At 42.7% G+C, this 57,671-nt stretch carries 56 protein-coding genes and 1 pseudogene (1 of these 57 running past the window's edge); 15 read left to right on the forward strand and 42 right to left on the reverse strand.

Annotated features, from left to right (window positions below):
- Positions 1 to 179 precede the first annotated feature (179 nt).
- From tnpA to AB6735_RS21155, 6 genes are all read right to left on the reverse strand, one after another.
- A complete protein-coding gene (gene tnpA / locus AB6735_RS21130; protein ID WP_370998048.1) occupies positions 180 to 644 on the reverse strand; it encodes an IS200/IS605 family transposase in 465 nt (154 codons plus the stop codon).
- 78 nt (positions 645 to 722) lie between these two features.
- Positions 723 to 2,033, reverse strand: coding sequence for a carbohydrate porin (locus AB6735_RS21135; RefSeq protein WP_370998049.1), 1,311 nt, complete (start codon positions 2,031 to 2,033; stop codon positions 723 to 725).
- Positions 2,034 to 2,074: 41 nt separating this feature from the next.
- A complete protein-coding gene (locus tag AB6735_RS21140) occupies positions 2,075 to 2,722 on the reverse strand; it encodes an HD domain-containing protein (protein WP_370998050.1) in 648 nt (215 codons plus the stop codon).
- A 180-nt stretch (positions 2,723 to 2,902) separates the two neighbouring features.
- Complete coding sequence (locus AB6735_RS21145) at positions 2,903 to 3,142, reverse strand: helix-turn-helix domain-containing protein (RefSeq protein WP_370998051.1); 240 nt, start codon at positions 3,140 to 3,142, stop codon at positions 2,903 to 2,905.
- Positions 3,143 to 3,343: 201 nt separating this feature from the next.
- Positions 3,344 to 3,841: a hypothetical protein gene (locus AB6735_RS21150; protein ID WP_370998052.1), complete on the reverse strand. Its 498-nt coding sequence runs from the start codon at positions 3,839 to 3,841 to the stop codon at positions 3,344 to 3,346.
- The gene (locus AB6735_RS21155; protein ID WP_370998053.1) at positions 3,842 to 5,014 is read right to left on the reverse strand and encodes a class I SAM-dependent RNA methyltransferase; all 1,173 of its coding nucleotides are present in this window, start codon (positions 5,012 to 5,014) and stop codon (positions 3,842 to 3,844) included. It lies immediately after the preceding gene.
- Positions 5,015 to 5,104: 90 nt separating this feature from the next.
- Between AB6735_RS21155 and AB6735_RS21160 the strand changes: the two genes are divergently transcribed.
- The 3 genes from AB6735_RS21160 (at position 5,105) to AB6735_RS21170 (ending at position 8,445) form a co-directional block, all read left to right on the forward strand.
- Positions 5,105 to 5,473, forward strand: coding sequence for a DUF3127 domain-containing protein (locus AB6735_RS21160; protein WP_166092703.1), 369 nt, complete (start codon positions 5,105 to 5,107; stop codon positions 5,471 to 5,473).
- Between the two features lie 316 nt (positions 5,474 to 5,789).
- On the forward strand, positions 5,790 to 7,604 hold the full coding sequence (locus AB6735_RS21165; protein WP_370998054.1) for a sensor histidine kinase: 1,815 nt from the start codon (positions 5,790 to 5,792) through the stop codon (positions 7,602 to 7,604).
- 148 nt (positions 7,605 to 7,752) lie between these two features.
- Complete coding sequence (locus tag AB6735_RS21170) at positions 7,753 to 8,445, forward strand: response regulator transcription factor (RefSeq protein ID WP_370998055.1); 693 nt, start codon at positions 7,753 to 7,755, stop codon at positions 8,443 to 8,445.
- Positions 8,446 to 8,636: 191 nt separating this feature from the next.
- On the opposite strand, the gene AB6735_RS21175 is transcribed toward AB6735_RS21170, so the two are convergent.
- The 15 genes from AB6735_RS21175 to pdxA form a co-directional block, all read right to left on the reverse strand.
- Positions 8,637 to 9,620, reverse strand: coding sequence for a pyruvate dehydrogenase complex E1 component subunit beta (locus AB6735_RS21175; RefSeq protein WP_370998056.1), 984 nt, complete (start codon positions 9,618 to 9,620; stop codon positions 8,637 to 8,639).
- A 219-nt stretch (positions 9,621 to 9,839) separates the two neighbouring features.
- Positions 9,840 to 10,385, reverse strand: coding sequence for a dihydrofolate reductase family protein (locus AB6735_RS21180; protein ID WP_370998057.1), 546 nt, complete (start codon positions 10,383 to 10,385; stop codon positions 9,840 to 9,842).
- A 24-nt stretch (positions 10,386 to 10,409) separates the two neighbouring features.
- Complete coding sequence (locus tag AB6735_RS21185) at positions 10,410 to 11,801, reverse strand: LutB/LldF family L-lactate oxidation iron-sulfur protein (RefSeq protein WP_370998058.1); 1,392 nt, start codon at positions 11,799 to 11,801, stop codon at positions 10,410 to 10,412.
- Between the two features lie 130 nt (positions 11,802 to 11,931).
- Positions 11,932 to 13,503, reverse strand: coding sequence for a M28 family peptidase (locus tag AB6735_RS21190; RefSeq protein ID WP_370998059.1), 1,572 nt, complete (start codon positions 13,501 to 13,503; stop codon positions 11,932 to 11,934).
- 71 nt (positions 13,504 to 13,574) lie between these two features.
- A complete protein-coding gene (rpiB, locus tag AB6735_RS21195) occupies positions 13,575 to 14,009 on the reverse strand; it encodes a ribose 5-phosphate isomerase B (protein WP_370998060.1) in 435 nt (144 codons plus the stop codon).
- 295 nt (positions 14,010 to 14,304) lie between these two features.
- Positions 14,305 to 15,168 (reverse strand): twin-arginine translocase subunit TatC, encoded by an 864-nt coding sequence (tatC, locus tag AB6735_RS21200; RefSeq protein ID WP_370998061.1) that lies wholly within the window; start codon positions 15,166 to 15,168, stop codon positions 14,305 to 14,307.
- Between the two features lie 74 nt (positions 15,169 to 15,242).
- Complete coding sequence (gene accC / locus AB6735_RS21205; protein WP_370998062.1) at positions 15,243 to 16,577, reverse strand: acetyl-CoA carboxylase biotin carboxylase subunit; 1,335 nt, start codon at positions 16,575 to 16,577, stop codon at positions 15,243 to 15,245.
- 139 nt (positions 16,578 to 16,716) lie between these two features.
- Positions 16,717 to 17,190, reverse strand: coding sequence for an acetyl-CoA carboxylase biotin carboxyl carrier protein (gene accB / locus AB6735_RS21210; protein ID WP_370998064.1), 474 nt, complete (start codon positions 17,188 to 17,190; stop codon positions 16,717 to 16,719).
- Positions 17,191 to 17,363: 173 nt separating this feature from the next.
- Positions 17,364 to 18,353 (reverse strand): beta-ketoacyl-ACP synthase III, encoded by a 990-nt coding sequence (locus AB6735_RS21215; protein ID WP_370998065.1) that lies wholly within the window; start codon positions 18,351 to 18,353, stop codon positions 17,364 to 17,366.
- 11 nt (positions 18,354 to 18,364) lie between these two features.
- Complete coding sequence (gene plsX / locus AB6735_RS21220) at positions 18,365 to 19,303, reverse strand: phosphate acyltransferase PlsX (protein ID WP_370998066.1); 939 nt, start codon at positions 19,301 to 19,303, stop codon at positions 18,365 to 18,367.
- Between the two features lie 16 nt (positions 19,304 to 19,319).
- The gene (gene rpmF, locus AB6735_RS21225; protein ID WP_090472767.1) at positions 19,320 to 19,511 is read right to left on the reverse strand and encodes a 50S ribosomal protein L32; all 192 of its coding nucleotides are present in this window, start codon (positions 19,509 to 19,511) and stop codon (positions 19,320 to 19,322) included.
- Positions 19,512 to 19,525: 14 nt separating this feature from the next.
- Positions 19,526 to 20,050: a DUF177 domain-containing protein gene (locus AB6735_RS21230; protein ID WP_370998067.1), complete on the reverse strand. Its 525-nt coding sequence runs from the start codon at positions 20,048 to 20,050 to the stop codon at positions 19,526 to 19,528.
- Between the two features lie 283 nt (positions 20,051 to 20,333).
- On the reverse strand, positions 20,334 to 21,137 hold the full coding sequence (locus tag AB6735_RS21235; protein ID WP_370998068.1) for a hypothetical protein: 804 nt from the start codon (positions 21,135 to 21,137) through the stop codon (positions 20,334 to 20,336).
- 90 nt (positions 21,138 to 21,227) lie between these two features.
- Positions 21,228 to 22,412 (reverse strand): DUF5009 domain-containing protein, encoded by a 1,185-nt coding sequence (locus AB6735_RS21240; RefSeq protein WP_370998069.1) that lies wholly within the window; start codon positions 22,410 to 22,412, stop codon positions 21,228 to 21,230.
- Positions 22,413 to 22,493: 81 nt separating this feature from the next.
- Entirely contained in the window at positions 22,494 to 23,549 is a 1,056-nt protein-coding gene (pdxA, locus tag AB6735_RS21245) for a 4-hydroxythreonine-4-phosphate dehydrogenase PdxA (protein WP_370998070.1), read from the reverse strand.
- A 230-nt stretch (positions 23,550 to 23,779) separates the two neighbouring features.
- Between pdxA and rsmA the strand changes: the two genes are divergently transcribed.
- Positions 23,780 to 24,574, forward strand: coding sequence for a 16S rRNA (adenine(1518)-N(6)/adenine(1519)-N(6))-dimethyltransferase RsmA (gene rsmA / locus AB6735_RS21250; protein ID WP_370998071.1), 795 nt, complete (start codon positions 23,780 to 23,782; stop codon positions 24,572 to 24,574).
- A gap of 16 nt (positions 24,575 to 24,590) precedes the next feature.
- Here rsmA and AB6735_RS21255 read toward each other — a convergent pair whose 3' ends face one another.
- Together AB6735_RS21255 and AB6735_RS21260 are read right to left on the reverse strand one after the other, a co-directional pair.
- The gene (locus AB6735_RS21255; RefSeq protein WP_370998072.1) at positions 24,591 to 25,151 is read right to left on the reverse strand and encodes a hypothetical protein; all 561 of its coding nucleotides are present in this window, start codon (positions 25,149 to 25,151) and stop codon (positions 24,591 to 24,593) included.
- A 157-nt stretch (positions 25,152 to 25,308) separates the two neighbouring features.
- The gene (locus tag AB6735_RS21260; protein WP_370998073.1) at positions 25,309 to 26,025 is read right to left on the reverse strand and encodes a hypothetical protein; all 717 of its coding nucleotides are present in this window, start codon (positions 26,023 to 26,025) and stop codon (positions 25,309 to 25,311) included.
- A 343-nt stretch (positions 26,026 to 26,368) separates the two neighbouring features.
- On the opposite strand from AB6735_RS21260, the gene AB6735_RS21265 reads away from it, so the two are divergent.
- The 3 genes from AB6735_RS21265 (at position 26,369) to AB6735_RS21275 (ending at position 28,606) form a co-directional block, all read left to right on the forward strand.
- Positions 26,369 to 27,298, forward strand: coding sequence for an NAD(P)-dependent oxidoreductase (locus AB6735_RS21265; RefSeq protein ID WP_370998074.1), 930 nt, complete (start codon positions 26,369 to 26,371; stop codon positions 27,296 to 27,298).
- Between the two features lie 292 nt (positions 27,299 to 27,590).
- Positions 27,591 to 28,064 (forward strand): transcription elongation factor GreA, encoded by a 474-nt coding sequence (gene greA, locus AB6735_RS21270; RefSeq protein ID WP_370998075.1) that lies wholly within the window; start codon positions 27,591 to 27,593, stop codon positions 28,062 to 28,064.
- Between the two features lie 143 nt (positions 28,065 to 28,207).
- On the forward strand, positions 28,208 to 28,606 hold the full coding sequence (locus AB6735_RS21275) for an HIT family protein (RefSeq protein ID WP_166095551.1): 399 nt from the start codon (positions 28,208 to 28,210) through the stop codon (positions 28,604 to 28,606).
- Positions 28,607 to 28,793: 187 nt separating this feature from the next.
- On the opposite strand, the gene ruvC is transcribed toward AB6735_RS21275, so the two are convergent.
- The 4 genes and pseudogenes from ruvC to AB6735_RS21295 all read right to left on the reverse strand — a co-directional run bounded on the left by ruvC (position 28,794) and on the right by AB6735_RS21295 (position 34,270).
- Positions 28,794 to 29,372, reverse strand: a complete 579-nt coding sequence (gene ruvC / locus AB6735_RS21280) for a crossover junction endodeoxyribonuclease RuvC (RefSeq protein WP_370998076.1) — start codon at positions 29,370 to 29,372, stop codon at positions 28,794 to 28,796.
- A gap of 373 nt (positions 29,373 to 29,745) precedes the next feature.
- Positions 29,746 to 30,374 (reverse strand): annotated as a pseudogene (gene aat / locus AB6735_RS21285) (leucyl/phenylalanyl-tRNA--protein transferase).
- An 11-nt stretch (positions 30,375 to 30,385) separates the two neighbouring features.
- Entirely contained in the window at positions 30,386 to 32,332 is a 1,947-nt protein-coding gene (locus AB6735_RS21290) for a DUF3857 domain-containing protein (RefSeq protein WP_370998077.1), read from the reverse strand.
- A gap of 3 nt (positions 32,333 to 32,335) precedes the next feature.
- Positions 32,336 to 34,270, reverse strand: a complete 1,935-nt coding sequence (locus tag AB6735_RS21295) for a DUF3857 domain-containing protein (RefSeq protein WP_370998078.1) — start codon at positions 34,268 to 34,270, stop codon at positions 32,336 to 32,338.
- Between the two features lie 280 nt (positions 34,271 to 34,550).
- Here AB6735_RS21295 and hflX point away from each other — a divergent pair, with 280 nt between their 5' ends.
- Positions 34,551 to 35,735 carry a GTPase HflX gene (gene hflX / locus AB6735_RS21300; protein WP_370998079.1) on the forward strand — a complete coding sequence of 395 codons (1,185 nt, stop codon included), beginning with the start codon at positions 34,551 to 34,553 and terminating at the stop codon, positions 35,733 to 35,735.
- Positions 35,736 to 35,766: 31 nt separating this feature from the next.
- On the forward strand, positions 35,767 to 36,312 hold the full coding sequence (locus AB6735_RS21305) for a hypothetical protein (RefSeq protein ID WP_370998080.1): 546 nt from the start codon (positions 35,767 to 35,769) through the stop codon (positions 36,310 to 36,312).
- Between the two features lie 297 nt (positions 36,313 to 36,609).
- Here AB6735_RS21305 and AB6735_RS21310 read toward each other — a convergent pair whose 3' ends face one another.
- The 4 genes from AB6735_RS21310 to AB6735_RS21325 all read right to left on the reverse strand — a co-directional run bounded on the left by AB6735_RS21310 (position 36,610) and on the right by AB6735_RS21325 (position 39,865).
- A complete protein-coding gene (locus AB6735_RS21310) occupies positions 36,610 to 37,797 on the reverse strand; it encodes a hypothetical protein (RefSeq protein ID WP_370998081.1) in 1,188 nt (395 codons plus the stop codon).
- A gap of 80 nt (positions 37,798 to 37,877) precedes the next feature.
- Positions 37,878 to 38,768, reverse strand: coding sequence for an alpha/beta fold hydrolase (locus AB6735_RS21315; protein ID WP_370998083.1), 891 nt, complete (start codon positions 38,766 to 38,768; stop codon positions 37,878 to 37,880).
- Positions 38,769 to 38,998: 230 nt separating this feature from the next.
- On the reverse strand, positions 38,999 to 39,493 hold the full coding sequence (locus AB6735_RS21320; protein ID WP_370998084.1) for an SRPBCC family protein: 495 nt from the start codon (positions 39,491 to 39,493) through the stop codon (positions 38,999 to 39,001).
- Positions 39,494 to 39,520: 27 nt separating this feature from the next.
- Positions 39,521 to 39,865: an ArsR/SmtB family transcription factor gene (locus AB6735_RS21325; protein WP_370998085.1), complete on the reverse strand. Its 345-nt coding sequence runs from the start codon at positions 39,863 to 39,865 to the stop codon at positions 39,521 to 39,523.
- Positions 39,866 to 40,096: 231 nt separating this feature from the next.
- Between AB6735_RS21325 and hemH the strand changes: the two genes are divergently transcribed.
- Positions 40,097 to 41,116 (forward strand): ferrochelatase, encoded by a 1,020-nt coding sequence (hemH, locus tag AB6735_RS21330; RefSeq protein ID WP_370998087.1) that lies wholly within the window; start codon positions 40,097 to 40,099, stop codon positions 41,114 to 41,116.
- Positions 41,117 to 41,270: 154 nt separating this feature from the next.
- Here hemH and AB6735_RS21335 read toward each other — a convergent pair whose 3' ends face one another.
- The 10 genes from AB6735_RS21335 to AB6735_RS21380 all read right to left on the reverse strand — a co-directional run bounded on the left by AB6735_RS21335 (position 41,271) and on the right by AB6735_RS21380 (position 52,227).
- Positions 41,271 to 42,671: an aminopeptidase P family protein gene (locus tag AB6735_RS21335; protein WP_370998088.1), complete on the reverse strand. Its 1,401-nt coding sequence runs from the start codon at positions 42,669 to 42,671 to the stop codon at positions 41,271 to 41,273.
- A gap of 182 nt (positions 42,672 to 42,853) precedes the next feature.
- Positions 42,854 to 44,326, reverse strand: a complete 1,473-nt coding sequence (gene crtD, locus AB6735_RS21340) for a 1-hydroxycarotenoid 3,4-desaturase CrtD (RefSeq protein WP_370998089.1) — start codon at positions 44,324 to 44,326, stop codon at positions 42,854 to 42,856.
- Between the two features lie 193 nt (positions 44,327 to 44,519).
- On the reverse strand, positions 44,520 to 44,705 hold the full coding sequence (locus tag AB6735_RS21345) for a hypothetical protein (RefSeq protein ID WP_370998091.1): 186 nt from the start codon (positions 44,703 to 44,705) through the stop codon (positions 44,520 to 44,522).
- Positions 44,706 to 44,810: 105 nt separating this feature from the next.
- Positions 44,811 to 45,365 (reverse strand): type 1 glutamine amidotransferase domain-containing protein, encoded by a 555-nt coding sequence (locus AB6735_RS21350; protein WP_370998093.1) that lies wholly within the window; start codon positions 45,363 to 45,365, stop codon positions 44,811 to 44,813.
- Between the two features lie 309 nt (positions 45,366 to 45,674).
- Complete coding sequence (locus AB6735_RS21355) at positions 45,675 to 46,568, reverse strand: LysR substrate-binding domain-containing protein (RefSeq protein ID WP_370998095.1); 894 nt, start codon at positions 46,566 to 46,568, stop codon at positions 45,675 to 45,677.
- A 13-nt stretch (positions 46,569 to 46,581) separates the two neighbouring features.
- Positions 46,582 to 47,364, reverse strand: coding sequence for a hypothetical protein (locus AB6735_RS21360; RefSeq protein ID WP_370998096.1), 783 nt, complete (start codon positions 47,362 to 47,364; stop codon positions 46,582 to 46,584).
- 102 nt (positions 47,365 to 47,466) lie between these two features.
- Positions 47,467 to 47,730: a type II toxin-antitoxin system HicA family toxin gene (locus AB6735_RS21365; protein ID WP_370998097.1), complete on the reverse strand. Its 264-nt coding sequence runs from the start codon at positions 47,728 to 47,730 to the stop codon at positions 47,467 to 47,469.
- Positions 47,731 to 47,732: 2 nt separating this feature from the next.
- A complete protein-coding gene (locus AB6735_RS21370; protein ID WP_370998098.1) occupies positions 47,733 to 47,939 on the reverse strand; it encodes a 2-oxoisovalerate dehydrogenase in 207 nt (68 codons plus the stop codon).
- 92 nt (positions 47,940 to 48,031) lie between these two features.
- Entirely contained in the window at positions 48,032 to 49,039 is a 1,008-nt protein-coding gene (locus tag AB6735_RS21375; protein ID WP_370998099.1) for an aspartate-semialdehyde dehydrogenase, read from the reverse strand.
- A gap of 422 nt (positions 49,040 to 49,461) precedes the next feature.
- Positions 49,462 to 52,227, reverse strand: coding sequence for an OstA-like protein (locus AB6735_RS21380; RefSeq protein ID WP_370998100.1), 2,766 nt, complete (start codon positions 52,225 to 52,227; stop codon positions 49,462 to 49,464).
- Between the two features lie 222 nt (positions 52,228 to 52,449).
- On the opposite strand from AB6735_RS21380, the gene tilS reads away from it, so the two are divergent.
- The 4 genes from tilS to AB6735_RS21400 all read left to right on the forward strand — a co-directional run bounded on the left by tilS (position 52,450) and on the right by AB6735_RS21400 (position 55,867).
- Positions 52,450 to 53,787: a tRNA lysidine(34) synthetase TilS gene (gene tilS, locus AB6735_RS21385; protein WP_370998102.1), complete on the forward strand. Its 1,338-nt coding sequence runs from the start codon at positions 52,450 to 52,452 to the stop codon at positions 53,785 to 53,787.
- Positions 53,784 to 54,266, forward strand: a complete 483-nt coding sequence (locus AB6735_RS21390; protein WP_370998103.1) for a hypothetical protein — start codon at positions 53,784 to 53,786, stop codon at positions 54,264 to 54,266. Before tilS ends, AB6735_RS21390 begins: the two co-directional genes overlap by 4 nt.
- A gap of 29 nt (positions 54,267 to 54,295) precedes the next feature.
- On the forward strand, positions 54,296 to 54,817 hold the full coding sequence (locus tag AB6735_RS21395) for a GtrA family protein (RefSeq protein ID WP_370998104.1): 522 nt from the start codon (positions 54,296 to 54,298) through the stop codon (positions 54,815 to 54,817).
- Positions 54,818 to 54,919: 102 nt separating this feature from the next.
- Positions 54,920 to 55,867: a hypothetical protein gene (locus AB6735_RS21400; protein WP_370998105.1), complete on the forward strand. Its 948-nt coding sequence runs from the start codon at positions 54,920 to 54,922 to the stop codon at positions 55,865 to 55,867.
- A 119-nt stretch (positions 55,868 to 55,986) separates the two neighbouring features.
- On the opposite strand, the gene AB6735_RS21405 is transcribed toward AB6735_RS21400, so the two are convergent.
- Complete coding sequence (locus AB6735_RS21405) at positions 55,987 to 56,868, reverse strand: LysR substrate-binding domain-containing protein (RefSeq protein WP_370998106.1); 882 nt, start codon at positions 56,866 to 56,868, stop codon at positions 55,987 to 55,989.
- Between the two features lie 142 nt (positions 56,869 to 57,010).
- Between AB6735_RS21405 and AB6735_RS21410 the strand changes: the two genes are divergently transcribed.
- Positions 57,011 to 57,671, forward strand: the 5' portion of a protein-coding gene (locus AB6735_RS21410; RefSeq protein WP_370998107.1) for an MFS transporter. The gene runs 623 nt beyond the window's last position; the window shows 661 of its 1,284 coding nt (coding positions 1-661); the start codon lies at positions 57,011 to 57,013; the stop codon falls past the right edge of the window.

A 57,671-nucleotide genomic window follows, 5' to 3' on the forward strand; every position in this document is an offset into this window, starting at 1 on the left:
ATATGCCTCGTAGAGGCTACCTGTTTGTAGAAAAGCTATGAGGCATTGCTCCCGTTTTTGTATAAACAATAAATTAATAAGATGCTACGACGATGGTATGCCTCGTAGAGGCTACCTGTTTGTAGAAAACCACCTAGTGTATTTTGCTCCGTAGGAGCTACCTATAAGCAATCAGAGAATTAATCAACTAAATCCTGGAAAATATATTTGTCATCGTATTTAACCGAATAATCTTTTAGAATATCAAGATATTCTTCTTTAAACGATTTTTTAAGATGATGTTGTTTTTGGTTAATGATATATTTAATAACTGCATCAATTTGTGAATTACTGTTACTGAATGCACCATAGCCTTCTTGCCATTGAAATTTACGTTTTGTATAACCTGATTTATTGATGAACTCGGAACTATCCCCCTTTACCAGTCTCATTAGTTCAGATATGGATTGGTTTGGATTAAGGCCGATAAATAGATGTAAATGATCTGTAGCAGAATTTATAGAGAGTAATTTATGCCCGTTATTTTGAACGATGCCAGTAATATATCGGTGCAAATAACCTTCCCATTCAGATTGGATAACGGCACTTCTATATTTTACTGCGAAGACACAATGAATATAGAGTTGTGTATAAGTGTTAGGCATAATCAAATATAATATTTTGCCCGGGTATAAATTATAAGCAGGAAACTATGCGAATTGAAAAGCAAAATATTCTTCACCTTAAAACTCCACATGCGCCCTCAACGATAATACGTTTACCGGGCCGCGGTCTTTATTGTAAGCCGGATTCACAATAAACTGGTAATCGGGTGTAAGCCAAACCTTCTTTTGATAAGCGTTTACTTTATAATATAATTCCGCTATCAGCTCGTGGCCATAGTTGAGCTTTCCATCGCCAATAATAATGCCATAACCACCGGCTGCCAGATAATTGCGATGTGGCGCTGATAACCCGTTAGCTACAAAGGCCAAAGCCAGTTCGTCATCACCGCGTTTCCAGGAAGTGCCTTTAAGCACCCCACCAAAACTTAATGAACGGTCGATCTCGGTAAAATACCAGGTTTCGGTTTTACCATCGTTGTAACTTACTTTGGCAAACATGCCAAAATCTTTGCTCAGATACTGATCGGCACTTATTCCAAAACCATATTTATGTTTGCCATAAGTAAGGTTGGTATCCACTACCGGGTTCACAGGGTTTTGAGCCAGTGCCTGGTTGTAAACGCCCATTTTGCCATTATTCCTGAAGCCCAATACCCGCACGGTACCTTTGTTGCCATTGATGGTATAACGGCGTTCATACTCCAGTGTTTGGGTATTGGCATGCCCTATTTTGGCATCCCAGATAGCGCCATTAGCCGTAGTGGTCGACATGGTGAAGGCAAAACGCAAGGTCCAGTTAGGTTGCCCAAGCTCAAAATGACTACCCAGAACATAGCCGCGCGTATTGGCAGGGTAATCCCAGGCGCCATTATCCATCAGAGCCCAGTTCATGAATTGTGAACGAGGGTCATGACTAAATTCATTGCCATCATAAAAATCGGCCATGCCGAATTTACCAACGGTAAAGGAAAAGTAGCGTTTGCTTTTTAAACCTGCCAATTGGTTATTGTCATCAGTGAGAGTGTCTTTTTCTTTACCCCACTCAAAATTTTGGGTAAAATACAGGCGGGCGATATAAATTTTAGGTTCCGCAGCACCTACCCTAAAAGTTTCACCGTTAGGAAAGCCCGCGGCGCCCAGGGTTTTACTCAGACCAGATCCTCCGGATAGTTCCGGGTTAAAAACGGCCTGTGCACCCTTCCATAAGCGGGCCGCACCAAAAAGTGTGGTGGTGATGGAGCTTTGTGTTTCTGATTTGGTAAGCAAACTGTTGGCACCGGTATAATCGGCACCAAATGATGGCTTATATTGGGTAATTACAGTTTGCTGGAAATGGAGATTAAAACGCTGTTGTTTCAGGGTATCCTGTGCAAATACACATAAGGTAATACTCAGCAGGAGAACGGTTAGGGGTATCGTTTTTTTCATCAGCCTCAAATTTTGCGCAAAGAAACTAAACTTTATTTAGTTTACAATCCCACTTCCGTATAAAATTGTTTTAAATAAGCTTCCATAAAATCATGCCGTTGCTGGGCCAGCTTTTTGCCTGTAGTGGTATTCATTTTATCTTTCAGCAATAACAGTTTTTCATAAAAATGGTTGATAGTTGGAGCTGATGTGTTTTTATATTCCTCCTTACTCATGTTCAGATTGGGCGCAATTTCGGGATTGTACAATTCCCGGCCCTTAAATCCGCCATACGTAAATGCCCGGGCAATCCCAATAGCACCGATGGCATCAAGGCGGTCGGCATCCTGCACAATGGCCAGTTCTGGAGAGTGAAAAGTAGTTTTATCAAAGCTTGATTTGAACGACATATGCCGGATGATCTGTTGTACATGCTCAACCACGGCTGCATCTACCTGCATGCTTTGGAGGTAATTGCCGGCAGTGCGTGGGCCAATCTCTTCATCGCCATTATGGAATTTACTATCGGCAATGTCATGTAATAAGGCTGCCAGTTCAACCGTAAGCAGATCGGCTTTTTCGGTTTGAGCTATCAGTTTGGCATTTGTCCAAACGCGTTGTATATGCCACCAATCGTGGCCACCTTCGGCATTTTTAAGTGTTTCGCGTACAAACTGTACGGTTGCGTCAATTAATTCGCTATGTTCCATCGGCCAAAAATAGTAAAAACCTTAAAGCCGAAGGCAGAAAGCTTAAAGCGGGATGGATTTTTGAAGAACGCAAGTAAAGCTTTAGGCTTTCAGCTTAATTAAGCAAAAAGTTTAAAGCAGGATGGATTTTTAAAGAACCAAGTAAAACTTTAGGCTTTCTGCCTTTAGCTTTCAGCTTAATTAAGCGGCTGCTACTTTTTCGGTCTCGATGAGTTCATGAACATCTGAGCCTAATATGGCGGCTATTTGAAAAAGGCGTTCAACCGTTATTTTAGTATAGCCTAATTCAATTTTACTATAAGCATTTTGCGATATACTCAATTTTGCCGCAAGATATTCCTGCGTGTAATTCAGGCCCTCCCGGGTATTCCTGATATTGGCTGCAATCGCCTTTATTTTAAAATTCAGCATCTCTTTCATTCACGTAATAAATTGGTTATCTATACCTAACGAAATTAATGGGTGCTTAGATTTTTATTTTTTACTTTTTTTTAGCCAGCAGGTGTATATTATCATGAGACTTAAACAAAAGACGAACGTATAGCTGATATCATGAAAAGAAAAAAGCCCATGCTCATTGAATTGACCATGGGCTTTTTTCTGTTAAAAATGGTAAAGCTATTACTCCGGTATATCGTAGCTTACAATAACTGTTGGTAACAGGGTGGCATACTCCAATGGCACCTGGTTGTAAGATATAATGGGTTTGCGCTGGCTGTAAAATTTGTAAGCTTCCTTGATGGTTGCATTACTGGCCATAGCCGGCGGATTAAAGCTGATGGAGAACGGGATAATAAAATCATGCAGTTTCTCATGATCCGGAATTATCCATTTGTGATTTGATTTTTTAAGCACTGCAATAATAGGCAGGGTTAGCACGTAATCATCAGCATAATAAACAATTATTTTTTTGATGGTGCCCTTTTCGTCGGCTGTAAACTTAAATACTGCTGTACCCGAAGCTTTCTTGCTAATGATTTCGGGTGTTACTTTCAGGCTATCCCTGAAAAAACGGGTCATTACAGCGCCGCCACCCTGAAACGGAAATGCCAGTTCGGTTTGTGCTTTGCAATAAGCGGATAATAAAATAGCAGCGGATAATAAGATGATCTTCTTCATTTATACTTCTTTTGGTTCTCTTTTGCTGCCTTCATACAACTCATATTCCAGCAAACGACAGTCCAGCTTACCATTGTAAAATTCAATTCTTCTTGATGGGCGCAGACCGATCTTTTTAGCCAGATCGGGGTTTCCCGTGAAAATATACCCCCGGTATCCCAGGCATTTCTTTTTCATAAAATCGCCCATGCGTGCGTAGGTGGCTTCCAGTTTGGAGTGTACACCCAGGCGTTCGCCGTATTCCGGGTTAAACATCACGATGCCTGCATCCTCAGGAACTTCGGTGTCTGCAAAGTCACAAACGCTGAAATCTATCAAATGGTCTACGCCGGCAGTTTTCGCGTTTTTTTGCGCGATGTCAACCGCGTCGGCAGATAGGTCCGTTGCAATGATCTTAAAGCCGGTTTCCTTTTTCGCTTTATCCTTTAATTTGCGGCGCTCAGTAAAAAATACTGTTTCATCATAACCTAAAATGTGCATAAAGCCATAATTCATCCTGAACAAACCCGGGCATTTATCGGTTGCCAGCAAAGCGGCTTCGATGGCTAATGTACCCGATCCGCACATAGGGTTAATGAATGTGCTTTGCCTGTCCCAGTTGGTAGCCATAACGGTTGATGCTGCCAAAGCCTCCAGCATTGGCGCTTTGCCCGGTATTTTGCGGTAACTGTGCTTGGCGAGTGTTTCGCCTGATGTATCGATAAAAATATCCGCGTCGCTATCCTGCCAGTACAGGTGTATCAATGTTTTGTTGGCTTCGGCACCCGAGTTGGGGCGTATGCCTTTTATGGATTTTATCCTGTCGGCAATAGCATCTTTTACCTTAACGTTAGCAAACAGCGGGGTAAGGATGTGCTCATTATTTACGTTTGACGATACCGAGAAATAGCCGGCAAAATCGATCAGTTTTTCCCATTCAATGGTCACCAGCTCATTATAAAGCTGTGTAGGATCGTCAGCCTTAAAGCTTTTGAGTAAATAGAGTACCTGGCTGGCGCAGCGCAGGTTAAGGTTAAGCGCAATGGTATCAGTTACGGTACCCTGAAGCTCAATCCCGGTCTGGAAAACACGGGTTGGTTTAAAACCCAGTGCCTCAACTTCCTGCTGCAGGTAAGGCGAAAGCCTTTTATTGCATGTAATTACGATTTTACTCTCGGTGTGGAAAACTTGCATATTTATTTTGCGAATTTATAAATTAAAAACACCCTATTTTAATTTCTTATCTATTAACTTTACATTTTAAATTTTTTTGAGAAGATTATTATGGAAGTTAAAGGTAAGGTATATGAAGTGTCGCCAACAGTGCAGGTTACTGAGTCACTTAAAAAACGCGAACTAATACTTGAATATATTGAGAACCCTCAATATCCTGAATATTTAAAGTTTGAAGCTATACAGGATCGTTGCGCGCTGCTTGACGCAGTTAAAGTAGGCGATGATGTAGAAGTGTTTTTTAACCTGAAAGGCCGTCCCTGGACTGACAAAACAGGTAAAAAAAGCTATTTTAATTCATTGCAGTTATGGCGTGTTAACGCGCTGGCAGCAGGCGCCGGTAGCGCTACAACACCAGAATACGCGGCACCATCACCGGATATCGCTTCATCGGCTGACGATGATGACCTGCCGTTCTAATTTCGCTGTGCGATAAGAAAGATATTGTCAATTTAAAAAGATCCCTTTTAGTTTTAGAAGGGATCTTTTTGTATGCAGCAGCTTTTGAAGCTATGGTGCATTGCCTGTACCTGAGTTTAGGGAGGTGCAATTTGAATTGACCCCGCTTAGTGTCCCCTTCCCATGTCATTTTTGTATATTGTATAATTCAGGCCATTTATGGCCCCCAAAAAGGCAAAATGTTATATTTCAAAAGGTTATTGCCGCCGGTAATTGTTAAAATTTGTTAAAAGGGCGTATTGTACGGTTATTTTAAAATAATTTTGCTTGTTAACAAATGAAGAAAAGAAGCATCGGTTTAATAATTGGATTAATGGGGTTTGCACTGCTTGGTGTAATGGCCATGCAATTATACTTTTTACGGCAATCGTACCAGATGCAATCTGAATTGTTTGACCGCTCTGTAAACGAGGCTCTTAACAATGTGGTGTCAAAAGTAAGCAAGCAGGATGCGGTAAACTTTTTAAATAACAAGGCACAAAGGCAGCGGAAAGTAACCAACGCTGATGACGCCAATGCCGGAATAAAGATTGTAAAAAGCGACGCCAATAAACTGTATCTGCCCAAAAGAAAAAGGCAAACCCTACGCGAAAAGAAAATAGCCCTTTTGCGTGATAGTTTGGAACGGATGATCATGCATAAAAAAATGGATGATGAGCTGGCCAATTTGCTGCAACAGGAAGGTACGGTGGATTTCCAGGTAAAGGTAGAAGAGTACACCGATGAGTTGGGCGTTGTACACGGCCGGTTTACGCCACAAATAGTACATACCCGTATCAGCGGTACTCTACGCACAAAAAAACTGCATAAATATGATACCCTGAGGTATATGTATATCGACCCTCAGTTCGGTAAGCAGCTCATTTCTGTGCCGCAAATAAATCCTTTATGGCAGCGTGAACAAATTCGCAAACAAAAAGAACGGCAGGTAGCGCAGATCAAGAAAATGCTGGAGACAGATTCATTGCAAAATTTAAGCACGGGTAAAACTACCGTAATTGAAAACCTTGCCGAAGAATACCGCAAAACGGGCGAGCCATTAAATAAACGCATAAACCCGTTTTGGATCGATTCTTTATTACGTTTTGAACTACATAATAAAGGCATTTCTTTGCCTTTTAGCTATGAAGTAACAACCGCCAGCAGCGATTCACTCATATTTTCAAGTGCTACTGATAACGATGGTAATAAACCCGTATTTATAGCCGCCAATACCTATCAAACCCCCATATTTGGTAAAGATGTGATCAATGATCCGGGTAAGATCAGGTTATCATTCCCACAAAAAAACTCACTCATATTACGTAATATGACCGCCACCATGGGTACCACCGGTGGATTATTGATCGTATTGATATTTTGTTTTGGTTATACCATCTTCTCAATCCTCAGGCAAAAAAAGGTATCGGAGATGAAAATCGACTTCATCAATAATATGACCCACGAGTTTAAAACTCCGGTATCAACTATCATGATAGCCAGCGAAGCTTTAAAGGATGCTGAGATATCGGAAGATAAAAGCCGGGTATCACGTTTAGCCAATATTATTTTTGAAGAAAATGCCCGTTTAGGCAGCCATATTGAACGGGTACTCAATATTGCCCGTATTGAAAAAAATGATTTTAAGCTGGATAAAAAGCCGCTGGATGTGAATGATATGGTAACGGTGGTAATAGATAGCATGGCGCTCAAACTACATAAATGCAACGCCAAAACCACGCTCGATCTTACTGATGAAAATACTACGATTATAGCCGACGAGCTGCACTTTTCAAACGTGCTGTACAACCTGGTTGATAATGCTATAAAATACAGTGCCGATACACCAGATATCACCATAACAACATTAGTGAAAAGCGGGCAGGTGCTTATCCGCGTAGCCGATAAGGGAATAGGTATGAGCCGTGATCAGCAAACCAAAATATTTGAACAGTTTTATCGTATCCCTACCGGGAACCTTCATGATGTGAAGGGCTTTGGCCTGGGCTTAAGTTATGTGAATACGATTGTAAAAAGATTGAACGGGACAATAAGTGTAAGATCTGAAAAAGACAAAGGCTCGGAATTTGAGCTTAAGTTTGCGCAGGTATAAAAGATGTACCAAAGTTCGGAAATGCGATGAGCCGGCAAAGTAAAAAATAAAATATAGCGTTTGGATTCCCTGTGATTATCAGGCTTTCAAATAAAGGATAATCTTCCGGACATTCTGACTTATCAGACTTCCGGACTAAAAAAAGCAAATGAAAAAAATATTACTGGTTGAAGATGATGCCAATCTGGGCGCGCTACTACAGGATTATCTGCAGTTGAAAGGTAAATTTGATGTTGTTTTATGTAAAGACGGCGAAGAAGGTTTGCGCGCCTTTACCAAACAGGTATATGACTTGTTGATATTGGATGTCATGATGCCCAAAAAGGATGGCTTTACGCTGGGTAAGGAAATCAGGAAGATAAATCCGCATGTACCTATCATTTTTGCTACAGCAAAAAGCATGATCGAAGATAAGATGCAGGCTTTTAACCTGGGGGGCGACGATTACATTACCAAACCTTTCCGCATAGAGGAACTCTTGCTGCGCATTAATGCCATGCTTAAGAGAACCGAGAATACCGAGAAAAAGGAGGAAGAAAAGCAAACCTCGTTTAAAATTGGCAAGTACATATTTGATTTTACCCTGCAGACAATCTCCATTGGTGATAACCAGCAAAAACTATCAACCAAAGAAGCCGAATTGCTTCGCTTGTTGTGTATGCGTAAAAATGAGGTACTTACCCGCGAAGAAGCATTACTGAATATCTGGCATGATGATAATTACTTTAACGGTCGTAGCATGGATGTGTTTTTAAGCAAGATACGCAAATACTTAAAAGACGATCCTAATGTCGAGATCATTAATGTGCATGGCCGGGGTTATAAGCTGCTGATCAATTAATTAGCAAAGCCTGTTTAAATCTGCTTTAAACTATTTATGTATCTGTTAAAAAACATTGCCATTGATTTTAGTCACCGGCAAGAATAACCTTCATTTTTAACATCCCTAAGATATATTCTGTTGAAATTATAGGTTGCAAATAAAAAAGCCTGCTACAATGAGCAGGCTTTATATAATATGGAATAACGTTATTATTTAGTAACGTACATTACTTCTTTAACCGCTTTAATCACACGCTCCGGATTTGGCAGGTATTCCTGGATCAGGGTTGGTGCATAAGGCAGCGGAACATCGCCGCCCATGATGCGTAGTATAGGGGCATCAAGATAATCAAACGCGTCTTTTTGAACTTTAAAGGCAACCTCGGTTGCGATTGAGCCTAAAGGCCAGCTTTCTTCAATGATCACTAAACGGTTTGTTTTTTTAACCGATTCAATCACAGTAGCATAATCGATAGGGCGTACGGTACGCAGGTCGATCACTTCGGCATGAATGCCTTCTTTTTCCAGTTCGGCAGCAGCGGCTATAACCACTTTCATGATCTTACCAAAGCCCACTAAAGTAACATCAGAGCCTTCTTTAACCACTTTGGCTTTACCTAATGGTATATAATAAGTTTCTTCAGGAACTTCCCCTTTATCGCCATACATTAATTCAGACTCCATGAAAATAACCGGATCCGGATCAAGAATAGCTGATTTCAATAAACCCTTAGCATCGTATGGGTTTGATGGTACTACCACTTTTAAACCAGGGCAGTTGGCATACCAGTTTTCGAAACACTGACTGTGTTGTGAGCTTAGCATACCCGCATTACCGGTTGGGCCGCGGAAAACGATCGGAACCGAGAACTGGCCACCGCTCATTGACATGATTTTGGCTGCACCGTTGATGATCTGATCAATAGCCACTAACGAAAAGTTAAAAGTCATGAACTCGATGATCGGGCGCAATCCATTCATAGCAGAGCCAATGCCTATACCGGCAAAGCCTAATTCAGAGATGGGCGTATCAATAACGCGTTTGGCACCAAATTCATCCAGCATACCCTGGCTTACTTTATAGGCGCCATTATATTCGGCAACCTCTTCACCCATCAGGTATATTTTATCGTCGTTGCGCATTTCTTCGACCATGGCCTCTCTTAGCGCTTCTCTGAACTGTATTTCTCTCATTATATTTATATAAAATGATGTTTTTTGCGACCGCAAATATAAACACTAATGTGTAAAATGCAATCCCCAAGCAGGTGCAGATGAGGTTTTACCGCATATATTTTACAAAAATGAGTACATTGCTGGTATAAACCTTATGTCAATGAGATTTCCATCATTAAAAAGCCTTGCCGAAGGTAATATTGATACTATTATGCGTGCTTCTTTGGAATTTGGTCTTTACAAATTATCCAGCACACTCAAATCAAATTTGGGTTTGAGAGTATATTTCAATTGTACCAAACCGCTGCTGAATTGCTCGCTGTCGATCAATGTAAGTTCTGTGCGTTCCTTTATATTGATAAAAAGCGGTTTGCCGGCACCTAAAATCACGGGGTGCACGGATATCAACATTTCATTGATCATGTTATGGTTTATAAAAGCCGATACCAATTCGGCTCCGCCGAACAACCAAATATTTGCTCCAGGTTGATGCCTGATCTCTTCTATACGCGCTTTAAAATCGACTTCAGTGATAATTTCAGCATTGCCCTCAACGTGTGTTAAGGAATTGGAAAAAACATACATTTTAATGGCCGCAAATACCTCCGGACTGTCGCGCATGAGCATCTCATAGCTTTTTCGTCCCAAAAATATGGCATCGGTACTACCTAAAAACTCGGTCATGCCATAATCCTGATCGGCAAAGCACCAGTCGTACTCACCATTGGGGCCTTCAATATATCCGTCGAGGCTTAAAGCTAGGTTCAAAATTATTTTTCGCATAGTGGTTTTGGATATAGTACAGATTTATTCCTCTTCCTGGACGCGGTTTTTTTCCTGCCACTGTTTACTGAAGGATTTCTCGGCAACATTGGGCATATCCCGCAGGTGGCCCCAAGTCTTTTTAAAGAAGGCTTTGAGGAGGTAGTTCTTCATTTTACCGCCAAAAAAATCCATAAGCTTGCGCTTGAGCATACCTTTTGTCCAGATGCTCCAGCCCCAGCGCTCTTTAGAAGTAACGAGGTGTTCTTTTACCGCATCGCGACGGTTAAGGAGCAGCATTTTGTGAATGTCTATCTTAACAGGGCAAACCTCGGTACATCTACCGCATAAACTGGAGGCATAGCTTAAGTGTTTAAACTCTCCCATGCCCCTGGTATGTGGTGTAATAATGGAGCCAATAGGACCACTATAGGTAGTGTTATAGGTGTGGCCGCCAATATTTTTATAAATAGGACAAACGTTTAAACAGGCACCGCAGCGAATGCAGTATAGCCCTTGGCGCTGCTCTTTCTGAGCCAGCAGATTGGTGCGACCGTTATCCAGCAATATCACATACATTTCGTCGGGGCCATCGGTTTCATTGGGTTGGCGCGGGCCACTTAAAATGGTGTTATAAACCGTAAGGTTTTGGCCGGTACCATGGGTGGACAGCATAGGCCAAAATAGGTCGAGATCAGTAATGGATGGTATCAACTTTTCGATACCCACAATGGCTATGTGTATTTTAGGGAATGTAGTACATAGACGGGCATTGCCCTCGTTTTCGCTAATAGCGATACTGCCAGTATCAGCCAGTAGAAAATTGGCGCCGGTAATGCCGATATCCGCTTGCAGATATTTGTCGCGCAGTAATTCGCGTGCTTTAAGGGTAAGTTGCTCCGGGGTGGCATCAATAGGGGTGCCAAAACGCTCATGAAATAGTTTGGCAATATCCTCTTTACTGAGGTGCATAGCCGGGGTAACTATATGGTATGGCTTTTGCCCCAGAAGCTGCACAATATATTCGCCAAGGTCGGTTTCCAATGACTCAATCTGATTACTTTCCAGGAACTCATTTAAATGAATCTCCTCTGTAACCATTGATTTTGATTTTACAACGGTTTTAGCGTTGGCTTTCCGAATAATACTCAATATCTCGCGATTGGCTTCTTCGGCATCATTGGCCCAGATCACTTTGCCACCGCGTTTTTGGAAATTGGCTTCAAACTCTGGTAAAAATTTATCCAGGTTTTCCATCACCTTCCACTTGATCACATGTCCTTTGCGTTTGGCGTTGTCAAGGTTAGTAATGCGGGAAAGGCCGCGTTCAACGGCGGTGCTGTATTTATCAATATTATTATTGATAATACGGCGGTGATCAACGTCAAACGCCTTCTCTTCAGAGGCTACCAAAAACTCTTCCGCAGTGCTTCCCATATATGCGAAAATAAGATTTTTTTTATAGAGACGCATATTTACGCCTCCTGAATATTTACCGGAAACAAAAAAGAGACGCAAATACGCGTCTCTATATTTTAAATTTTTATAACCGATTGTCCAAAATGTTTTACCTGGTCTCTTCAGATATCTTACCATCTACAAAAGGTCGTTTATCGCGGTTGGCCAGTTCCCAGCCTGTGTAAAATACCAGTTGTGCACGTTTGGCCAGCAGCGGGAAGTTGATCCTGCTTACTTCATCACCAGGCTGATGATAATCTGCATGCACGCCGTTAAAGTAAAATATAATAGGCACGCCATGCTTGGCAAAGTTATAATGATCGCTGCGGTAGTAAAACCGATTTGGATCATTCGGGTCATCATACTTATAATCTAAATGCAGCTTGGTGTAAGTATTATTGGCATTTTCTCCAACTTCATGCAGTTCTTTACTCAGCATAGATGAGCCTATGGCATAAACATAATTAGCTGAATCGGGCTTGCCGATATACTCTTCACCCACACGGCCAATCATATCAATGTTAAGGTCGGTTATGGTGTTAGCCAGCGGAAAAACCGGGTGCTCGGAGTAGTATTCAGAACCCAATAAACCTTTTTCTTCGCCTACGTTACCTAAAAACAAAATGCTGCGGCGTGGGCCGTGCCCATCTTTTTTAGCTTGGGAAAACGCACGGGCAATTTCCAATATCCCGGTAGTACCAGAGCCATCATCATCGGCTCCATTATTTACTTTATCCTTGGCATTGGGATCGGGGTTTAAGCCAATGTGATCATAGTGCGCCGAGAACACCAGTACCTCATCTTTAAGATCTGTACCCGGCAGGTAGCCCAATACATCAACCGCTTTTACATCTTTCTTTTCAGTATGATAATTTAGTACGATATCGGTATTCGCAGTCACCGCTGGAGTAGTCTTAGCGGCCGACTGTGCCTTTAATTGTTCATAGGTTATACCTGTTGTTTTTAGCAGCTCATCTGCAAGGCTGGTAGTAATATTGAATACCGGCGCATTTGGGTTTGACGGTACTGCGTCATCCTTCTTGATGGTTAAACGCGGGCTCGCTATGCTGTTACCAAAGCGGCTTAGTGCTTTGGCAATGCCAGGGTTAGCTGCAAGTATGGCTAAAGGTTTTTTGCTTTGCAGTTTTTTAACAATTTTGGTACGGGCGGCCGTCATGCGGTAGCTTGTATTGGGGATGGATCCGGCTTCGGGTTTGTCCTCGTTTATCCAAAGCAATATTTTCCCGGTCAAGTCGGCAGCGCTTATTTCTTCTTCAGTTCCATAGCCTACAAATACGATTGTATTGGCAGTTAGGTTATTATCAGGGTAGGTTCCGGTAAGATAGAAATCTTTACCATAGTTAAATGTTTTGCCGTTAACGGTAAAATCGGTTACCTGCAACAGGTTTTGTGTAAGCGGAACATCCAAAAAGAACGATCCATTCACAGGAGCCTGCAAGCCCAACCTTTTAAATTCAGCTGCGATATAATTTGCTGCTTTCTCGGCGCCGGGCTTGCCGGTTTCGCGGCCTTCAAACGCGTCTGATGCTATGATGCTCAGGTGCTTTTTGGCGTCGTCGGCAGTTATCAACTTAGCGTACTTTATAATGGTTGGATTTTGCTGGGCACAGGCATTTAAAGCAAATGCAGACGAGATGGCCAACAGATATATTTTTTTCATTTATTGTTTGTTAATGGTTGATAGTAAAAGGCATTCTTTTGCTTTCGGCCTTTAGCTTTTGACTTTAAGCTTTAACAGGCAATTTTACCTACGCGGGTAGCATGGCGTCCACCTTCAAATTCGGTACTTAGAAAAGCAGCTACAATTTTTTCGGCATCATCAATACTGATAAAGCGGGCAGGAATACATACGATATTGGCATTATTATGTTTACGGGCGAGTTCGGCCAGTTCAACTGTCCAGCAAATGGCTGCGCGGATACCCTGATGTTTATTGGCGGTGATGGCTACACCGTTGGCGCTGCCGCAAACCAGTATGCCCAGGTCAAATTCACCGCTTTCAACGGCCGAGGCAACGGGGTGGGCAAAGTCGGGGTAATCTGCCGAGGCATTGGAGTAAGTGCCGAAATCTTTCAGCTCGGTTGCTGATACAACATTCAGCAAAGCTTGTTTATAATCAAAGCCGGCGTGGTCGGCGCCAATGGCAATCTTTAGCCCTTCTTTCATCAGTTAAATAAGTATTAAGTTAAGATACAAATGTGCAAAAATTTTAAATGTAAGGATGTGCGAATTTCATATGTGTGATTAGATGTGCAGATGGATGTGCTTTTCCCGCGCGTCATTGCGAGGTACGAAGCAATCTCTACGTAGGAAGGTTAATCCTTTATATCGGCTCTGTACAGCATAGAGATTGCTTCGTACCTCGCAATGACGCGTGAGGGCTAAACAACAAAAGCGGCCTATGGCCGCTTTTGTTGTTATTTATCATTTGCACATCTGCAATCTATCATCTGCATATTAATTAGGACATTACCTCTTCGTGTCGCTTCAGTTTTCTTTTCTCAACCAAACCGGCTACTACGATACTTACCTCATAAAGTACAAACAGCGGGATACTTACTACCGTCATGGTTAACATATCGGGTGTTGGTGTTACCACCGCCGCGATGATCAGGATGATCACAATAGCGTATCTGCGTGTTTCGCGCATAAATTTAGGCGTTAAAATACCCAGGTTTGATAATATGTAAACCAGAATAGGCAATTGAAAAACCACACCGGTTGCCAGTGTTAAAGTGGCAACTGATGATATGTAGGAATCAATAGAGAATAAATTCTGGATCTTTGAACTTACCGTATAGCCCGATAAGAAATTAATGGACATTGGGGTAATAACATAATACCCAAATAATATGCCCATGAAAAAAAGCATACAGGCATAAAAAACAAATCCGGTAGCGGCTTTGCGCTCTTTTTCATGCAGGGCTGGTTTTACAAAGCGCCAGATCTCCCAGATGAGGTAAGGGATACCCAAAGTGATCCCTATAAGGAGCGCTGAATTGATTTGCAGGGTAAACTGTCCTGCCATTTCGGTATTGATCAACTGGATGTTGATCTTATCGATGCAAAAACCTGAACGGTGTAATGCCGCGCCAATCTCGCAGAGCATACGATACGTCCAAAAGGTAGGCCTGCTTGGGCCCATGATCACGGTATCGAAGATCCAGTCGTAAAAATAAAACACTACAGCGGTAAATATCACAATAGCTACTGATGCCCTTACCAAATGCCACCTTAACGCTTCCAAATGATCAAAGAAGGACATTTCTGCCTCCATCGTTTTGCCTTTGTCTTTGATGGCTTTAATTAGTTTGTTATCGCTCATGGTTTATAAATACCGCTGTATCAACGCTATTGTGCTAAGTACGTTTAATTATATGAAGATAGTTTGAATTTATTTTAAAATTCAAAGGTTTCCATAAACTTGGTAGTGAAATTACCGGCCCGGAAGTTAGGATCCTGCAATAATTTAAGATGGAAAGGTATAGTTGTTTTTACACCTTCTATCACAAATTCGCTCAATGCCCGCTCCATGGTACTTAATGCTTCATCACGGGTTTGTGCTACACAAATCACTTTGGCTATCATCGAATCATAGTTTGGAGGGATCACGTAACCGGTATACACATGCGTATCTATACGTACGCCATGACCACCTGGTGAGTGGAAATTAGTTATTTTACCAGGTGACGGACGGAAGCCGTTAAACGGATCTTCAGCGTTGATACGGCACTCGATAGCATGCATGGTTGGCTCGTAATTTTTACCGGAAATAGGGATGCCTGCGGCAACCTTTATTTGTTCTTTAATCAGGTCAAAATTGATCACCTCTTCGGTAACCGGGTGTTCTACCTGGATCCGGGTGTTCATTTCCATGAAGTAGAAGTTACGGTCTTTATCAACCAGAAACTCTACGGTACCTGCACCTTCATATTTAACGGCCTTGGCGCCTTTTATAGCGGCATCACCCATTTTTTTACGAAGCTTTTCGGTCATGAACGGTGATGGTGATTCTTCCACCAGTTTCTGGTGACGACGCTGGATAGAACAATCGCGCTCTGAAAGGTGGCATACTTTACCATATTGGTCGCCCACCACCTGTATCTCGATGTGGCGCGGGTCTTGTACATATTTCTCCAGGTAAAGGCCATCGTTACCAAAGGCAGCACCAGACTCGGCACGGGCCGAATCCCAGGCATTCTCAAACTCATCGTCTTTCCAAACAATACGCATACCACGGCCACCACCACCGGCAGTAGCTTTTAATATAACCGGGTAACCAATTTTATTAGATATGGCAATGCCTTGTTTTACATCGGTAAGCAAACCTTCAGATCCGGGAACAATAGGTACACCGGCTTTTTTCATGGTTTCCTTGGCTGATGCCTTATCACCCATTTTATTGATCTGCTCGGCTGTTGCACCTATGAATTTGATACCATAATCGGCACAGATGGCAGAAAATTTAGCATTTTCAGACAAAAAGCCGTAGCCCGGATGTATGGCATCGGCATTAGTAAGCTCGGCGGCCGAAATGATATTAGGAATACTTAAGTAAGAATCGCGGCTTGGCGGGGGACCTATACAAACAGCTTCATCGGCAAAGCGTACATGAAGGCTATCGCGGTCGGCAGTTGAATATACAGCTACGGTTTTTATACCCATCTCTTTACAGGTACGGATAATACGTAAGGCGATCTCACCCCGGTTAGCTATTAATATTTTTTTAAACATCTTTTTTTAAATGTGCAGATTACAAATGTGCAAATATGCAGATGATAAATTACAGGTGTGCAGATGTGCAAATTTCAAATGTGCAGATGAATTAAAACCAATCATCTGCACATTTGAAATCCGCATATCTGCACATCTACTAAATAGGTTCTACTAAAAATAAAGGCTGGTCGTATTCAACCGGTGAGGCATTGTCAACCAATACTTTCACAATACGGCCTGAAATTTCAGACTCGATCTCGTTGAAAAGTTTCATGGCTTCGATAATACAAACAACAGTGCCTGTTTTTATCTCATCGCCAACGTTTACAAATAATGGTTTATCTGGACTGGCCGAACGGTAAAAAGTACCGATCATTGGCGATTTGATAGTAAGATACTTTGAGGTATCGGCCGCTGCCGGAGCAACTGGCGCCGCAGGTTCTGCCGGCGCAGCGGGAGCAACCGGTAATGCAACCGGGGCGGTTTGCGCCGGAATACTTGCATGAATAACCTGTGGTTGTACCTCGTTGGTTTTTATGGTAATCTTAAAATCTTTTTGCTCAATTGATACTTCATTTACGCCTGATTTTGAAACAAAACGAATAAGGTCCTGAATTTGTTTAATATCCATACTTTGGGATTGAGTGGTTTTGGATAAAGTTTATTATCTAAGTTATATGATAATGTGCAAACTGGCAATATGCAAATATGCAGACTGCAAATGTGCAAATGTTTTTTATGATTTGGCTATAAATTAAGTAACATATTAAAATGAACAGATGTTTTATTTTTCTGTATGTACACTTAATAAGCCCATTTTAAATAAACGGAGCCCCAGGTAAAGCCACCGCCAAATGCGGCTAAAATAAGATTATCACCTTTTTTGAACTTGCTCTCCCACTCCCATAAACATAATGGTATTGTTCCGTTAGTTGTGTTACCATAACGTTCAATATTAATGATCACCTTATCGGCGCTTAAACCCGTGCGACTGGCTGTAGCATCAATGATGCGTTTATTAGCCTGATGGGGTACCAACCAGGCCACATCATCAGCACCAAGGCTGTTGCGTTCCATTACCTCATGAGCTACATCGGCCATGTTGGTTACCGCGAATTTAAATACCGCCGGGCCTTCCTGGTAAGCAAAATGCTCACGGGCCTCTACGGTTTCATGAGTTGCTGGTTTTACAGAACCGCCGGCTTTTTGGTGCAGGTACTGTGCACCTGACCCATCGCTTTTCAGGATGGAATCCATAACACCATAACCTTCGGTATTAGGCTCAAGCAATACAGCACCGCAGCCATCACCAAAAATAATGCAGGTGGCACGATCTTCGTAATTAACTATCGACGACATTTTATCGCCGCCTATTACCAGTACCTTTTTATGTTTACCGTTTTCAATGAACTGAGCGCCTGTGGTAAGGCCAAATATAAAGCCGGAACAGGCGGCCTGCAGATCAAAACCCCAGGCATTAACCGCGCCAATTTTGTTGGCCAGGATGTTTGCTGTTGCCGGGAAGGGCATATCGGGCGTAGTTGTGCAAAAAATAATAAGGTCAATTTCTTCGGCGCTTATACCTCGTTTTTTCAACAAGCCATTAACCGCCGGAACTGCCATATCAGATGTACCCAAGCCTTCGCCTTTAAGTATACGGCGCTCCTTAATGCCGGTACGGCTTACAATCCACTCATCATTGGTATCAACCAGTGTTTCAAGCTCCTGGTTGGTTAAAATATAGTCGGGAACGTAACCATGTACAGCAGTAATAGCAGCATGAATCTTACTCATCTTTTATTTTTTTACTGAAAAGCTTGTTTAATTTTGTCCACCAATTTGCTCTCAACCATGTTTTTTGATAAAAGGATCATGTTTTTGATTGCTTCGGGACTTGAAATGCCATGGCCTACAATTACAGGGGCATTTACACCCAGGATAGGGCTGCCACCGTATTGCTCATAATTAAACCGGTCAAAAAACTCATCTTTAAGCTGTTTCTTTCGTGTTATCACATAAAACGATTCGGCCAGCTTTAATATTACATTACCGGTAAAGCCATCACATACATAAACATCGGCAGTTTCACTGAACAGGTCGCGTCCTTCAACGTTACCTACAAAGTTAAACAGGGATGTTTCTTTCATTAAAGGATAGGTGGCCTGACTTAGAATATTACCTTTTTCTTCTTCTTCGCCAATGTTCATCAACGCCACCCGGGGGTTGGTAATGTCATACACAGACTGGGCGAGTAAGCTGCCCAAAACACCAAACTGTACCAGAACATCCGGTTTGCAATCGGCGTTGGCGCCTACATCTAACAAAATACCCAAACCTCCTTTAAGTTTGGGTACAATAGTAGTCATAGCCGGACGAATAACGCCGGGAATGGTTTTTACGCTGAACATGGCGCCAACAAGCATGGCGCCGGTATTACCAGCCGAAGAAAAGGCCTGTATTTTGTCCTCCTTAAGCAATTGAAATCCAACCGAAACACTTGAATCCGGCTTTTGAACAATAGCTTTTGTAGGGTGTTCGCCCATGCCAATCACTTCGGTTGTGTGTACAAACTCAAAGTGATCGGGGCTCACATTATTTTCCTGAAGAATAGTGGCAGCAATTTCTTTATCCCCAATAAGCACCAGTTTTTGGTCGGCAGATAAAGCCTTATAAGCTTCGATTGCCCCTAAAACGGCTGCTTTGGGAGCAAAATCACCGCCCATAATATCTAAGCCAATCTTCATTTTCAGAAAATTAAACTTATGCTACTGCTGCTTTCTCTATCAGTAATTTACCGTTGTAGTAAACGTTACCATCAACAGTATAAGCTCTGTGTGGTAAGTGGATAGCACCGGTAGTTTGGCAGGTAGTTAAAGTTGGAGCCTCAGCTTTGTAGTGTGTTCTACGCTTATCTCTTCTTGATTTGGATATTTTACGTTTTGGATGTGGCATGATCCTGTTATTTATTATTTATTTATTTTCCTGAGTACATCCCACCGCGGGTCTGTCTGCTCATTTTGTCCTTCATTTCCCGAAAGGTTATTTAACTTTTCGAGCATCTCTTTATCACAATAAGAAGTGTTACCCTCATCGCCGCATACCGATATAAATGGCATGGCAACGTTTATATATTCATATATTAACCCCGCTATATTGATCTCATGATCATTTTTATTCAGGGTGATGATCTCATCATCTTCGTCAATCACTTCATCGCTAAATTTGGCGATCTGCTGTTCGGTTATATCCAACGGTTGCGGATATTGGGCCAGACACCTGTCGCAGGTGGCATTAACGGTTCCGCTGATATGGAAATCCAGTATCAGCATGGTCTCCTGTTTATCCAATTCCACCCGGCACTGCAGATTTGCTTTTTTTACCAGCGAGTAATCAAACTCGTCAAAAAAAGCATCATCAACAGTGTATTCAAACTGGTGTTTTCCCAGTTTAAGCCCCGTAAAAGGAATCGAATATGTTCTAAGCGATTTCAATGAGCAACAATTAGCCCGCAAATGTATGGAAAAATACCATAACTGGAAACTGTTTTTTTAATTTGGTTGTAGGCCTGATAAAACACCAATGATTAAAGGTAAAGATAATATTGTAATCTACAAGGCTAATTATCAAAAACAGGGCATAATATAAACCAAATACCATTTCGGTATTTGAAATTTAAAGAGCATATTTAGCTTAAAGTGTAAATACTAATACGATAATGGCCGCTTTATTTTGAGGTTTTATGAGGCCGGTATTTATGGGCTAACCAGGTATGTCTTATTTGATCAGGCTTTTATCATTAAGCGGGATGCGTATATAAAGCAGCTTACAAACTGCCTTAAGGATTTTATCAGGCAAAGTATTTTTACCGGTAAGAAACGGGTTTACTTCTTCTTCACTCCCAATAATAGGTGTTAGATAAGGAGGGGTTATTCCGAGAATTTCCATTTTAAGCTTAATGACATCCAAAAGAGCAAGACCTGGCAATTCAATATAACAAGCTTCATAATGCCTGATGAGTGGTAACAATAAAACCAGTTCATCAAATTCACGTGTACCTGGCCGTGCATCAAAAATACTGATTGCCCGGTTTAAAGCATTTTCATAGTCAGTTTTAGTTTTGAGATCCTGTTCACTGGCTACATGCCCCTCAATTTCAGAAGGGAATATTTCCAGCGCATTATCTGAATGAATATGGGTAAGCTCAACATGATTACCTTCTGATGCTTTTTTAGAGCGACGTGGAGAAGTGGAGCTTGTAAATGTTATGGATGTTGTAACGAGGTTAGGATGTTGGATCCTTATCTTTTCAATCTCCGCTTGTTGATATGCAATTTGAGCTTCCTTGGTCCCTAACCAGACAATATAACCGGTTTTAAGCCATGTATTAAAAATGAGTTTGACCGAGTAATCCCCACGACCTAATTCAGAGAATGAGATAAGTATTCCTTCCACAGGGTGGGTTTTATTTTTTTTACTCTTCCTGTAAGGAAACTCTTTAATCCAGGTTAAAAAAGAGGTTTTTGCTTCAGGATGTTGCTCAATATAATCGGCTATTTTGTTTTTGGCAATGAGGTGCATATAGCTAAGGTAAGAAGCTTAAAGCGCAAAGCCAAAGGCTGAAAGCAAATGGAAGCTTTAAGCTTTTAGCCTTCTGCTTTAAGCTTCAAACTATATCTTCAGCCGGATATTGATCTTATCCAGTAAGCCCGTGAGCCAAACCATTACAAAGGCAAATAGGATACATTTGATCAGTCCGCCGGTTCCCTGGCTTAGGTATTCTGGATAGCCCAGGTTGCTCATTTCATACATGGGGTAAAACAGGAATGGCACGATATAACAGGTAAACGTGTTGGTGCCGGCCGGCTCAATGATCTTGAACCAGTTGTACTTATGTTTAAAGTCAACCACGTAAATAAAAATGGCGTACATCACCAAACTGATACCCGTACAAATAAGTACCCATGAAGGGGTATCGCGCGCTTTGGAAATGCCACCGCTAAAGTAGCGTACTATGAAGCCCATGTTAAACATGATAATGGCGATCATGATCAGGGCGGCCCATAATAATTTAAGTTCGTTGTTGGCCTTAAGCCGCATGTACAGCACCGATACAAATACCCCGGCCATAGTAAAGGCCTGCATGGCTCCATTGCCGGCCATCCACACATATTTTTGCAAAGGGGCAAGGAAATCCAAAAAGCCAAAGTGAAAATCGATGTTAAAAAACATAAAGAAGATCCATGCCGCCGCCTGGATCCATAGATACCCGCCAGAATAATAATATATCAGCGCGCAAAGCAGATACGCCCAACCTATCAATCCCAGGATGCCCCACCAGGTAAAGTGAAGCCAGGTATGACCCGGATCGCTGGTTTTATAGAGGATGGACATGGCCAGGAGCAGCGCTATTCCAAAACCTTGCAGTATATACCGCTTAAGGTTGGAAGTCTCTTTACCGTAATCTAAAAATATAAAAAAGAAGCTAAATGTAACCAGGCTTTCCCAAACAGGCTTTGGCAGCAGTGTGGTCACCTCATTATAGGTTTCCATGTTGGCATGATAGAAACCTATGAACACCAGCGCAAAGGAGCGACTGACTATACGCGACAACAGTTTATAATTGCCGCTTTTTAACCTGTTTTGAAACGCGAATGGTATAGATAAACCTACGATAAATAAAAACGCGGGAAAAATGGTATCGGCCATCCCTAAGGCATCAACATTTTCTCCGGCATGTTTGAGCCAGTTAGGTGTATTTGGAATGCCGTCGAGGTCGTTCACAAATATCATCAGGAACATTGTTACCGCGCGGAAAGCATCAATGGATCGGACTCGACTAAAAAAATCATTCATTAAAGTGGTAAATGCGATAACTAAGCAAATGTTTTAATCTAACGTTAATTAAATTGAAACATTACTATTACAGAGCGGATTTTAGTCCCTGTCGCGGCTCAGTTTGGTAAATGCCAACGGATTTTCATTCAGCTCCAGGGTTTCACGGCGGTGTTTTACAATATGTATAGCCGTGAAGAGCGCCTCCCGAAATGATATTTCCGAAGCCTGATTTTTACCGGCTATGTCATAAGCGGTACCATGATCGGGCGAGGTGCGTACAAAGTTTAAACCAGCCGTGAAATTAACTCCCGATTCAAATGCTATTTGTTTAAAAGGAATAAGTCCCTGGTCGTGATACATGGCCAGTACGGCATCAAACTGCAAATAGGTTCCGTTGGCAAAAAAACCATCGGCCGAGTATGGGCCAAAGGCCAGTATATCATTGTTGCGTGCCTCTTCAATAGCCGGGATGATCACTTCTTTTTCTTCATTGCCAATCAATCCGTTATCGCTGGCGTGCGGGTTAAGGCCCAGTACCGCGATCTTTGGTTTGCGGATCCAGAAATCATTTTGCAGGCTGTGATTCATCAGCTTAAGTTTGGCCAGTATTTTTTCGCCGGTAATGCTTTCCGATACTTTACTGATAGGAATATGCCCGGTAACTACACCAACCCGCAGGGTATCACTTACTAAGAACATCAGCGATTCGGCCGCGCCATCCCGTTGTTGTAAATATTCGGTATGACCCGGGAAATTAAACTGGTCGCTTTGTATATTATCCTTGTTGATAGGAGCGGTGATCAGGGCGTCTATATAGCCTTCTTTCAAATCAAAAGTAGCGCGTTCTAAGGAGATGAAAGCGTACTTGCCGCCTGCCTCGGTAACCTGGCCCATCTCTATCTTTACGTCCTCTTCCCAGCAATTGATCATGTTGGGCTTTTTGGGCTGCGATTGTGAGGGATCATTAATAACATGAAAATTAAGTTCATTAACCTGGGTTGCGCGGCGATGAAACGAAGCTACCTTGGTATGCCCGTAAACAATGGGTGTACAATAATCGTAAATGCGGGCATCTGCCAGTGTCTTAATAATTATTTCTAATCCAATGCCATTTACATCACCTATGCTTATCCCTACTTTAATTTTTTCGCTCATGTTATTATGTATGATTACACTGATCATTTAATGATTTCACCGATTTTGGATTGATCTCACTGATGTTGATCTGTGATTATTTTATTTATAATTTGCGGTCCGGGCCTTCCTTTTTACCCTTAACCTTTTGCCTTTTACCTCGTTTTTTTACTGCAAATAAAAGATTTTAAGCTTATAGTTCCCGAATAAAGCACAAATATGCCTTAATTTGCTCAAATATTTGATTAATAATGACGTTGGTAAGGGCAAAAAAACATTTAGGGCAACATTTTCTTACGGATAAAAATATCGCTGCTAAAATTGTGGACAGCCTGAAACCTGATGGCCGTTATCAACACGTATTGGAGGTTGGTCCGGGTATGGGTATCCTGTCCGACTTTTTATTACAGAAAACAGAGTACGAAGTATCCCTGATCGATATTGATGAGGAATCATACCAGTACCTGCAAAAAAAATACCCCCAGCTGGGCAGCCGCCTCATCAATGCCGACTTTCTGGAGATGGATTTTGGCGGCATATTTAATGGTCCGCTGGCTATTATTGGCAATTTTCCCTATAATATATCCTCCCAGATACTGTTTAAAGTGCTCGACAATCGACAGCAGGTGGTTGAAGTGGTTGGCATGTTCCAGAAGGAAGTGGCCGAACGCTGCACCGCCAAAGCCGGCAGTAAGGAATACGGCATCCTGAGCGTGTTTTTACAGGCCTACTACAAAGTAGAGTACCTGTTTACCGTAAAGGCCGGTGTATTTAACCCGCCGCCCAAAGTGCTTTCGGCGGTGATCAGGCTGACGCGCAATAGCGCCGAGGTCCTGGACTGCGACGAGAAGCTGTTTTGGCAGATTGTGAAGGCCGGTTTTAACCAGCGCCGAAAAACCCTGCGCAATGCCATATCATCACTCATTAACAAAGAACAGATGGTTGGTAATACCACCCTCGACCTGCGGGCCGAACGACTCACAGTTGCCGATTTTGTAAAACTTACCAACGAGGTGGCGGCAGGCAGGAGTGCGAGCTCCCTCTAAGGAAGTCTCAGGGGGCTTAACTTACCGGGATCACTATGGGTGTGTCCTGCATTTTTTTAACCATTTCGCCCATGCGTTTGATGAACAGGTAATTGGCGGTGCCGCCAATCACGGCGCCTACAACGGGTACCATCCTTTCGGCGGTGCGGGTTCCTAATACCATGAGGAATTTTTCGGCAATACCCTCCATCATGGTTTTGGATATGGCTACGCCTGCTTCCACTCTTAGCGAGGTAGCTACCAGGCCCATAAAATCATTAAATTCAATTTGGTAACTGCCCTTGTTATAGTACATAATGGCCATAGTTACCCTGAATTGCTGGGTAATGAGGTTGGCAAAGTCAATGGGCATGCCTGCTATCAGCGTGATCATACCGCCACTACCCGATATAGCGCCCGAACCGGCTGCCATGAGTGCGCATTGATTTATAAACTTATCCAGTCCCATCGTGTCGACCCCCTTTTTTATCTTGAGCTGATCTATGTGGGTAAATATCTGTTTAAAGCCGCTATCAGCCAGTTTTTCGGCCTGGTGCTTGATGTCTGCCCCCAGCTTTTTTATTTTGATGAGTTTCATCTTTTGCAATTATTGATTTAGTGAATTATTGAATTAGTGATTTCATCTCTTTGTGTGAAAAACTACATGGATGCTTTATCGTCTATAAATCAATAATCCCGTTAATTATAAAGCTATTCCCGTGCCAATTTATAAAGGCCAGCAAAATGGCAGTCGGTTATTTGGATGATACCACCGCGCCTTTGTCATCCAGGGTTTCTATAACCGGCTGATTTTGGGCGTTGATATAAATTTTCAAGCGCGGTTTGCCTTTATCGTCACGCAAAAACAAACCTACTTCGCCTTTGGTGTTTTTACCTACAAAAAGCCGCTCGGCAGTTATTACACCCGGTTGCTGTAGTTTTTTAATGCCGGCATTGTAGGCGGCGGTATCATTGAGTTTTTTTAATGAATCGGCGTAGGCTACAACCTTTACTGTTGGAAAGTTGTCGTACTTATCCCACAATTTTAAGCCATAACTACGTTGCAGGCTACCCGCGTCTTTATCCTGGCTGTATTGGATCTGCATGATCTGGTCGTTCTGATACTGATCGATAGAATAGGTCATACTCGCGCTCTTTTTATCGCCATCATAAACCAGCCCCCCGCATTCATCGCCATCATCATTAAAAAATATCATACCGGCAGGGCGGTCGCGTTTCGGCAGTTCTTTACCACCGATGGTTCCCGGGTGCTGGCGCTCGCGGTTGCTGATGGCCATGCGGATCTTGCCGCTGCTATCAACGATGTCCATGCGTTCGGCGGTGATGTGCTTAAAATGTTCGTTATCGCTATTGTTCTGTCTGAACACCATGATCATTAATGCCAATACCAATAAGGTTAAAACGCCTGCGTATATTTTTAATGCTTTAACCTGTTTTTGTAAGTTTTCCATAATTGGGCCTTGTTGCTGAACAAATATATTTAAATGGGGGCGAAACGACTCACCCGATCTGCGCTTCGCTGGATCACCCTCTCTCCGGCTTTGCCGCAAAGAGGGGATTTTCTCTTCACACGCCAATGACGCTATTTATTAATATTTTCAACCCTCTTTCCGCCGCAGGCGAAGAGAGGGTCGGCGAGCGAAGCGACGCCCGGGTGAGTCCTTGCCGGCGTTCAAATACGTTATGCCATATTCGTAAAATTATATTCAAATTGTAAAAATCAGGAATACAATAAATAGCTGATGACTAATAATAGGAGGTTTTGTAAATTCGTCCTTTCCTAATAATTCGAAATTGAAAAATAACATTCTTATTGTCGACGATGTGCATCCCATATTTATGGAGATGGCCGTTGCCAAAGGTTACCAATGCGATTACAAACCATTGATCAAAGCCGATGAAGCTTTACAGATCATCGGCGACTATGCAGGCTTGGTGATCCGTTCCAAATTCAGGGTTGATAAACAGGTAATAGATGCCGGAACAAACCTGCGCTTTGTGGCCCGGGCCGGTGCCGGTATGGATAATATTGACGAAGCCTATGCAGCCGAAAAGGGCATCAGCCTGATTAATGCGCCCGAAGGTAACTCGGACGCGGTGGGCGAACATGCTATTGGCCTGCTGTTATCCTTAATGAATAATTTAAATAAGGGCGATGCCGAGATACGCGGCGGCAACTGGCAGCGCGAAGCCAACCGTGGTTTTGAACTTAAAGGTAAAACAGTAGGCATTATTGGCTATGGCCACATGGGGCATAGCTTTGCCCGTAAACTGTCGGGTTTCCAGGTGGAGGTAATTGCTTATGATAAGTACAAGACCGGCTTTAGCGACCGCTATGCCCGCGAAGTGAGTATGGAAGATATTGTGAAACATAGCGACGTGCTGAGCCTGCACATCCCGCTTACTTCCGAAACCAACGGACTGGTGGATGATGAATACCTGTTCCACTTTAAAAAACCTATATTTTTTATCAATACTTCGCGCGGTAAAACTGCTAAAGTGAGCGCTGTACTAAACGCCATTAAACAAGGCAAAATACTGGGCGCCGGTTTGGATGTACTGGAGGTTGAAAAATTCCCGGCCCTGGCCGAACAGGTATGGTTTGATGAGCTGCGCCAAAGCGGCAGGGTGCTACTGAGCCCTCACGTGGCCGGCTGGACATTTGACTCGTACCGGAAAATAAGTGAGGTAATGGCGGAGAAATTGGTTGCTGTGGGTTCATAGATCATGGTTGATAGTTCATAGTAAGAGGGAATATTTGTTATAACCATAGCTATCAACCAAATGCTCTGACCATGAACTATCAACTATGATCTATTAGCTAACCGGCTTCGACGGTAAATAAATTTGGATATTAAAATTTAAATAACTTATCTTCGTTAAATACAAAAGCAAGACTATGTAGGCTCGGGCCCATGTAGTCTTGTTTGTTTTTAGAGTCATTGCGTCCCTCTCAAACAAGGGGGGCGGTTTTTTTTGGGATGACAACAGAATAAACATTTAATAATTTATTGTTATGGCAGAGGTATCATACTTTACCAAAGATGGTTTAGAGAAATTAAAAGAAGAATTACAGAGATTAAAAACTACCGGGCGTGCGGATATATCAAAAGCTATAGCCGAGGCACGGGATAAAGGTGACCTTTCTGAGAATGCAGAATACGATGCGGCCAAAGAGGCGCAGGGATTGCATGAAGCTAAAATAGCGCAGATGCAGGAAACTCTGGCCAATGCGCGTTTGCTTGATGAATCCAAACTGGATGTATCAAAAGTGCTGGCTTTATCGGTTGTGAAAATCAAAAATCTTAAAAACGGAGCTACTATGAGCTACCAACTGGTATCAGAAAGTGAAGCCGATATGAAAGCCGGTAAAATATCGGTAACATCACCTATTGCAAAAGGCCTGCTGGGCAAAAAAGTTGGCGAAACCGCCGAGATCACCGTACCAGCCGGTGTTATTGAATTCGAGATACTTGAAATTAGCAGATAAGTTATTGGTGAATGGTTGATTAAGTAAGTGGTTGAATATGTTGTCTGAACCTTGACTTTTCTGATTAAGGGATTACGAGGATTTTTTTAACTGCTTAAGCTTAATTAACCATTCCAACCACTTACTTAATAAACCACTCACCAATCATGAGCATTTTTTCAAAAATAATAGCAGGGGAGATACCCGCGCATGTAGTAGCTGAAAGTAATGAGTTTTTGGCTTTTCTGGATATTAGTCCGCTGGCCGAAGGCCATGTGCTGGTAATACCCAAAAAAGAGGTTGATTATATATTTGACCTTGACGATGAAACCTATACAGGACTGCATATTTTCGCGAAAATTGTAGCGACGGCGTTGAAAAAAGCTATCCCCTGCAAAAAGGTTGGCGTAGCGGTTATCGGTTTAGAAGTTCCGCATGCGCACATCCACCTGATACCCATGAACCGGGTTGACGACATGAATTTTGCCCGTCCCAAACTCAGCTTTACACCCGAAGAACTGAGCGCCACGAAAGAAAAGATCAAAGCAGCGTTAAGGGATTGAGTTTGTTGATGTGCAGATGTGCTTTCTCCACGCGTCATTGCGAGGCACGAAGCAATCTCTATGCTGTACAGAGCGAACTTTTATGATTGACCTGCTTGTATGAGATTGCTTCGTACCTCGCAATGACGTGCGTTTTATTGTTTTTCATCTGTACACCTGCACATCCGCATATCTGAAATCCGCACATCTACTTCACTATCCTTTTCGTGTTATCTTTTACAAAAGTATCCCAGCCAGAGTATGATTTTTTGCTGCCGGCTTTGCTGCCTGTGGATATACGTTGAAAAGAATGACAAACGGCAACGGCCAGGCCGTCGGTAGCATCCAGAAAATCGGGAGTTTCGCTAAATTTCAGGAGCGTTTGCAGCATAGCGGCAACCTGTTCTTTTGTGGCGTTGCCATTACCCGTGATGGATTGTTTTATTTTGCGCGGCGCATACTCGGTGATATCGATATTGCGTGTAAGGGCAGCGGCCATGGCTACACCCTGGGCACGACCCAACTTGAGCATTACCTGTATGTTTTTGCCATAAAACGGCGCTTCAATAGCCAGACAATCGGGCTTGTAATTATCAATAAGGGCAACAGTTTTTTCGAATATACGCTGCAGCTTGAGCATGTGGTCGTCCAGCTTTTCCATTTTTACTACGCCCAGGGCCAATAGTTCTATTTTTGGTCCGGTTTCTTTAACCAGGCCGTAACCCATCACGGCGGTGCCGGGGTCGATACCTAAAATAATACGTTCTTTGGTGTTTGCTTGCTGCACGTATCAAAGGTAGTTATATTGAGGCTAAAAGCGGAAGGTGGAAAGGTATTAAATCCCCTCTCAAGAGTAATAGCCCATGAATAGGCATAAGGCGAAAATTAGGCACCTATCGACTCACCCCGACGTCGCTGCGCTCGTCACCCCTCTCTCCGCTTCGCGCATAGAGGGGATTTTAATTCTTTTTTCTTTACCCTCTTTGCGGCAAAGCCACAGAGAGGGTGGTCCAGCGAAGCGTAGACCGGATGAGTCGGCTATGCGATTTGTTTTTAACCTTGTAAGTTTAAACGCCGCCTTTTCATGGGCTATTACTCTCTCAAGAGGGAATAGCACAAGCTCTTTCACCCCTGTGAATAAAAGCAAGCGCGAGGTGGTTTTACCCTTTTAAAATCACCATATACTCTTCCCTACTGATCATGCGGGCGCCCATTGATTCCATATGGTCACTGTGCACCTGGCAATCTATCAGCTTATAAAGACCGCTCTGACATACGTGGATGAGGGCTGTTTTGGATGCATTGCTCACTTTGCTAAACATGCTTTCACCGCAAAAAACATCGCATACCTGTACGCCGTAAATACCGCCAACCAATTCTTCATTTTGCCAAACTTCAACCGACTGGGCATAACCTTCGGCGTGCAGCCGGTTATAGGCCGCTTTCATATCATCGGTGATCCAGGTACCATCCTGCCCTTCGCGCGGAACGGTTGAGCAGGCGGTGATCACAGCATCGAAACAAGTATCGGCAGTAACGCTGAACCTCCCGAGTTGAGTACCCGGCGCATCGACCGGGATATGTTGAGCTCCTGCGGGTAAAGTACAAAACGCTCATGCGGCGAATACCACAGGATAGGCGTGTCATCGCTATACCATGGGAAGATGCCATTTTGATAAGCCAGCAGCAGGCGTTGGGTGGACAGATCGCCACCTACAGCCAAAAGCCCGTCTGGTTCGGCCAGAGCGGGCTCAGGAAATACTAAACGTTTATTGAGCCTGAAGATCATCAGGCGCAAATTTAAGCTTTGCGACGAATCACCAGTTTTTTATTTTGAGCTTTGGCCACCGCATCCATATACACTTGCATTTCGGTGTATTTAGCGGCCGGTATCACCTGGTTGTTTAAGTTAAATTTAGCGGTGCTGATCACCTGGTTTTTCGTGGCATCATATTTATACTTTACCTCGTAACTGCCATAAGTAAATTTCAGGCTTTGATCCGTAGGGAGGGTCTCCATTTCGAAGCCTGCCGGCAGATCAATAGTGGTAACGCAGGTTTTAGCAACCGGGGCATTGAAATAGTAATTGGTTTTTCTTTTCTCTTCCGGAGGCAAGGTAAGATCCCAAAGCATAAAGGCCAGCGGACGATAAAATTGCTTATCGCCGGTAGCGATGTCACAAAATTTATCATACTCCATATCAATGTTTATCTCTTTGAAATCTTTGGTGTCATCGGCAGGTTTAAAGGTGAAAACAGAAGGCTGTTTGATATCCAGGTGTTTTAACAGGTACTCTTTTTGCTCGTCAGCCTTATAAGTTGGCAGTACATCAACAAACATGCTGCGATATTCGCCGCTGCTTAAAATGTTGATGTGAGCTTTGGCACCGCCATCGGCATCCAATACCAGGTGTACCTGGCCGTTAAGCTGATTATCCTGCGAGCTACTGCGGGGGGTATTTACCAGTTTGCCGCCTTCGTCTGTGATCAGCAGGGCATTGCGGTTTTCGGTAAACGGGCCCAGTTTGCCAAAAGGGGTGGTACTGCTGGTACACTCCAGCCAGGTGGTATCATTTTTAAAAGGGATACACAATATGGCATGGTTAAATGAATTACTGGGGAATGCCTGGTTGGCAGGTTCGGCATTGTAACCTGCCCTAATAATAGCGTAATTTGACGGGATGTTAACCGCTTTGAGTAAGGCTCTCATATAGTTGGAAAGCGCTTTACAATCACCATATTTTTTCTGGTCGACAAATGTTGCCGGAAAGGGTTTATAACCTCCGATGCCTAACTGGATACTCACATAACGCATGCTTTTTTGCATATAATTATACAAAAAGCGGGCTTTCTCCTTATCGGTTTTAATGGTATCGGTCATTTGTTTTATCTGGGCGATACGTTCGGGACTTAAGGAAGAAACGTCGTCATTTAAGGATTTTATCCAGTTACCGAATGATTGCCAGTTGGTAAAATCGCCGGGATAACCATAGCAATTGAAGGTATTTACCGCAAAGTTGATTTTGGGGATGACAGTCCAGCTTACAATATGTTCCTGTTTTTTGATAGCCTTGAGATTTTTAACCGTCCAGGTATAGGTGTCGAGTCCATCGGCGTTGCCTTTAACGGGATTAATATTGAAATTGCTGTTCTGGTACCTGAAACCTATGGCCGGGTTTACCGAAATCTTACAGTACTCGTTTTGTACGGCTTGTTCCATCTTCTCCTGCACATACCAGCTGTTCAGGCTAATGAAACTGCTTTCGTCCTCTTCATATTTAATTTCAATAGTTGCCGGATAGGCAGCTATAGCATGTCTTACGGCTAAATAGCGCTGATCGGTTACCATGGTTTCATCATCAGCAGCCGAGCCATCGTACATATCGCTTTTGTGATATTTTTTGATCAGCAAGCCGGCAGCGTTATAAATGTTTATTTCTATGCCGCTGTAGGAGTCGTACTTTTTGTTGTAGGGTAATATAAGTACAGCCTCATCATCGCCTTTTTCATTGAGCACGGTCACGATGCTATGCTCTTTGGTGGTCTGCCTGCCGGCTTCCTTTACTACGGTTTCACGTGCTTCATAACGGATCACCACGTTGGCGTCCTCTTTTAATGAATCGGGTATGGTTGAGGCTATATACAGATCTTTAGGAATGTTTTTATCCTGGCTGTAGCCATGATTATAGAGTGCGCATAAGGCTGCTATGGTTAATAGCAGCCTGTTATATTTTTTAGCAAACATCATTTATCAGCCTTTTTTAAGTACCACCTGCTCGTTCAGCATTTCGTACATTTTTTTACAGAATTCATGAAACTCCGGATAGTTCTCTTTGAAATACAGGGACTGTTTAAAATCAACATTCAGCCTGATCATGATGGAGCCGTCCTGCTCGGCCACTATACGCCTGAAAACAATGCTTTTATCGGGTATCATCATGTTGATGCTTTTTGGCATGGCGTCAATTTTATAACCGGCCGGCAATTTAAATATACCGGTTATGGCGTAGTTGTCGCGATAGCCAAAATCGATATCTGTAACACGGTTTTCGTTCAGAAATGGATTTGTTTTAAGATCGGTGAACAGGTTGGCGTTAAAGTATATATAATTTTCATCGGCCCCGGTAAGGTCGAGGTTAAAGTCCATTTTTTGTTGCAACGGCAGTGTGTCAACTTCCATATTCTCAAACTTAACCGATGCTATTTTCATGTTATTGTTATCATTGCGCAAAAAGTCGATGTATTTTTTTTCACCATCGGTCTTGTATTTCTTGACGCAATTAACACGGTTATAAACAAAGCTGCTGATATCGGCCGTTCCGGTCATTTTACCCTCGGGCTTTATTTCGGCGTTGATGAGCACTACCTGTCTAACGGGGTCTTTATCATCTAAAAAGGCGAGATCATAAACCTTATCATCCTTATTGATGTATAAACCAAACGAGTTTAAATAATTGTTAGGTACCTGGTTGTAAATATTGTATTTGCTGGTAGCGTCAAGCACATAATATTTGTTACTATCTACCGGAATGTACGCTACCGAAGTATTAAACTGGTAATAGCTTGGATAAGCCGGATTAACGCGACCATTGCTGCGGGTACTCACGAGCATAGGATATACTTTAACCCCCGATTTTTTGAGCAAATGGGTGAGGATAAGGTTAATTTCGGTTGAGTTACCTATCTTTTTATCCCAGGCTTTTACAGTACCATCATTGGTGTAACGGGCATAGGAGTCGTTCCATTTTACCGTACTTTTAACCTCGTTAAATAAGTAGGCGATTTTATCATCATCGGTTTTGAGACTTTTGGCTTTGGCAATAATCGCTTCTTCGCCGGCAAGTTTACGGTTTATCTGGCCGCCAAAATCTTCGTCGTCTGCTTTATTCTCTCCAACTTTTTTCCAGGAATCCTGATACGTTTGTGTAAAGCCATAGGTTGGTTTTATACTTAATAACTGAAACAGGATACGCTCCGAATTATCATTACGGGAACCCATAAAAGGCTCGTCTTTTAGTGATGGGATGTTAGCCAGTGCCTGGATATGAGCATTGCTTGAATTAGTTTTGTTAACTACGTAAGGAGAATGTACGTTTACCAATTGTTTATAATATAAAACATCGGGTACGTTGGTGCTTAGCTCACTATAGCGGGTTGGCAGGTCGCTCTGAAAATACCAATCCGGGAAATCAGCGATGGAAGCAGATGTTAAGCGGTACTTGTACTCCAGAATAGAACCCGGCTTTACGCTTGGAAAAGAAAACACCATGGCCGAGCGGTATTTGTCTATCACTTCGGTAAATATTTGCTTTTTATCAACTTTTATAATTTCAGGAGTGCCGTTGCTTGAGTTGATAGTTTGCGCCTGTAAACCGGAAATATATTCAACACGGTTGGCACTATAATATTCTAAACGGATGTTAGCTTCCGACTTCCCATTATCGTTAAATACTTTAATGCGCTTGTGTCTTTCGGTCACAATATTATAGGTTTGGTCAAAGTAAACCTCCGCTTTATCAAAAAGGATCTCGGCATTGGCGTCTTTTTCAAAATCGCAGGCTTTAAGTTCCAGATCAGCTTTGTCAACTTTGCCAAATGCCTGTGTGGTGGGTACTGGCGCGGGTGTTTGCGCTTTGGCAGCAACTGCCATACACCCTAAAAGGAATAGGGTAAAAATCTTGTTCATGTGATTGTGATAAGGTTTAATCTCTAATTACAAATTGAATGCGAAAGTAATATAAGAATTTTATAAAAATAAAAACAATTTAATCAAATAATTGTATGTGCTGCTTTTTGATAAGCCAGACCGGCTCTGAGTTGTAATTATTTGAAATGCTGGCGCGTATAGTAAATATGAATAGTAATTTATATATTACTTTACTGTAATTTTGGCATCAGTAAAGCAAGGCTTATGCCTGAATATATGCCATTATTAAACTGGCATTTAGATTGATATACTGTAATTAATGAAACAAAAATTTTATGACACTGCTGTGAAGCAGGAAAAAGCTGTTCTGGTAGGTGTAATGACCCCGCATGTAACTGATGAACAGGAAAAAGAGTATTTAGAGGAATTGGAATTTTTGGTGGCTACCGCCGGTGGCGAAACAATAACAAGTTTTACCCAAAAACTGCAACGCCCGGACAGGGCCACTTTTGTAGGCTCTGGTAAGCTGGAAGATATTAAAGCCTTTGTTATAGAAGAAGAGATCGATATGGTAGTTTTTGACGACGAGCTGTCGCCATCGCAACTGCGTAATATTGAAAACGAACTACAGGTAAAGATACTTGACCGCAACAACCTGATACTGGATATTTTTGCCAACCGGGCACAAACTGCCCAGGCTAAAACCCAGGTGGAGCTGGCCCAGCTGCAATATCTATTACCCCGCCTTACCCGTTTATGGACGCACTTAGAGCGCCAGAAGGGTGGTATTGGTATGCGTGGTCCGGGTGAATCGCAGATTGAAACGGACAGGCGTTTGATCCTGAATAAAATATCACTGCTGAAAGAAAAGCTGAAGCAAATAGATAAGCAGAACGAAACACAGCGCAAAAACCGTAACCAGATGGTACGTGCGGCTTTGGTGGGTTATACCAACGTAGGTAAATCAACCATCATGAACATGATATCCAAATCGGATGTATTTGCCGAGAATAAGCTGTTTGCTACGCTGGATACTACCGTGCGGAAAGTGGTGATCGAGAATGTTCCTTTCCTGTTATCAGATACGGTTGGGTTTATCCGTAAGCTGCCTCACCATTTGGTAGAGTGCTTTAAGTCGACCCTTGACGAGGTGCGCGAAGCCGACATCCTGGTACATGTAGTGGATGTATCGCATCCCAATTTTGAGGACCAGATACGCACCGTAAACGAAACCCTGAAAGATATTGGCGCCATTGATAAAAAGATGATCACAGTGTTTAACAAAATAGATGCCTTTAAACCCGAAGAGCATCAGTTGGAGCCGCAAACGGAACCTCTTACTTTGGATGATTTTAAACATAGCTGGATGGCCAAGAATAACAGCCCGGCGATATTTATATCGGCTACCAAAAAGGAAAATGTTGACGAGTTCAGGGATCTGTTGTATGAAGAAGTGAAAGCCATCCATACGGAAAGATATCCGTATGATCAGTTACTTTATTGAGCCTGAATTACGAATATTTTAGAAGATAACTATGAATAAAGCTTTTACATCAGCCATATTAACCTTTATAATAGTGCTGATGTATACCACTGTTCATGCGCAGGCACATAGTGGAATAGGCCTTGGTTTGGGTGGCAATATACCATTTGCATCAGGTTATAGCCTCGGAGTTGATGTCAGTGTTCAGGGTAATATACGCCTTAGCCATGCTTTTGCGCTGGTACCTGTAATAGGTGTTAAGCAGATAAAAGGCGATAACGCGATTATTCATGAGGGCCCTCAGGGTTATAGTACCTATACCCGGGGCGATCTGGGGGGAGTTAGCCTTGCATTTAGCGGCAAATACTATTTTGATAAACAATGGTTTGCGAGTGCCGGAATTGTAGGAATTATTAATGCCGATAGGTCCAGCAGTGGAGGTACGCTTGCTCTTGGGTATCAGGTACCGCTTGATAACCAAAACAATGTAGAGTTTAATCTGAGTGGCAGCGTTTTGAAGTGGAGCAGGACGAGCGGTAGTAATACCGTACCTGTGGCCGGTTTAAGAGTAGCTTATAATTTCAGTTTCAGAAAATAGTTGCTTTACCAGCCTACGAGGAGTTTTTGTATAAAAACTGAAGTCATGCCGAATTTATTAGTAGGTTGTACGCATGATGATCACCCATCCTGTGGGATCCTGAAACAAGTTGCCCAAAACGTATCCTCCTGATGTCATTGGAGGAACGACGAAGCAATCTCATCGCGTTCAATATGCAAGCGAGGAGATTGCCGCGCTTCGCTCGCAATGACATAGTTATTATATATAATTCAGTTCGTACCTTGTAACACGTCATTTCAGCTTCAGAGTCCCCGCATTTTAATTTACAGTTTTCTCTTAGGAGCTTTCCCGATATTTTAAATTTGTTAATTTATTGGGTTTCAGATAGAGGTAATCGTTTTTGAAGTCCATTATCATATTAAATCGCTTCAAAACATCATCGCCTAAATAATTGATCATAAAGCCTACCGGGTTTTTGCCGCCTAAAATAAGGGTAGGGATATTGGTCAGTTCAAAACCATTGATCGTTAATGCAGGAGCAAGCACTATTTTAGTTTCATATCCCACTCCTCTCGGGTCATGAATTACGGATGATTTGAGCAGCTTTAAATTCCTGGGGAAATTTTGCTGGCTTACCCATGTACTATCTAAAACTGCCGCCTGTTCTGAGCCTGTATCGAATAAAAAGCTGCCGGTATATTTTTTATTTTCTATTTCAAAAGTCCCTTTGGCGGTAACAAAAGAACGGATGATCTCCAGCTTTGACCGCACATAACCTTTGGGAATTTTTAAAGGCTTGGAATGGATGATCAACAGGTTTTGATCATAGTTGATCTCCAAAGTTTTGCCCTCAAACAGGTTCCAGCCAAAACGCCCGTCCATTTCGTACGCGGTTAATCCTGTAGCCACTATTTCTGGATCGGTCCAAACGGATTTCCCCATTTGTAATTTAAAAACCTTGCTTAAATTGTTATAATTGGGCTTTGTTCTACCGGCTAAAGCATCAGGTTGGTTGGATAGCAACCTTGTCTTTTTGAGGATAGCATCCCTGGTTAACCTAAAATCCCAGGAACCGCTATCAAAATCAAGGTTTAAAGTATCGGTATTGTTAATGATGGTTTTTACACAGATGGCATTATTGGCAGTTAACGTAAACGGGATAGTATCATGTGTGGCAATATTATTTTGTGATTTATCTTCGGGTGGTATAGCGCTTGCAATTTGCGTATAGCAGGAATCTTTACCATTTAACAATACCACAAAATTAAACTTAGTCCCTGGCTTTACTTTTACCCTGATGGAGTCGATGTCGGTATAAAAAGTAACCCATTTGGCTTTTCTTGATCTTTCGGCAGTAAACACATCCGGCCTGATCTTTGGCGAAAGTGTCCAGGCATTTTTATCAAGATACCCTCCGTCATTAATGGCTACGCTTTTTGAGGCGGCTTTAATAACCGGTAGTTTTGATTGCGCAAGCCCTGCCTGGATCCATAGGCAAAGGATAAAGAAAAGAAGGTGTTTCATTTTTAGGGATTGAGTTTTTCTACACCCCAACAAGATACATTATTCTGCTCTCACAGAAGCAGAACCCAATCAAAAGTTCACTATTCTCGGGTTTTAATATCTACAATTGCTTTATCTAAAAGAGCATTAAACTCCTGTGGTTTTTCGATCATTGGAAAATGCCCTGTGGCGTGAATGTATAGTAATTTAAAGGGGATCTTATTGGCTGCTAAATGAGTGGTGTCGGTAGGTTCCACATCGCTGTTGATGAGGTATAACTTCATTTTCGCTGCTTTCAGCCCGGCTATTTCGTTAAAGTCGTTATTGTCTTCCATGCAGGCGGCAGCAATTGCAGTATCAACGTGGGCAATATCGTTAAGCACTCTTTTTTTGACTGCCGCGGTAGTTGTGGTATAAAAGAGAGACTGATTGAAGTATTCAAAAGCTATTTGTTTGAAGTGATGCTTCAGTGAATCTATGGCAGCGGCGTATTCTTTTTTTGCTTGTGCGGTTTGCACCTGGTTCTTTCCAACATTTTTAAAAATGTCGACCACCACCAGGCCAATTACCTGTTGAGGATTAGCAACGGCAGCCTGTAATACCACATCGCCTGACATGGAATGACCCACCAGGATCACTTTTTTTAAATCCAGCTGTTTAATCACCGAATCTACATCCCTGCTAAATGCCATGGTATTCCATTGGTTACGGTTCTTGCCCGACTCACCAAAGCCGGGCAGGTCAATAGCTATTACCCGGTATTTTTTGCCGAAGTAAGTCGCCTGATCGGCCCAGTACGATTTGTTGATGCACCAGCCATGCACAAAAAGTAAAGTGGTATCACTTTTACCGGTATCGGTGTAAGCTATATTGATGCCATTATTGTGGATGGCGATTTTAGCATTTGACCTGGTATTTTTAGATGGGCTATTGCAGGATAACAGAATTCCTGATAAAACAATCCCCGTTAACAGGTAGAACAATGGCTTCATGATAGGTGTTTGATTAATCACTGCAACATACCATTGTTTTTACTGATAAGGCAATAATAATGAAGGATTTAACTTTATTTAACAGATGTGTGTTATCTATGACGAGTCGCCAACATGTCATTGCGAGGAGGAACGACGAAGCAATCGCGAACAATGTAAGGCGGCCTACATTCTGCGAGATTGCCACGCTGCGCTCGCAATGACGTATTCCTTATGAGAGTTTACTTTAATCAGACGGTAACAGTTGCGAGTAACTCTTCCAGACGTGCGTGCGAGTCAAGAACTCCCTGCTCCATGCCCGATTGCAGCATACCGTCGCGATCTGCAACGGATTGGAACACGGATTGTGTAACTATCCTTGTCCGGTTATTGGGTAAAGCTTCAAATTTTGTAGTTTCCAATGCTACATGGCCTGCTTCCGGTAATCCTTCAAACTCAAATGTTTGAATGATACGTTCGGGGGCAGTACTTTCATGGCAAACCCCATGGAAACCATACTCATTTCCGGCCGGGTCGGTATGAATGTATCGGTAGGAACCGCCGGCCCTGGCTTCAAACTTTTCTATTCGCATAGTGAGGTTGCACTGGCCGCCCAGCCATTGTAACAGTAATTCGGGGTCGGTATATGCTTTAAAAACGAGCTCGCGTGGAGCATCAAATTCCCGGGTGATGAAAATTTCCTGTTTGCCGGGTACGGCGGTGATGGTTGTTTTATTCTTTTCCATTTTTTTAATTTTTTAATTGGTGTCTGTTTATTTTTTATTAGTTGATCCATTTTCCTTTTGCAAACGCGCCAGCAGATCATCCATTTTAGTAAAGCGTTCTTCCCAGCTTTTGCGGTACGGTTCTATCCATTGAGCCACCTCATTAAGCTGTTCCAATTTGGCTTCGCAATACCGTTCCCGGCCGGATTTTTTAATATCGATCAACCCGCATTCAATCAATATCTTGATATGCTGCGATATGGCCGGCCTGCTCACCTCAAAATTGTCGGCAATGGCATTAAGATTGAGTGGTTGCTGTGCGATCAGATTAATGATCTGCCTGCGGGTAGGGTCGGCTATGGCCTGGAATACGTCTCTTCTGGTGCTTGTCATAATGTGTAAGCGTTTGCTTACACAAATGTATATGTAAGTATTTGCTTACGCAAATTTATTTTACAAAATTTTTTATGGAGAAGAGAAAGATAAAGCCAGGGATGTTTTATACGGGAAGAGTGGAGATAAAGCAATAACACGCGGCGTAAAGGCCCAATCATTCATTTGTAAATTGTTACTCCTTTAAGGGATTGGGGACAATAATTTTATACTTTTGCGGCTGAAATAGTTATGGGTAAAAAAGCAGTTTTATTAGTGAATTTAGGTACGCCCGATAGCCCTTCGACGGCAGATGTGCGTACTTACCTGAATGAGTTTTTGATGGATCCGAGGGTAATTGATATTAACCCCATATCGCGCACCCTTTTAGTACGTGGATTAATAGTTCCATTCAGGGCACCAAAATCGGCCAAATTATACCAGGCCATCTGGGACAAAGAGACCGGATCTCCATTAATGCATTATAGCCTGCTGCAACAAAAAGCCCTGCAACAACGCCTGGGCGATGAGTACATTGTGGAACTGGCCATGCGTTATCAAAACCCTTCTATTGAATCGGCGCTGAACAGGCTAAAGGCGGCTTTGGTTGATGACATACAGGTGATCGCCTTGTTTCCGCAATATGCATCAGCCAGTACCGGTTCTGTTTATGATAAAGTGATGGGGCTTCTGACTCAGTGGGGCACCAAGCCCAATATCTCTTTCGTAAATTCTTTTCATGACAACGAAGGTATGATAGCCACCTTTGCCGATAACGCTCAAAAATACAACCCCGAGAGCTATGACCATATACTATTCAGCTTTCATGGTTTGCCGCAAAGGCAGCTGATCAAGGCCGATCATACCCAACAGCATTGCTTAAAAGTTAATGACTGCTGCGCAACACTCACCGATATTAATAAAAACTGCTACTCGGCACAATCTCACCATACGGCAAAGCTAATTGCCGAAAAGCTCAGTATCCCTAAAGATAAATACACCATTTGCTTTCAATCGCGCCTGGGTAATGATCCATGGGTGCAGCCTTATACCAGTGAGATCGTAGCGAAGCTGGCTAAAGAAGGCAAGAAAAGCCTACTGGTATTTTGCCCCGCTTTTGTGGCCGACTGCCTGGAAACTGTTTATGAAGTTACTACGGAGTACGGCGACGAGTTTAAAGCTCTTGGCGGCGAGAAAGTTCAACTGGTAGAAAGTTTGAACGACTCACCAATATGGATAGATGCTTTGGAAAAAATGGTGAGGGAAAATTAAGAACAATATTTAACCATTACGTCATTGCGAGCGTAGCGTGGCAATCCCCAATAAGAAAAGCCGCTCTGTATAGTTAGGGATTGCCACGCTACGCTCGCAATGACGCATTTTTATAAGCTTGCAATGTCGTTGCGTAGGTATATTGGTTAAACTACTACCCCCTCAATCCTTCAATCTCCTTCAACGTCTTCGGTAAATACTTACCCAGTAAATGACTGCCGGTATCGGTTATTAAAAAATTGTCTTCAATACGGATACCGCCAAAATCACGGTAGGTGTTCAGTACATCGTAATTGATAAAATCCGCATATTTGTTTTCGGCCTTCCAGCGGTCAATCAGTTCAGGGATGATGTAAATACCCGGTTCTACAGTCAGTACATAACCGGCCTCTAATTCACGCCCAAGTCGTAAGGATTTTAATCCGAACACGGTTTCTTTTTTCAGTGTATCGGTATAACCCACGTATGGTTCGCCCAAATCTTCCATGTCATGCGTATCCATGCCCAGCATATGACCCAGGCCACATTGAAAAAACATGGTATGCGCGCCGGCGGCAACGGCTTCGGCCGCATCGCCTTTCATGAGGTTAACCTGTTTTAGTCCTTCAACCAGTTTTTGGCAGGCCGCCAGGTGGATATCTTTATAACGTGTGCCCGGTTTTAGCAAACTGATAGCGTGGTTCATCGAATTAAGAACCACTTCATACAGTTCTTTTTGCTTATTGGTAAAGCTGCGTCCAACCGGGAAAGTGCGCGTAAGATCGCCGCCATAATGCATATCATTTTCGGCGCCTATATCGCTTAATACCATGTTACCATCCTGCAGGGTGTTGCCATAATAATGGGTATGCAGCGTTTGGCCGTGTGTGGTAATAATAGCCGGATAACCCAGGCGACCGTTGGCTGCCGCTACTACTTCATTGGCCTTGGCAACCAGTTCATATTCCTTAATACCGGGACGGGTAGCTTTAATAACGGCCAGCTGCATATCCACACTGATAGAAACCGCCTTTTCCATTTCCTGGATCTCCAGCGGCGTTTTGATTACCCGCTGCGCTATCACTGCTTTAATGAGCTTAACCGATACATGGTCCTGTATATCCTCCAGGCTCACATTAAACCAGGCGGCCAGTTTCATACGGTTTTCGGGGCGATAGGGCGGTAAAATATGCACCTTTCTGCCGGCTATCAGCGCCTTATGTACATAATGCAGTACCTGGTCAGATGGCTTTGTTTGGGTAACGCCAACCAGCGCTGCCATTTCATGTACGGTAGGCAGGGTACCTGTCCAGATGATATCGTCAATAGTGAGTTCGTTGCCGAAAATTACTTCTTCGCCGGTATCGGTGTCAATTATGGCGGTCAGGTTTTGCACGTCGAGGCCGAAGTAGTAAAGAAAGGTACTGTCCTGACGAAATGGGTAGCAATTGTCCTTATAGTTCATGCTGCTATCCTCGTTGCCCAATAACAGGATAATACCATCTGATGCGATATTTTGCTTTAATACATTTCTTCTGTCGGTATAAACTTGTTTGTCAAAAAGCTGAAGTTTCATAGGTTGTTATATTGAAAGGGTAAAGATAAAGGCTTTTTGTGTTATCAGGAAGCCTCACCTAAATCCTCTCCAAAGGAGAGGGTAGGGTGAGGCTTCTGCTACATTCCGAGGCAATTTACGAGCAAGCAATAACCCTGCCGCTCCCTTCGAGCGCCTGCAAAGGGCAATCACTAAATCAATAATTAATTAATCCAGTCACTCACAATTTTTGCCGAAAGCAGGCAAAGCGGAATACCGCCGCCCGGATGTACACTGCCGCCACAAAAATACAGGTTTTTAATAGCCGGCGACCGGTTGGCATGCCGTAAAAATGCCGCGAACTGACTGTTGGAGCTGGTGCCATACAATGAACCCTGGTATGATGATGTTTGGCTTTCAATACCACGCGGATCAAGAATGTTTTCTGAGAGGATCAAACCACTGATATCCTGACCCAGGATGCGGCTAAGTTTAGTTAATATGTTTTGGCGGGCGGTGTTGATCAGGCTGTCCCAGTCCTGCCCGGTATTGGCGGGCACATTGATCATGGTGAACCAGTTTTCGCAATCCTTTGGCGCATCATCCGGTTTGCATTTGGAGCTGATGTTGAGGTATACGGTTGGATCGTGGTAAATATCTTTTTGTAGCCAAATATGATCAAACTCGGCTTTATAATCGGCACTGAAGAAAATGTTATGCAGGTTTAGCTGCACGAACTGTTTTTTAATTCCCCAATAAAATATAAGGGCCGAGCTGCTGCGTTCCTGCCTCAGGATCTTTTTGGGGAACAGATGCGGATATTGCTTTAACAGCCCGTGGTAAGTGAACCAGATATCCATATTGGATACGATGATGTCGGCAGATATCAGCTTATTATTTACTTTAATGGCTTTCGCGCTTTTCTTTTCTAAAATGATCTCATTCACAGGCGCGTTATAATGAAATATCACACCCAATGACTCTGCCAGTTTTACCAGGCTGCTCACGATGCTGTACATGCCGCCCACAGGGAAATAAGCGCCGTAATGCTGCTCCAGATGTGGGATCACATTCAACGTAGCCGGTGCGGTGTATGGGTTTGATCCGTTGTAAGTAGCGTATCGGTCGTAAAATTGAGTAAGGCGTTTATCCTTAAAAAAACCTTGATTGGCCTTGTGCATAGTGCGGAAAGCATCTATCTGCGGAAACTTAAAAACAGAGTGTACCGTATCTCCATGTAAATAAGCTTTTAAGCGATGTAAGGACCGCTCTAGGAAAACGTGATTGGTAATGCTGTAGATATTGGCGCTGTTTTTAAGATACTTTTTGAGGGAAGCCGTTGGTTCGCCCGTTTGTTGATTTATCTCAGCAGCAAATTGTTCTTGATCGGCATAAGCATTCAGGATAGTACCATCTTCATAAAAGTACCGGCAAACCACATCCAGTTTTTGGTAATTGAAAAAATCGACAGGGTTTTTACCGGCAAGGGTAAACAGTTCATCTACATACTGCGGCATGGTGAACAGACTGGGACCGGCATCAAATCTAAAATCATCCTGCTCAAACTCAGATAACTTCCCGCCCGGATAATTATTAGCCTCAAAGACCTCAACATGGTGACCTTTTACCGCCAAACGGATAGCCGTGGCAATACCGGCGATACCGGCACCAATGATCAATGCGTTTTTTACAGGCATGGGGTAAAGATAAAAAAAGCCCCATCTATATCTGAAGCTTCACAAAAAAGGGCAGAACCACGAATGATTCTACCCCCAGTTAGGTTATTGTACTGAATTTGTCCTGAATGATTTTTTAGACGTGCTTCACAGCATGCCCGCTTGACAAACTCGGCATATATGAGCCTAATATATACTCAACAGGATTTATCGGTTATTGTTTTTTACGCTTGCTTAAACTTTGGCCAAGGTATAAAAGTAATACGCCTATACTAATGCCTTTTAAAAGTCCGTCGAGAGCATCCGGTTCGGATTTGTAGATGAATTTAACAAAAAAGCTTAACGCCAGCAGGAACAATCCCAATGGCAGCATATACTTTAGGGGGATAAGCGATATCATAATTTATTGCGTTTAATTTACCTAAAGTTAGGGGGTATGTATTATAATTCAAAAGGGCATCAGTATAAAAGGTGCCCTTTTGAATTATTTTGAAAAAAACGCTTATCAGGCTTCATGATGTATGCCTTCACCAATCTCTTCAATGGCTTTACGGTTAAATGCTTCCAAATCGGCCGGCGTGCGACTGGTCACCAGGCCCTGATCAACTACAACTTCCTCATCAACCCAATCTGCTCCCGCATTTTTAAGATCGGTTTGCAGGGATGGATAGGAAGTTAGCCTGCGGCCTTTGATTAAACCAGTTTCTATTAATAACTGCGGGCCATGGCATATAGCAGCCACGGGCTTGCCTTCATCTAAAAATGCCGAAGCAAAGGCTACCGCGTCTTTATTCTGCCGTAATTTATCAGGGTTGAGCACACCTCCGGGTAATACAAGCGCGTCATAATCATCCGGGCTTACTTCGTTTAGCGGTCTGTCTACATTAATTTCAATACCCCAATTCGTTTTATCCCAGGCTTTAATAGTACCACTTTGGGGCGATATCACGTGTACGGTTGCGCCGGCTGCTTCAAGGGCTTGTTTAGGGCTTGTTAATTCTACCTGCTCAAATCCTTCTTCGGTAAGGATCGCTACTTTTCTATTACTCAAACTTGCCATAATGTATATTATTTAATTTTAAATTATAAAAATTAAGTATAATATAATTACAGGTGAGCTGGTGGATGGTTTTTGTTATTTGAAAAAAAGAGGAGAATCGACTCCCCAGGCCATCGATACGCTTGGTCTCTCCCACTTCACCTATGGTGGAAAGAGGGTTAAGAAGTTTTTTCTCCGCGCGTCATTGCGAGGTACGAAGCAATCTCTATGCTATACAGCGCGCCCCTGTAAGTCGGGGACTGCTTCGTACCTCGCAATGACGAATTTTTTTATTGCATGTCATCAACTGTCTTGTGTTCGTTTGCAAAGCTATTTATGCCCTAACGCGAAATTGATAAAATTGCTGGTTAAGCCATAATCCTCGGTCCCTTTGCGGCGAATGAAGAAGAAATCGCGGGTGATTTTCAAACCTTCAACGGGCACTTCTACCAGGTCACCCTCGGCTAATTGCCTGATGATGGATGGGCGGGGCATAAATCCCAGGCATTGATCGGCCAGGAGAAAGTTTTTAAGCGCCTCGGTACCACCCAGGCGGATCTTTACAGACAGGTCTGCCGGTTTAATATGCAGGGCTGATAGTGATTTTAATACTGCGTTCAGCGTGCCGGATCCTCGCTCCCTTACTGCCAATGGCGTTTTTAACAGTTGTTTTAGTGTAAGCGACTTACCAGCCAACGGACTTTTAGCTGAGCATACCGGTATAACCTCATCGCTCATAAATGGTGTATAAGATACCGTGGTGAGCTTGTTATCCACCTCAATGATGCCGATATCCACCTCGTGGTTAAGCAGGGCGTTCAAGATATATTCAGAGTTGCGGTTCACCAGTTGCACATCCACATTGGCATACTCGCGCTGAAAGCCGGAAAGTATAGAAGGTAAAATATACAGGGCGATGGTAGTACTGGCCCCCAGACGCAGGTGTCCCGCCGCCTGCGACAGGTTACTGAGCACCGAAAGATCATACTCTATCTTGCGCTCAATTTCGGTGGCCTGCTGCAGGTATTCGTTCAGTTTGTTGCCGGCATCAGTGAGCAGGATGCTGTTGCCCTTCCGTTCAAACAAGGGTACTTTATATTGATCTTCCAGCGCTTTAACGTGTTTGCTGATGGCGGGCTGCGTAATAAACAGCACCTGCGCCGCCTTGCTGAAACTCAGGTTAGCAGCTACTTGCATAAATACACGGTGAGCAAAGGATATCATATATGGTTTTTTATCATTTTACCTTCTCAAAAAAACGACCGGTGAATTTATAGGTGATCAGCTTATGCGTCATTTTGTGATTATAATCAACCAATGGTGTATGGATAGTTTGGGTAGCTTTGTCGAAATAAATAGCCGGATAAGCTTTCCAATCGGCAATGGAGCTTACGTCAAACTCATAATGTAATTGACTGTATACCCCGGTAGGTGTTTTGATCAACGGCGGATTGCTGATCAGCTTGCCTTTTTCGATAGTAAAGATTTTTAAACCCTGACCCGCCTTTGCTGCCGAATAAACCGAATTATATGTAGCCAGGTAATAAACCTTGCCGGCGGTGGTAAACGTGTATATTTTAGGGTACCAGAGGGATACATACCCTTTTTCACCAATAGTATCCATTTTTAACAGCGAAACCGTTTGCCCGCCGTTTTTATATTGCAGCACATTGTAAATATCAAAGCCTTTAACACCCAGCTGTGTGTTCCAGGAATAGGTGCGAAATATACCATCGGCAGAAGTGGCTATCACCAGTCGCTCTTTAATCAATGAGGTAAAAGGCTGGTTGATGGTAGCCGGATATTTAGAGGTATAGTATTTGAGCTTGAACGCGAAGATCTTGTTTTGCTTCAGCAGCGAATCCATTGCTTTCCATTCCTTTTTGTGGGCGCCGTAATAATTCACCCTTTTCAATATCCGGAGCAGATCTCCTTCAATAGCCTGCGGGCTATCCTGCGCAAACAATCGGGCTGAAGCTAAACAACAGCACAAAACAACTATCAGCTTAATGGTTTTCATAGCAAACAAGTTTAAATAAAAAAAGCCAAATGCTGTGGATAATACTTTTGATAGGTTAACAAGCTATTGTCTGTTAGCTTTTTACCTTTTCAAAATATTGGCCTACGGACTCATGCGGGTGTTACAACTTATTAATAAGTTCGTCTCTATTAATGTTGAGTTGTGCTGACACTTCATTAATATAGCCATGAGCGTGCCTAACTTGATAGGAGCGTGATTAGGGATAGTTAAGTTTTTGATTTCATCATGAGTGTTGATAGACAGCCGGATATGACTCCCGCTTTGCCTCACTACTTCATATCCATATTTTGATAATACTTTAATCAGAGCCTTACCGGATACGTCACGCGGCGTTTTAGGAGACATGATTAAACGGTAATAATTTCTTCTTTAACAAAATGTAAACGAATAATTTTGGGAAGCTTGCCTTCATCAAAATGACATTGAACTGCGTCACGAATATTTGCCTTGAGCTTATCAAGCGTATCTCCTTCGGTAAATATAGCTTCTCCTATCGCCCGTGCGTTATATCCACCTTCTATTGATTCTTCAACTAAGAAAAATATTTCGTTCATATTCTCAAATTTAAGAAATAATTATTTACAAACAACAAGGCCCTGTAATGAGAATTACAGGGCCTTGCTTTATTCTATTTAAAACTTTCTACTTATGCTTCAATCGGCTGACCGATCAGATGCGCGGCAACCAGGTATTCGGCAATTTGCACGGCGTTGGTAGCAGCGCCTTTACGCAGGTTGTCTGATACTATCCAGCAGTTCAGGGTATTGTCCTGAGTTTCGTCGCGACGGATACGGCCCACAAATACCTCGTCTTTATCATGTGCATCAAGCGGCATTGGGTATTTCAGGCTGGCAGGATCGTCAACTACAACAATACCCGGCGATTTAGCTAACAGCTCACGTACTTCGGTGAGGTCAAAATCATTGAAAAACTCAATGTTTACCGATTCCGAGTGACCACCCATAACCGGGATGCGTACGGTGGTAGCGGTAACTTTAATGCTATCATCGCCCATGATCTTTTTGGTTTCCAGGATCATTTTCATTTCCTCTTTGGTATAGCCGTTCTCAGTGAAAACGTCAATCTGCGGGATCACGTTCAGGTCGATAGTGTAAGGATAAACCTTAGGTCCGTCTATACCTTTACGCTCGTTAAATAGCTGGTCTACAGCTTTTACGCCGGTACCGGTTACCGATTGATAGGTAGAAACCACTACCCTTTTAATTTTGTATTTATCGTGCAGCGGTTTTAAGGCCACCACCATTTGTATGGTAGAGCAATTAGGGTTAGCGATGATCTTGTCATCAGCAGTCAATACATCAGCATTCACTTCGGGCACTACCAGTTTCTTGGTAGGATCCATGCGCCATGCCGATGAATTGTCAATAACAGTTGTACCAGCGGCCGCGAATAAAGGAGCCTGCTGTAATGAAGTGCTTCCGCCGGCCGAGAAAATCGCTACGTCCGGCTTCATCTTAATCGCATCCTCAACAGAAACCACCTTAAATTGCTTTCCATTAAAAGTAATTTCTTTACCAATACTTTTTTCTGAAGCTACGGGAATTAATTCTGTAACGGGGAAGTTGCGTTCTGCAAGAACCTGCAACATTTTGGTGCCTACTAATCCTGTAGCACCTACTACTGCGACTTTCATTTTGTTGTTATTTGTTTTTGATCTGTAATGAAGCTTCCTTCGGAGGTTTCATTTTGTTAATTTGTTATATAATAAAATGTTAAACTCCAAATATGCGATTTTTTTTTGAGGATTTGAACTTAATCTATCAGATTGGTAGTTTATGCAATTATTGAATTAGTGATTTCGTAAATTATTGAGTTGGTTTGCCTTAATTCTTGTCTCTTGATTCTTAAATCTAAAAGGGCGTTTCCGTCAGCCGGTGGACGCGCTCATACGCCTTTTTAATTATTGAATTAGTGAGTTTTCTCCCTTATGAGCAGATAAGCTTCGGGCAAGTGTTTGCCTGAACCATGATTTATTGGATTAAGGTATTACTTTGATTTTTGATTATTTAACAATCCTTCTTCCCCGTCAATATAAGCTTCGGATGAAATTACGCCTTAATTCTCCGGTTTTTTAGCCGGAGCGATCGTCGTATCCTTAACCGCTTTTATTGGCGGCGGTGCTCCTCCGGCTTTGCCCGTGGTATCCTTAATTGCCTTTATTACTGGTGGGGTAATAATGGTTTTACCGGTGGTATCCTTAACCGCTTTTATGTTTTTCAAGCTCCCTGCACTTGTTCTACTTGCAGTATCTTTAACCGCGTTAGTGGCGGGTTGCCTGCCTTTAACTGTAGCATCGGCAGTCCCCTTAACTGGCTTTGCGGTTGCCGCCGCTTTGCTTATCGAATCGGTAAGGTTTTTCAGAACCAGCTGTAGTTTCTTCAGGGAGTCGGCTTTGGTTGAATCCTTGCTAAGTTTCAATATTATTCCCTTCAAATTATCCATTTTAGCCTGGGTTAGGCTGTCTACTTTAACTTTTGGAGGCGGCGATTTTGAAGCAGGTTGTTTTTTATGATGCGTTGGAATGATCGCCTCTTTGGAGGCCGGTCGGTCCTTCGGCTTCCAGATAAAGCCTTTCAGCAGCTTATCCTCCTCGGTAACTTTAGCCATGGGGATATAGCGGTTTTCGGGCTTGGTTAAAAAAGTAACCTCCTTGGTTTCGCCATTTTTAAAAACCACATGGATCCGGCTGCTTAATGATCGTTGCATACCGGCTACCTTTCCGCTGTCACGCTTAAAATAAATGCTTTCGGCATTAACGGCGATGTATAGCTGGTGAAGTTTGTCGTTTTTAAAGAAACCCCGCATCTTTCGGCCCGAGGACTGGTTAAAGTGCAGCGAATCATCCTTCTCAATATTCACCACAAAAGCATTTGGAAACAACTCTATATTATCCAGCTTTTTGTTCCGCATTTGCAGGTACACGGTATCGCCCGAGAGCTGTGAACCCTGTGTCCAGAACATGGGTTTTACATAACAGCGTATGGTGGAGTCACTGTTACTGTAAAAAATAGAATCAGCCTTACCCTGCAGGTCCGACTTAAATATTTTGGCATGATGATGGGCGATCAATATCCTGATGCGGGCAGTATCTTTCACATCAAATTCACGGGTAGCAAATACCGGATCCCTCTTCATGTTTACGGCACGTACACTGTCCTGTTTCGCCTTTCTCTTGGCATTTAGCAGGTCTTTTTTAATCTGGGTTGAATCTATCTTGGGTTTCCCAAAAAAGTTGCGGTGCAGATAGATAGTATCTTTTGGCACGCGCAGATACACCGTAGGCATTCCCTTTAGCTTCTGGTTTAAAACCGCCCGCTTCAAACCCGCTTCGGAGGTATCCCTGAAATGGAGTAGCCTTTGTTTTTCCTGGTATATCTTCAGATTTTTGAAGGTCATGATCTGGGTTTCCAGCGTATCAGCAGTCATGAAAATCGAGTCGCGCTTTACTTTTTCGCCTTGTTTGTTTGTATCCGCTGGTGCCGTTATCGGTTTAGCCCCATTTTTTGGTTTGATATCGGCAGCCAGCTTGGCCATATTCGTAAGCTTTTTATCCGCATCGCCAGGCTTTATATTTTGGGTTTGCACGCCGAGCTTTTTTGCCATCGAATCTATTTTAACAGAATCCGCCTTCCCGATGGTGCCTTTTTTCTTGATATCATCGGCCATTTTTGACAGATCCGTGAGTTTCTCAACCGCTTCGCCCGGTTTCATGTTTTTGTTTTGTTTGACCAATGCTTTTGCCGCTGAATCTACCCTGGCCGAATCTGTTTTACTCAGCATGGTCCCCGGTTTTAGGTCTTTGGTCAATTTGGCCATGTTGGTAACACTGATGATCTCAGGCCCGTCCTTACTTTTAGGAGCTATTGCATCCTTGCCTTTTTTGGCTACCACAGGCGGTTTTTTTGCCGCAGCAGAATCGGTTTGTGTGCTGTCCTTTTGCTCGGTGATCATCACCATATAAGCATTTTCGGTAACCACAGTACGCTCATCGGCTTTAAAATAAGTGCCCAGATCGCCTTTGAGGGTTATTTTTTGTTCATTATCATTAAAGGTGATGTTCTTAACCGCGCGGCCATAGCCTTTGAGCCTGTCATAAAACAAACTATCGCCTTTTAGTGATTTGGTGCCTTGCTTATAGAGGTTTTTTTTGCCAAAAAAAGCCTGCTCGGTTACGGTGTTATACAAGCCGTTTTCTGTATACAGGGTATCTTTATCTTTTTTGCCGTAGATGTTGGTAGGGCCATAAAAATAAGCTATGCGGGTACCTGTATTATAACGCAGGGTATCCGTTTTAATAATGGCATCAATAGTGGTGAGCACCACATCATACCGAAAGTAAGAATCGCGCGACCTCGCAAAATAATAACCATTTTTGCTGGTCAGCACGTTATCCTTGTTTACCAGTTTACCGCCGTTAGTGTAAGTGCCTATGCGGGTGGCGGTATTGTAAGTAAGATAATTGGTCGTTAGGGTAGCATCTCTGTCAACCATTTTTACGTTATCGGTAAGGATAGCCAGTTTGGTGTTACCATTGTAGTTGAGCTTATCAGAAAAAATATTCAGCGTATCGCCCTGGTTAATGTTTACATTGCGGAAAGCGTCAAAAGCGTTTTCATCGGGATAAAAATAGGCGCTGTCTGAGCGCAGGGTCGAGAAATCCTGTTTAAAAACCCCTTTATAAACCTTAATCACCTGGCGCCCGTTAATTTTGGTATAAGAGCTGCTTTCTGACTGTATCAGGTTTACAATTGATTTCTTTTTTTGGGCCATAACATTGCCCGCCAGCATCAATAACAAAAAGCTTAAAACATATTTACTCACGTTGGCAAAATTAGTTTTTTGTTGGGGTTAAAGAGAATTAAGTTCATAGATCGTTGTTGATGGATCATGGATGATGGTTCATAAATCATAGTAGCTGCTGGTTGATGATTGTATTTTTTTCTTTTTCCATGAACCATCAACTATGAACCATCAACCATCAACTTAATTTAATAATTTTGATGGTGAAAATCAAAGAGCGGAATCACTAACTCAATAATTATCTTGTTACCTGTTAAACAGTTTGTAAATTTTATTGAACAAAATACTTTGTTTACTCGCGGCAGCAAAATTTTAGCTGCGGTAAGCGGTGGCATGGATTCTGTTTTAATGGCCCACTTATTAAAGCAGGCCGGTTATACTTTTGGCATCGCCCATTGTAACTTTCAGCTGCGTGATAACGAGGCTCTGCGCGACCAATCCTTTTGCAATGACCTGGCCAATCAGTTTCGTGTACCTTTCCATACCGTTAATTTTGATACCCGGAATTATGCGGCCGAAAATAAGATCTCTATCCAGATGGCCGCGCGCGAACTGCGTTATCAATGGTTCGGCGCCGTAAGTCAGCAATCAGATTACCAGGCTATTGCGCTTGCACACCACAAAAACGACACAATTGAAACAATATTGTTAAACCTTACCCGGGGCACGGGCATAGCAGGCTTGCACGGCATATTACCTCAAAACGGGAAGCTGGTGCGCCCGCTGCTATTTTTGAACCGGGATGAAATAGCTACCATTATTGCCCAAAATAAATTGGATTATGTGGAGGACAGCTCCAACGCTTCGGCCAAATATGCCCGTAATAAGATCAGGCTGGAGGTAATACCCAAATTAAAAGAATTGAATCCGGCCCTGGAGAAAACATTCGACAACAACCTGAAACATTTTCGCGACCTGGAAACATTGCTCGAAAATCAGATAGCGGCACTGTCCGGAACAATAATTAAGCATGGGCAGGATGGTAATTATTTACTGCTGGATGAGGTGCGGCAATTAAACCCTATGCGTTTATTGCTGTTTAAATTATTGCAGCCATACGGTTTTAACGAAACTGCCGTTGATGACCTGATATCTGCCCTGGATAAACATTCCGGTCGGGTGTTTGAATCAACCGAATATTCGCTGATATTGGATCGCGACAGGTTGATATTGGAGAAGCGAAAAAATAGCGGACATGAAGCTGTACTTATTGCCGAAAAAACGCATGAGGTGTACTATGGCAATTATAAAATGACGGTTTTGCATGATGATAGTCCACTGATTATTAAAGATAACCCGCTGGCTGTATCTGTAGATGCGGACTTGTTGAAATTTCCGTTAACACTGCGGGCATGGCAGGAGGGTGATCATTTTTATCCCCTGGGCATGAAGGGACGAAAAAAGCTGAGCGATTTTTTTATCAATCAGAAAATATCACTGAATCAAAAAGAGGAAGTGCCGGTGCTGGTAAACGGTAATGGCGAAGTGATGTGGATTGGCGGTTACCGCCCCGATGAAAGGTATAAAGTAAATGATAACACTAAAAAAGTTACTATCTTCGAACTGTATAAATTAAGATGAGCGAAAAAGCAATTTTTGTAGAAAAACAGTACCTCGGCCGGGAGTTTATCCCGATAACCATTCGCCTGGTTTTGGCCATGTTTTGTTTCGCGGCCTATTTTTTTACGGACGAACGCGAGCGCAATGGCGACCTGCTGGTAGTGGTTGGTTTTGCTATTATCATCATCTCCATCATCATGGGTTTTTTACTGCACTTTAGCACACGGGTTGAAAATAAAAGCATCAAATTGAATGGTTTATGGACAACCCGCCTGGTAAAAATAGACCTGAACGGTATTGTGAAAGTTGAAAAAGGAGTGTATAGCCGATATTTGTTCAATAATCCCGTATATAACCTGCATACCAAAGGAACCATCCGTTTTTATGCTGCCGGCAATGATGCCATACATCTTACCGACAGGGATGGACTGCTTTATATTATCGGATCGCAGCATGCCAACGAGTTTTTGAGAGCGATCAAAGAAGAGATGGCAAGATGACAAGCGATTCGACATTTTAGAAGAACGGCATGCGTAAAGTCCACAATTTTATCAGACACGGGATCCTGAATTTTATCGACCTGTTTTACAAGCCATTTAAAAAATGGATGCCGCTGCACACCTTTCGTTATGCGGCCTGCGGTGGCAGCAATACGGTATTTGACATCCTTCTTTTCAGTTTCAGCTATAATTTTATTTTCAAAAAGCATAACATCGATCTTGGTTTTTATACGCTGAGCCCGCATATTGCCTCGCAAATACTTTCGTTCAGTATCTCGTTCTGTACCGGGTTTTATTTAAACAGGTATGTGATTTTCAAAGAATCGGGCCTGAGCAAACGCGGGCAGTTGTCACGCTTTATGATGGTGAACGCCATCTGCATCTTGCTAAACCTGATGTTTTTGAAATTACTGGTTGATGTGATGGGGCTTTATCCAACCCCGGCAAAAATCGTGGCTACCGTATTTATCGTGTTCTTTAGTTATTACAGCCAAACTCATTTTTTCTTCCGTAAAAAGAAACCGGCGTTATCCGCCGAAGAAGGCCGGTAATTCATATAGGCAAATACATTTTTGTAAAGTTTAAGCTATAAACAAACCGGTAATAGTTAAACTTTTTATATCGGTATAAAGAATTTATATCTTTAAGCCGATATGCTTTCTACCCATAATCACATCAAATATTTAAGCGCCGCGTTGCTGCTTATTACCGTTATTGCTTACTCCGGATGCAAAGACCCGGGCAAGGCTAAAGAAAAACACCTGATATCATTCAAGGAATATAACGGTATTAATTATAGCGAAGTAGCCAGGCGGCAAAAAAATGGCCTGTCATTTAACGAATATGGTTATCAGTTGGAACCGCAATGGAAAATGAAATTTGTGTCGGACGATTCGGTGAGTATTTTTAGTCCTACAAAAAACACGTTCATCAATTTCCCGCTTACCCGTGGATACGATTCTATTTTTAATGCGGCACGGTCATGGCTCAAAATTAAAAAAATAAGTAAAGACAGTATCGTAATGGAGATACTGCAGGCGAAAGGCGATTCACTTGATATAGCCGGCTCTAAGGTATATATGCTTTTTTATGCCGATAATTATGTGAAAAACGTTTTGCATACTGATACTTCCATCCTGAGGCGACCCAGCCGCAAGGATACCTTGTTTGTAAAGGGGTTGGTAGCCAAAGCCAACAGCAATATTGCCAAAGCCTTTTCGGCCCGCCAGCCTGTGCAGCTTATCAGTAAAAGCTCACAGATAACGGTAAAGCAGAAAATCACCCCGCCCGATATTAGTAATAACTTTGATTCGTCTGACGATTACCTTGATCCCAACTTTGATATCACCATCCATAAGGCTTATAAAGATTTCTATTACTCCTTTGAGGTTTGTGTTGACGATAAAGGCCGGATGCATTATGTAAGGCCGCTCATAACTTTTTTCGGCGAAGATTTTAAGGCTACTTATATTCGCCTGTCGCAGGGTATTATGAAGAGCTACCTGCAATATTATTTTAAGATTGTACCGGGCAGCACACTGGGTTTTGCACATGCCAGTACCATAGCGGTACATGTGGAAGGGCGCACTACAGCTAAATAAAAAAAGTTAAGAATTTAGTATTGAACACCGAATAATGAATACTGAAGTAAAATCGATGTTGGATATTCAACATTCATTATTCGATATTAAATTCTGTTTTAACTTACAACCTTTCACCATCATTCGTTACTCATAACGGTCATGAGCTGTTCGGTAAACAATATAGCGGCTTTTTTGCGGTAAACTCCTTTTTGCCAAAGGATATAGGATTGTTTTTTTACCTCCTGCCCTGCTATAGGAATGGCAATTAATCTATCCCATCCGATTATAGTTTTTTCGTTCAGAATGGTTGCCCAGTCGCCGTCCTGTACCAGGGATAGCAGTGTATGCACATCATTCAGCTCGATATTGATATTAGGGCTCATCTTGTGTTTGTAAAACAATTCATTAATAAATGTGCGGGAGCTGAAACCCTTACCTGGTAATATCAGCTCAAGTTCGGCCAGTTGTTTAAGGTTAACACTTTTGAGCTGCGCCAGGGGATTGTTTTTAGCAACCACCATCACAATACTGGAGCTGAACAGTGGCTGCATTTCCAGGTCCTCATCATCTGATTCATTGTGATAAGCCACGATCAGATCCAATTCGGCCAAACGAAGTTTTTTCTCCAGTTCTACGTGATTATCAGAAATGATAGAAATTTTAATGCCTGGATATTTGGTGGAGAACGGAGCCAACACCGGGAATAGCGACGAGGTGAAGGCATAGGATACTCCTATATTTAATTCGCCGGTAGCCGCATTGTTCAATTCGGTGATGGCTTGTTTGCCTTTTTGTATGTCCATTAATATTTTACGGGCATGCGTTAAAAATACATGGCCGGCCTCGGTAATGCGCACGTGTTTACCAATACGGTCAAACAGTAGCATGCCCAGCTCTTCCTCCAGCTGTTTTATTTGCTGTGATAGCGTACTTTGGGTAATAAATACTGCAGCAGCCGCCTCGGTAAAGTTCATGGTTTCGGCGGCTTTAACAAAGTATTGCAATTGTCTGAATTCCATAATCAATCGTTTTTACTAATTAATATCATTAAAACAATCTATTTTACAAATATATCATTGTTGCCGATATTTGTGCCATAAAGAATTTCAATAGTCTTGTTTTAAGATCTCCCCTGAAACGCTTTTGTTATCCGTTACCCCAATGAATGTTTTTCGCTCACTTAAATACCGCAATTTCAAACTGTTTTTTTATGGCCAGTCTATATCCCTCATTGGCACCTGGATGCAAAAAACCGCCGTTAGCTGGCTGGTTTACCGGCTTACCGGGTCGGCGCTGCTGCTTGGTGTGGTTGGCTTTGTGAGTTTGATCCCTTCGCTGATCCTGGCCCCGTATGCGGGCAGTATTGTCGACAGGCATAACCGCTACCGCATCCTGGTGATAACACAAGTGATATCCATGGCACAAGCCGGGGCGCTTGCTTTTATGATCTTGTTTAAGTTCTATAATATCCCTGCAATAATTGGCCTGAGCCTGATACAAGGTATCATTAATGCGTTTGATGTTACCTGCCGCCAGGCTTTAATGATGGAGATGGTGGATAACAAGGACGACCTGCCTAATGCTATAGCGCTTAACTCTACCATGAGCAATCTGGCACGCATCGCGGGCCCTGCTGTTGCCGGTATTGTTTTGGGTGCTTTTGGCGAAGACTTTTGTTTCTTCGGTAACTTTTTGAGCTACATCCCTGTGTTAGGCTGTTTGTTTATGATGAAGCTGAACACCAAAGCCATCATCCGGTCTGAAAAAAGTATCTGGACCGAATTGCAGGAGGGTTTTAAGTACGTGTCCGGCGACCGCGATC

The sequence above is a fragment of the Mucilaginibacter sp. RCC_168 genome (genome assembly GCF_041355315.1).
GTDB lineage: Bacteria > Bacteroidota > Bacteroidia > Sphingobacteriales > Sphingobacteriaceae > Mucilaginibacter.

Coding starts and splice junctions, on each gene's coding strand:
- tnpA (WP_370998048.1), bottom strand. CDS start 644: ATGCCTAACACTTATACACAACTCTATATTCATTGTGTCTTCGCAGTA.
- AB6735_RS21135 (WP_370998049.1), bottom strand. CDS start 2,033: ATGAAAAAAACGATACCCCTAACCGTTCTCCTGCTGAGTATTACCTTA.
- AB6735_RS21140 (WP_370998050.1), bottom strand. CDS start 2,722: ATGGAACATAGCGAATTAATTGACGCAACCGTACAGTTTGTACGCGAA.
- AB6735_RS21145 (WP_370998051.1), bottom strand. CDS start 3,142: ATGAAAGAGATGCTGAATTTTAAAATAAAGGCGATTGCAGCCAATATC.
- AB6735_RS21150 (WP_370998052.1), bottom strand. CDS start 3,841: ATGAAGAAGATCATCTTATTATCCGCTGCTATTTTATTATCCGCTTAT.
- AB6735_RS21155 (WP_370998053.1), bottom strand. CDS start 5,014: ATGCAAGTTTTCCACACCGAGAGTAAAATCGTAATTACATGCAATAAA.
- AB6735_RS21160 (WP_166092703.1), top strand. CDS start 5,105: ATGGAAGTTAAAGGTAAGGTATATGAAGTGTCGCCAACAGTGCAGGTT.
- AB6735_RS21165 (WP_370998054.1), top strand. CDS start 5,790: ATGAAGAAAAGAAGCATCGGTTTAATAATTGGATTAATGGGGTTTGCA.
- AB6735_RS21170 (WP_370998055.1), top strand. CDS start 7,753: ATGAAAAAAATATTACTGGTTGAAGATGATGCCAATCTGGGCGCGCTA.
- AB6735_RS21175 (WP_370998056.1), bottom strand. CDS start 9,620: ATGAGAGAAATACAGTTCAGAGAAGCGCTAAGAGAGGCCATGGTCGAA.
- AB6735_RS21180 (WP_370998057.1), bottom strand. CDS start 10,385: ATGCGAAAAATAATTTTGAACCTAGCTTTAAGCCTCGACGGATATATT.
- AB6735_RS21185 (WP_370998058.1), bottom strand. CDS start 11,801: ATGGGAAGCACTGCGGAAGAGTTTTTGGTAGCCTCTGAAGAGAAGGCG.
- AB6735_RS21190 (WP_370998059.1), bottom strand. CDS start 13,503: ATGAAAAAAATATATCTGTTGGCCATCTCGTCTGCATTTGCTTTAAAT.
- rpiB (WP_370998060.1), bottom strand. CDS start 14,009: ATGAAAGAAGGGCTAAAGATTGCCATTGGCGCCGACCACGCCGGCTTT.
- tatC (WP_370998061.1), bottom strand. CDS start 15,168: ATGAGCGATAACAAACTAATTAAAGCCATCAAAGACAAAGGCAAAACG.
- accC (WP_370998062.1), bottom strand. CDS start 16,577: ATGTTTAAAAAAATATTAATAGCTAACCGGGGTGAGATCGCCTTACGT.
- accB (WP_370998064.1), bottom strand. CDS start 17,190: ATGGATATTAAACAAATTCAGGACCTTATTCGTTTTGTTTCAAAATCA.
- AB6735_RS21215 (WP_370998065.1), bottom strand. CDS start 18,353: ATGAGTAAGATTCATGCTGCTATTACTGCTGTACATGGTTACGTTCCC.
- plsX (WP_370998066.1), bottom strand. CDS start 19,303: ATGAAGATTGGCTTAGATATTATGGGCGGTGATTTTGCTCCCAAAGCA.
- rpmF (WP_090472767.1), bottom strand. CDS start 19,511: ATGCCACATCCAAAACGTAAAATATCCAAATCAAGAAGAGATAAGCGT.
- AB6735_RS21235 (WP_370998068.1), bottom strand. CDS start 21,137: ATGCACCTCATTGCCAAAAACAAAATAGCCGATTATATTGAGCAACAT.
- AB6735_RS21240 (WP_370998069.1), bottom strand. CDS start 22,412: ATGAATGATTTTTTTAGTCGAGTCCGATCCATTGATGCTTTCCGCGCG.
- pdxA (WP_370998070.1), bottom strand. CDS start 23,549: ATGAGCGAAAAAATTAAAGTAGGGATAAGCATAGGTGATGTAAATGGC.
- rsmA (WP_370998071.1), top strand. CDS start 23,780: ATGACGTTGGTAAGGGCAAAAAAACATTTAGGGCAACATTTTCTTACG.
- AB6735_RS21255 (WP_370998072.1), bottom strand. CDS start 25,151: ATGAAACTCATCAAAATAAAAAAGCTGGGGGCAGACATCAAGCACCAG.
- AB6735_RS21260 (WP_370998073.1), bottom strand. CDS start 26,025: ATGGAAAACTTACAAAAACAGGTTAAAGCATTAAAAATATACGCAGGC.
- greA (WP_370998075.1), top strand. CDS start 27,591: ATGGCAGAGGTATCATACTTTACCAAAGATGGTTTAGAGAAATTAAAA.
- AB6735_RS21290 (WP_370998077.1), bottom strand. CDS start 32,332: ATGATGTTTGCTAAAAAATATAACAGGCTGCTATTAACCATAGCAGCC.
- AB6735_RS21295 (WP_370998078.1), bottom strand. CDS start 34,270: ATGAACAAGATTTTTACCCTATTCCTTTTAGGGTGTATGGCAGTTGCT.
- hflX (WP_370998079.1), top strand. CDS start 34,551: ATGAAACAAAAATTTTATGACACTGCTGTGAAGCAGGAAAAAGCTGTT.
- AB6735_RS21305 (WP_370998080.1), top strand. CDS start 35,767: ATGAATAAAGCTTTTACATCAGCCATATTAACCTTTATAATAGTGCTG.
- AB6735_RS21310 (WP_370998081.1), bottom strand. CDS start 37,797: ATGAAACACCTTCTTTTCTTTATCCTTTGCCTATGGATCCAGGCAGGG.
- AB6735_RS21315 (WP_370998083.1), bottom strand. CDS start 38,768: ATGAAGCCATTGTTCTACCTGTTAACGGGGATTGTTTTATCAGGAATT.
- AB6735_RS21320 (WP_370998084.1), bottom strand. CDS start 39,493: ATGGAAAAGAATAAAACAACCATCACCGCCGTACCCGGCAAACAGGAA.
- AB6735_RS21325 (WP_370998085.1), bottom strand. CDS start 39,865: ATGACAAGCACCAGAAGAGACGTATTCCAGGCCATAGCCGACCCTACC.
- hemH (WP_370998087.1), top strand. CDS start 40,097: ATGGGTAAAAAAGCAGTTTTATTAGTGAATTTAGGTACGCCCGATAGC.
- AB6735_RS21335 (WP_370998088.1), bottom strand. CDS start 42,671: ATGAAACTTCAGCTTTTTGACAAACAAGTTTATACCGACAGAAGAAAT.
- crtD (WP_370998089.1), bottom strand. CDS start 44,326: ATGCCTGTAAAAAACGCATTGATCATTGGTGCCGGTATCGCCGGTATT.
- AB6735_RS21345 (WP_370998091.1), bottom strand. CDS start 44,705: ATGATATCGCTTATCCCCCTAAAGTATATGCTGCCATTGGGATTGTTC.
- AB6735_RS21350 (WP_370998093.1), bottom strand. CDS start 45,365: ATGGCAAGTTTGAGTAATAGAAAAGTAGCGATCCTTACCGAAGAAGGA.
- AB6735_RS21355 (WP_370998095.1), bottom strand. CDS start 46,568: ATGATATCCTTTGCTCACCGTGTATTTATGCAAGTAGCTGCTAACCTG.
- AB6735_RS21360 (WP_370998096.1), bottom strand. CDS start 47,364: ATGAAAACCATTAAGCTGATAGTTGTTTTGTGCTGTTGTTTAGCTTCA.
- AB6735_RS21365 (WP_370998097.1), bottom strand. CDS start 47,730: ATGTCTCCTAAAACGCCGCGTGACGTATCCGGTAAGGCTCTGATTAAA.
- AB6735_RS21370 (WP_370998098.1), bottom strand. CDS start 47,939: ATGAACGAAATATTTTTCTTAGTTGAAGAATCAATAGAAGGTGGATAT.
- AB6735_RS21375 (WP_370998099.1), bottom strand. CDS start 49,039: ATGAAAGTCGCAGTAGTAGGTGCTACAGGATTAGTAGGCACCAAAATG.
- AB6735_RS21390 (WP_370998103.1), top strand. CDS start 53,784: ATGAGCGAAAAAGCAATTTTTGTAGAAAAACAGTACCTCGGCCGGGAG.
- AB6735_RS21395 (WP_370998104.1), top strand. CDS start 54,296: ATGCGTAAAGTCCACAATTTTATCAGACACGGGATCCTGAATTTTATC.
- AB6735_RS21400 (WP_370998105.1), top strand. CDS start 54,920: ATGCTTTCTACCCATAATCACATCAAATATTTAAGCGCCGCGTTGCTG.
- AB6735_RS21405 (WP_370998106.1), bottom strand. CDS start 56,868: ATGGAATTCAGACAATTGCAATACTTTGTTAAAGCCGCCGAAACCATG.